General features: G+C 72.9%; 44 protein-coding genes and 1 riboswitch (1 of these 45 running past the window's edge). Of the genes, 22 read left to right on the top strand and 22 right to left on the bottom strand.

What is annotated here, in order from left to right; translation table 11 throughout:
• The 3 genes from ABZ815_RS47370 to ABZ815_RS47360 all read left to right on the top strand — a co-directional run.
• Positions 1-3,207: the 3' portion of a LamG-like jellyroll fold domain-containing protein gene (locus tag ABZ815_RS47370; protein WP_357708499.1), read on the top strand. 57 nt of this gene lie to the left of the window's left edge; only the last 3,207 of its 3,264 coding nucleotides appear in the window; its start codon lies beyond the left edge, outside the window; its stop codon occupies positions 3,205-3,207.
• Positions 3,208-3,226: 19 nt separating this feature from the next.
• The gene (locus tag ABZ815_RS47365) at positions 3,227-9,034 is read left to right on the top strand and encodes an RHS repeat-associated core domain-containing protein (protein WP_357708497.1); all 5,808 of its coding nucleotides are present in this window, start codon (positions 3,227-3,229) and stop codon (positions 9,032-9,034) included.
• Positions 9,035-9,301: 267 nt separating this feature from the next.
• Positions 9,302-9,496 (top strand): hypothetical protein, encoded by a 195-nt coding sequence (locus ABZ815_RS47360; protein ID WP_357708495.1) that lies wholly within the window; start codon positions 9,302-9,304, stop codon positions 9,494-9,496.
• 48 nt (positions 9,497-9,544) lie between these two features.
• Here the strand turns inward: ABZ815_RS47360 and ABZ815_RS47355 are convergent, their stop codons facing one another.
• From ABZ815_RS47355 to ABZ815_RS47335, 5 genes are all read right to left on the bottom strand, one after another.
• A complete protein-coding gene (locus tag ABZ815_RS47355) occupies positions 9,545-10,546 on the bottom strand; it encodes an alpha/beta fold hydrolase (protein WP_357708492.1) in 1,002 nt (333 codons plus the stop codon).
• A gap of 131 nt (positions 10,547-10,677) precedes the next feature.
• Positions 10,678-11,475, bottom strand: coding sequence for an ABC transporter permease (locus ABZ815_RS47350; protein ID WP_357708490.1), 798 nt, complete (start codon positions 11,473-11,475; stop codon positions 10,678-10,680).
• Positions 11,472-12,500, bottom strand: coding sequence for an ATP-binding cassette domain-containing protein (locus tag ABZ815_RS47345; protein ID WP_357708488.1), 1,029 nt, complete (start codon positions 12,498-12,500; stop codon positions 11,472-11,474). Before ABZ815_RS47345 ends, ABZ815_RS47350 begins: the two co-directional genes overlap by 4 nt.
• Positions 12,497-12,859, bottom strand: coding sequence for a hypothetical protein (locus ABZ815_RS47340; protein WP_357708486.1), 363 nt, complete (start codon positions 12,857-12,859; stop codon positions 12,497-12,499). Before ABZ815_RS47340 ends, ABZ815_RS47345 begins: the two co-directional genes overlap by 4 nt.
• 3 nt (positions 12,860-12,862) lie before the next feature.
• A complete protein-coding gene (locus ABZ815_RS47335; protein WP_357708484.1) occupies positions 12,863-13,405 on the bottom strand; it encodes a helix-turn-helix domain-containing protein in 543 nt (180 codons plus the stop codon).
• A 102-nt stretch (positions 13,406-13,507) separates the two neighbouring features.
• Here ABZ815_RS47335 and ABZ815_RS47330 point away from each other — a divergent pair, with 102 nt between their 5' ends.
• The 3 genes from ABZ815_RS47330 to ABZ815_RS47320 all read left to right on the top strand — a co-directional run bounded on the left by ABZ815_RS47330 (position 13,508) and on the right by ABZ815_RS47320 (position 20,633).
• Positions 13,508-14,659 (top strand): ATP-binding protein, encoded by a 1,152-nt coding sequence (locus ABZ815_RS47330; RefSeq protein WP_357708513.1) that lies wholly within the window; start codon positions 13,508-13,510, stop codon positions 14,657-14,659.
• A gap of 113 nt (positions 14,660-14,772) precedes the next feature.
• Positions 14,773-15,960, top strand: a complete 1,188-nt coding sequence (locus ABZ815_RS47325) for an ROK family transcriptional regulator (protein ID WP_357708482.1) — start codon at positions 14,773-14,775, stop codon at positions 15,958-15,960.
• Between the two features lie 215 nt (positions 15,961-16,175).
• Positions 16,176-20,633 (top strand): ThuA domain-containing protein, encoded by a 4,458-nt coding sequence (locus ABZ815_RS47320; RefSeq protein WP_357708479.1) that lies wholly within the window; start codon positions 16,176-16,178, stop codon positions 20,631-20,633.
• 53 nt (positions 20,634-20,686) lie between these two features.
• Here the strand turns inward: ABZ815_RS47320 and ABZ815_RS47315 are convergent, their stop codons facing one another.
• Both ABZ815_RS47315 and ABZ815_RS47310 read right to left on the bottom strand, forming a co-directional pair.
• Positions 20,687-22,243, bottom strand: coding sequence for a DUF5722 domain-containing protein (locus ABZ815_RS47315; RefSeq protein WP_357708477.1), 1,557 nt, complete (start codon positions 22,241-22,243; stop codon positions 20,687-20,689).
• A 90-nt stretch (positions 22,244-22,333) separates the two neighbouring features.
• A complete protein-coding gene (locus ABZ815_RS47310) occupies positions 22,334-23,371 on the bottom strand; it encodes a LacI family DNA-binding transcriptional regulator (protein ID WP_357708474.1) in 1,038 nt (345 codons plus the stop codon).
• 171 nt (positions 23,372-23,542) lie between these two features.
• Here ABZ815_RS47310 and ABZ815_RS47305 point away from each other — a divergent pair, with 171 nt between their 5' ends.
• Genes ABZ815_RS47305 through ABZ815_RS47285 form a run of 5 tightly spaced genes read left to right on the top strand, consistent with a single transcriptional unit; the run spans position 23,543 to position 33,022 of the window.
• Positions 23,543-26,689, top strand: coding sequence for a family 78 glycoside hydrolase catalytic domain (locus ABZ815_RS47305; protein ID WP_357708472.1), 3,147 nt, complete (start codon positions 23,543-23,545; stop codon positions 26,687-26,689).
• Between the two features lie 22 nt (positions 26,690-26,711).
• Positions 26,712-27,602: a sugar ABC transporter permease gene (locus tag ABZ815_RS47300; RefSeq protein WP_357708470.1), complete on the top strand. Its 891-nt coding sequence runs from the start codon at positions 26,712-26,714 to the stop codon at positions 27,600-27,602.
• Positions 27,599-28,423, top strand: a complete 825-nt coding sequence (locus ABZ815_RS47295; protein WP_357708469.1) for a carbohydrate ABC transporter permease — start codon at positions 27,599-27,601, stop codon at positions 28,421-28,423. Before ABZ815_RS47300 ends, ABZ815_RS47295 begins: the two co-directional genes overlap by 4 nt.
• Before the next feature lie 49 nt (positions 28,424-28,472).
• Positions 28,473-29,915: an extracellular solute-binding protein gene (locus ABZ815_RS47290; RefSeq protein ID WP_357708467.1), complete on the top strand. Its 1,443-nt coding sequence runs from the start codon at positions 28,473-28,475 to the stop codon at positions 29,913-29,915.
• An 11-nt stretch (positions 29,916-29,926) separates the two neighbouring features.
• Positions 29,927-33,022, top strand: a complete 3,096-nt coding sequence (locus tag ABZ815_RS47285; protein ID WP_357708465.1) for a DUF5722 domain-containing protein — start codon at positions 29,927-29,929, stop codon at positions 33,020-33,022.
• Positions 33,023-33,120: 98 nt separating this feature from the next.
• Here the strand turns inward: ABZ815_RS47285 and ABZ815_RS47280 are convergent, their stop codons facing one another.
• Together ABZ815_RS47280 and ABZ815_RS47275 are read right to left on the bottom strand one after the other, a co-directional pair.
• Positions 33,121-33,723: a histidine phosphatase family protein gene (locus tag ABZ815_RS47280; RefSeq protein ID WP_357708464.1), complete on the bottom strand. Its 603-nt coding sequence runs from the start codon at positions 33,721-33,723 to the stop codon at positions 33,121-33,123.
• A 57-nt stretch (positions 33,724-33,780) separates the two neighbouring features.
• Positions 33,781-35,001, bottom strand: a complete 1,221-nt coding sequence (locus ABZ815_RS47275) for a PEP/pyruvate-binding domain-containing protein (RefSeq protein WP_357708463.1) — start codon at positions 34,999-35,001, stop codon at positions 33,781-33,783.
• Positions 35,002-35,060: 59 nt separating this feature from the next.
• Between ABZ815_RS47275 and ABZ815_RS47270 the strand changes: the two genes are divergently transcribed.
• Together ABZ815_RS47270 and ABZ815_RS47265 are read left to right on the top strand one after the other, a co-directional pair.
• Positions 35,061-35,456, top strand: coding sequence for a DNA-binding protein (locus ABZ815_RS47270; RefSeq protein WP_357708461.1), 396 nt, complete (start codon positions 35,061-35,063; stop codon positions 35,454-35,456).
• On the top strand, positions 35,453-36,088 hold the full coding sequence (locus ABZ815_RS47265) for a transcriptional regulator (RefSeq protein WP_357708460.1): 636 nt from the start codon (positions 35,453-35,455) through the stop codon (positions 36,086-36,088). The genes ABZ815_RS47270 and ABZ815_RS47265 overlap by 4 nt, the downstream gene beginning before the upstream one ends.
• A 32-nt stretch (positions 36,089-36,120) precedes the next feature.
• On the opposite strand, the gene ABZ815_RS47260 is transcribed toward ABZ815_RS47265, so the two are convergent.
• The 4 genes from ABZ815_RS47260 to ABZ815_RS47245 form a co-directional block, all read right to left on the bottom strand.
• Positions 36,121-37,518 (bottom strand): MBL fold metallo-hydrolase, encoded by a 1,398-nt coding sequence (locus ABZ815_RS47260; RefSeq protein ID WP_357708459.1) that lies wholly within the window; start codon positions 37,516-37,518, stop codon positions 36,121-36,123.
• 149 nt (positions 37,519-37,667) lie between these two features.
• Positions 37,668-37,937 carry a metal-sensitive transcriptional regulator gene (locus tag ABZ815_RS47255; protein ID WP_357708511.1) on the bottom strand — a complete coding sequence of 90 codons (270 nt, stop codon included), beginning with the start codon at positions 37,935-37,937 and terminating at the stop codon, positions 37,668-37,670.
• 77 nt (positions 37,938-38,014) lie between these two features.
• Entirely contained in the window at positions 38,015-38,743 is a 729-nt protein-coding gene (locus ABZ815_RS47250) for a hypothetical protein (protein ID WP_357708457.1), read from the bottom strand.
• Entirely contained in the window at positions 38,730-39,242 is a 513-nt protein-coding gene (locus ABZ815_RS47245; RefSeq protein WP_357708456.1) for a SigE family RNA polymerase sigma factor, read from the bottom strand. Before ABZ815_RS47245 ends, ABZ815_RS47250 begins: the two co-directional genes overlap by 14 nt.
• Before the next feature lie 116 nt (positions 39,243-39,358).
• On the opposite strand from ABZ815_RS47245, the gene ABZ815_RS47240 reads away from it, so the two are divergent.
• Complete coding sequence (locus tag ABZ815_RS47240; protein ID WP_357708454.1) at positions 39,359-40,249, top strand: hypothetical protein; 891 nt, start codon at positions 39,359-39,361, stop codon at positions 40,247-40,249.
• Positions 40,250-40,352: 103 nt separating this feature from the next.
• Here ABZ815_RS47240 and ABZ815_RS47235 read toward each other — a convergent pair whose 3' ends face one another.
• The 4 genes from ABZ815_RS47235 to ABZ815_RS47220 all read right to left on the bottom strand — a co-directional run bounded on the left by ABZ815_RS47235 (position 40,353) and on the right by ABZ815_RS47220 (position 44,915).
• On the bottom strand, positions 40,353-42,590 hold the full coding sequence (locus ABZ815_RS47235) for an Orn/Lys/Arg decarboxylase N-terminal domain-containing protein (protein WP_357708452.1): 2,238 nt from the start codon (positions 42,588-42,590) through the stop codon (positions 40,353-40,355).
• Between the two features lie 72 nt (positions 42,591-42,662).
• Positions 42,663-43,004 carry a 2'-5' RNA ligase family protein gene (locus tag ABZ815_RS47230; protein WP_357708509.1) on the bottom strand — a complete coding sequence of 114 codons (342 nt, stop codon included), beginning with the start codon at positions 43,002-43,004 and terminating at the stop codon, positions 42,663-42,665.
• 88 nt (positions 43,005-43,092) lie between these two features.
• Positions 43,093-44,364 carry a GDSL-type esterase/lipase family protein gene (locus ABZ815_RS47225; protein ID WP_357708451.1) on the bottom strand — a complete coding sequence of 424 codons (1,272 nt, stop codon included), beginning with the start codon at positions 44,362-44,364 and terminating at the stop codon, positions 43,093-43,095.
• A gap of 65 nt (positions 44,365-44,429) precedes the next feature.
• Positions 44,430-44,915, bottom strand: coding sequence for a helix-turn-helix domain-containing protein (locus ABZ815_RS47220; protein ID WP_357708449.1), 486 nt, complete (start codon positions 44,913-44,915; stop codon positions 44,430-44,432).
• A 94-nt stretch (positions 44,916-45,009) separates the two neighbouring features.
• Here ABZ815_RS47220 and ABZ815_RS47215 point away from each other — a divergent pair, with 94 nt between their 5' ends.
• Positions 45,010-45,390, top strand: a complete 381-nt coding sequence (locus tag ABZ815_RS47215; protein WP_357708447.1) for a PPOX class F420-dependent oxidoreductase — start codon at positions 45,010-45,012, stop codon at positions 45,388-45,390.
• Here ABZ815_RS47215 and ABZ815_RS47210 read toward each other — a convergent pair.
• Complete coding sequence (locus ABZ815_RS47210) at positions 45,359-46,474, bottom strand: hypothetical protein (protein ID WP_357708445.1); 1,116 nt, start codon at positions 46,472-46,474, stop codon at positions 45,359-45,361. The genes ABZ815_RS47215 and ABZ815_RS47210 overlap by 32 nt on opposite strands.
• Before the next feature lie 120 nt (positions 46,475-46,594).
• On the opposite strand from ABZ815_RS47210, the gene ABZ815_RS47205 reads away from it, so the two are divergent.
• Both ABZ815_RS47205 and ABZ815_RS47200 read left to right on the top strand, forming a co-directional pair.
• A complete protein-coding gene (locus ABZ815_RS47205) occupies positions 46,595-47,650 on the top strand; it encodes a hypothetical protein (protein WP_357708443.1) in 1,056 nt (351 codons plus the stop codon).
• Positions 47,647-48,276: a response regulator transcription factor gene (locus tag ABZ815_RS47200; RefSeq protein WP_357708442.1), complete on the top strand. Its 630-nt coding sequence runs from the start codon at positions 47,647-47,649 to the stop codon at positions 48,274-48,276. The genes ABZ815_RS47205 and ABZ815_RS47200 overlap by 4 nt, the downstream gene beginning before the upstream one ends.
• 31 nt (positions 48,277-48,307) lie before the next feature.
• Here ABZ815_RS47200 and ABZ815_RS47195 read toward each other — a convergent pair whose 3' ends face one another.
• Positions 48,308-49,084, bottom strand: a complete 777-nt coding sequence (locus tag ABZ815_RS47195) for a methyltransferase domain-containing protein (RefSeq protein WP_357708440.1) — start codon at positions 49,082-49,084, stop codon at positions 48,308-48,310.
• Positions 49,085-49,189: 105 nt separating this feature from the next.
• Between ABZ815_RS47195 and ABZ815_RS47190 the strand changes: the two genes are divergently transcribed.
• Positions 49,190-49,732, top strand: a complete 543-nt coding sequence (locus ABZ815_RS47190; protein WP_357708438.1) for an RICIN domain-containing protein — start codon at positions 49,190-49,192, stop codon at positions 49,730-49,732.
• A 47-nt stretch (positions 49,733-49,779) separates the two neighbouring features.
• On the opposite strand, the gene ABZ815_RS47185 is transcribed toward ABZ815_RS47190, so the two are convergent.
• Positions 49,780-50,385: a TetR/AcrR family transcriptional regulator gene (locus ABZ815_RS47185; protein WP_357708436.1), complete on the bottom strand. Its 606-nt coding sequence runs from the start codon at positions 50,383-50,385 to the stop codon at positions 49,780-49,782.
• A gap of 70 nt (positions 50,386-50,455) precedes the next feature.
• Between ABZ815_RS47185 and ABZ815_RS47180 the strand changes: the two genes are divergently transcribed.
• The gene (locus ABZ815_RS47180; protein ID WP_357708435.1) at positions 50,456-52,012 is read left to right on the top strand and encodes an FAD-dependent monooxygenase; all 1,557 of its coding nucleotides are present in this window, start codon (positions 50,456-50,458) and stop codon (positions 52,010-52,012) included.
• Positions 52,013-52,017: 5 nt separating this feature from the next.
• On the opposite strand, the gene ABZ815_RS47175 is transcribed toward ABZ815_RS47180, so the two are convergent.
• Together ABZ815_RS47175 and ABZ815_RS47170 are read right to left on the bottom strand one after the other, a co-directional pair.
• Entirely contained in the window at positions 52,018-52,338 is a 321-nt protein-coding gene (locus ABZ815_RS47175) for a multidrug efflux SMR transporter (RefSeq protein ID WP_357708433.1), read from the bottom strand.
• Positions 52,339-52,340: 2 nt separating this feature from the next.
• Positions 52,341-52,988: an NAD(P)H-dependent oxidoreductase gene (locus ABZ815_RS47170; protein WP_357708432.1), complete on the bottom strand. Its 648-nt coding sequence runs from the start codon at positions 52,986-52,988 to the stop codon at positions 52,341-52,343.
• A gap of 111 nt (positions 52,989-53,099) precedes the next feature.
• Between ABZ815_RS47170 and ABZ815_RS47165 the strand changes: the two genes are divergently transcribed.
• The 3 genes from ABZ815_RS47165 to ABZ815_RS47155 all read left to right on the top strand — a co-directional run bounded on the left by ABZ815_RS47165 (position 53,100) and on the right by ABZ815_RS47155 (position 57,545).
• Positions 53,100-53,714, top strand: a complete 615-nt coding sequence (locus tag ABZ815_RS47165; RefSeq protein ID WP_357708430.1) for a helix-turn-helix domain-containing protein — start codon at positions 53,100-53,102, stop codon at positions 53,712-53,714.
• A gap of 71 nt (positions 53,715-53,785) precedes the next feature.
• Positions 53,786-53,992: riboswitch (cobalamin riboswitch) on the top strand.
• A 128-nt stretch (positions 53,993-54,120) separates the two neighbouring features.
• On the top strand, positions 54,121-56,532 hold the full coding sequence (locus ABZ815_RS47160; RefSeq protein WP_357708428.1) for a ribonucleoside-diphosphate reductase subunit alpha: 2,412 nt from the start codon (positions 54,121-54,123) through the stop codon (positions 56,530-56,532).
• Positions 56,514-57,545: a ribonucleotide-diphosphate reductase subunit beta gene (locus ABZ815_RS47155; RefSeq protein WP_357708426.1), complete on the top strand. Its 1,032-nt coding sequence runs from the start codon at positions 56,514-56,516 to the stop codon at positions 57,543-57,545. Before ABZ815_RS47160 ends, ABZ815_RS47155 begins: the two co-directional genes overlap by 19 nt.
• Positions 57,546-57,671: the final 126 nt, after the last annotated feature.

Raw genomic sequence — 57,671 nt, 5'->3', positions numbered from 1 at the left:
CCGCCCGCCGGCGCGGAGCCGCCGGAGGCAGGCGCGCCTCCGGCGGCGAGCGCGCCCCCCATGTCGGAGACGGCCGCCACCACGCTGGCCAGGCGTACCGGGAAACCGGTCGAGATCGAGTCGATGCGCAGCGAGACCCGCCAGGTCTTCGCCCGCCCGGACGGCACCTTCGCCCTCGAACTGAACGCCCGCCCCGTCCGCGTCCGCCAGGCCACCGGCTGGGTGCCCGTCGACACCACCCTGCGCCTGCGCCCCGACGGCGCGGTGGAGCCGGTCGCGACGGCGGCCGGGCTGACCTTCTCCGGCGGAGGCGGCGGGCCGCTCGCCCGCCTGTCGCGCGGCGGCAAGGCCCTGGAACTGGCCTGGCCGGGCACGCTGCCCACGCCCACCCTCGACGGCGACACCGCCACCTACCCCGAGGTGCTGCCGGGCGTGGACCTGCGGGTCACCGCCGACGTGGACGGGTTCTCCCACGTCCTGGTGGTCAAGACGCGGGCCGCCGCGAGCGCGCTGCCCGACCTGGACTTCCCGCTGTCGGTCAGCGGCCTGTCGCTCAGCTCCGACAAGGCGGGCAACCTGGAGGCGGTCGACCGCACCGGCGGCACGATCTTCATCGCGCCCACCCCCACGATGTGGGACTCGACGGGCGCCACCACCCAGGCCGCGGTCAAGGAGGGCCGCGCGCCCGAGGCCCGCCAGGCCACGATGGGCGTCTCGCTCGAAGGCAGGAAGCTGCGGCTGCGGCCGGACCGGGCGATGATGAACGACCCGAAGACGCGGTACCCGGTGTTCCTGGACCCGTACTTCTCGGCCGCCCGGGGCGCCTGGACCGCCGTGTGGAGCAACTGGCCCAGCTCCAACTACCTCAACTCCAGCGACGTCGCCCGCGTCGGTCACGTCAACTCGCAGACCAACCGCTCGTTCTTCCAGATGAACACCGGCTCCACGATCCACGGCAAGCAGATCATCAAGGGCACGCTGCGCACGTACGAGACGTGGTCCTACTCGTGCAGCGCCCGGCAGGTCGAGGCGTGGTCCACCAACACGATCAGCAAGAGCACCACCTGGAGCAACCAGCCCAAGTGGGTCAAGAAGCTCTCCACCGTGAACGTGGCCAAGGGCTGGGGCGCGTCCTGCCTGCCCGGCGGCGTCGAGTTCGACGTCACCTCGCAGGTCGCGGACGCCGCCGCCAACAAGTGGGCCAACATCACCGTCGGCCTCCGCGCCACCAGCGAGACCGACCAGTACGCCTGGAAGAAGTTCCGCAACAACCCGAGCCTGGTCATCGAGTACAACTCGCTGCCCGCCGACCCGGTGGCGGCCGACGCCTGGTCCGACCCGGGCGGCCCGTGCGTCTCCGGCGACGGCCGGCCGGTCATCAGCACCCCCACGCCCAAGCTCTGGGCCCGGCTCAAGGACGTCGACAACTCCGTCAGGGGCCGCTTCGAGTGGTACCGGGCCGACGGGACCAAGGCCGGGGAGTACCTGACCCCCGTGGGCTCGACCGGCACGGCCTTCTCCGCCCTCGTCCCGCAGAGCCTGTACGCCGACGGCGCGCTGCTCCGCTGGCGGGTCCGCGCCGAGGACGGCAAGGCCAACAGCGCGTGGAGCCCCTGGTGCGAGGCGACCGTGGACGCCACCGCCCCCGGCCGGGAGCCCGAGGTGTCCTCCGAACGGTTCACCGAGAACGCCTGGAGCGACGGAGTCGGCCTGGCCGGCGGGTTCACCTTCGCCCCCAACGGCGTCACCGACGTCGCCGCCTACGTCTACGGCCTGGACACCACCCCCAAGACCGAGGTCCCGCCCGCCCAGGACGGCACGGCCGCGATCACGCTCACCCCGCGCCACGACGGCCCGAACGTCCTGTCGGTGCGCAGCAAGGACCGCGCCGGACAACTCGGCCCGATCCGCACCTACGTCTTCAACGTCAACGCCGGACGGGGACCGGCCGGTCACTGGCCGCTGAACGAGGGCCAGGGCGCCACCGCCGCCGATGCCGCCGGCACCCACCCCGCCACCCTGTACGGCGCCACCTGGACCTCGGGCCGCACCGGCGGCGCGCTGAGGCTGGCCAACGCCTACGCCCAGACCGGCGGCCCGGTCGCCGACACCGGCCGCAACTTCGCCGTCAGCGCCTGGGTCCGGCTGACCGGCACCGCCGCCTCCGCCACCGCCGTCACCCAGGAGGGCGGCAGGACCGGCGCGTTCTCCCTGCAGTACAGCAAGGCCGACAACCGCTGGGCGCTGGCCGTCACGAGCGCCGACGCCGACGCGGCCACCACCGTGCGCGCGCTGTCGGCCGCCGCGCCCCGGCTGAACGAGTGGACCCACCTGACCGGCGTCTACGACTCGGCGGCCGGCCAGATCTCCCTCTACGTCAACGGCCGGGCGGAGTCCACGGTCGCCGTCCCCGCGCCGTGGAACGCCACCGGCCCGCTGACCATCGGCCGCGGCAGGACCGGCGGCGCGGCGGCCGACTTCTGGCCCGGCGACGTGGACGACGTGCGGCTCTACGGCCGGGCCATGTTCGCCGACGAGGTCGCCGACCTGGTCAACAGCGCCGCCACGCTGGTCGGCCACTGGAAGCTGGACGATGAGGGCGGGCTGTCGGCCGCCGACTCCTCGGGCCGCGCCACGCCCGCCACCCTGGCCGGCGCCGCCACCTGGACCGACGGCTGGCTGGACGGCGCCCTCGCCCTCGACGGCGCCACCGGCTACGCCCAGGCCGCCGGGCCCGCGGTCGCCACCGGCTCCGGCTACACCGTCGCCGTCTGGACCCAGCTCGACTACCTGCCCGCCAAGGACACCGCCGCCGTCGCCCAGCCGGGCGCCAGGGCGGCCGGGTTCCAGCTCGGCTTCGACAAGGAACAGGGGCGGTGGACCCTCGGCATGGCCGCCGCCGACACCGACACCGCCGCCCTCGTCCGCACCCGCTCCGACGCCATCCCCGCCCCGCTGGAATGGACGCACGTCGCCGGCGTGTACGACGCCCTCGCCGGCGAGCTGCGCGTCTACGTCAACGGCCGTCTGTCGGCCACCACCGTCACCCCCCACGTGAGCACCTGGACCGCCACCGGCCCCCTGCAACTGGGCCGGACGAAATCCGCGGGCGTCTTCACCGGCTACTGGCCGGGGACCGTCGACGACGTCCGCACCTATGACGGCGTACTCAGCGCCGAGCAGATAGCCCAGCTAGCCGCCCAGTAGCCCCTCCCTGGGAGAAACCGTGGACAGTGAGTTAGATCTGCCAGAGCCCAACTGGAATCGTTTTCAGCAACCCGCCGAGGAACCCGACGCCCCCGACCCCCGCTGGAACCGCTTCGAGGGCGCCAAGCCCGAGAGCGCCTGGCCGCGCAGGCTGGCGACCGTGCTCTCGGTCGTGCTCCTGGCGCCCATGGCGTACGCGTTGCCCGCCTCGGCCGCGCCCCGCAAGGCGCCCGCGGTGCAGAAGGAGACGCCGGTCAAGGGCGGGAAGGTGCCCGTCCTGCCGCCGCTCGCCGATCCCGCGGCCGAACAGGCGTGGAAGGCCCCGCCCGCGGTCGCCTGGCCCGCGCCGCGGACGGCCGAGCTGGGCGGCGGCGTCAGCACGCTGGCCGCCGGGTTCCCGGTGCGCCTGGCCCCCGCCGACAAGAGCGCCGACAAGAGCGCCGACAAGAGCGCCGACAAGGGCGTGGCCGCGGCCGACGCCACCCCGGTCAAGGTCGAGCTGCTCAAGACCGACCTGCTCGGCGTCGCGATGCGCGTGTCGCCCGGCCAGGGCGTCGCGGCGGCCAAGGCGTCCGGGAAGACCCGGCTGGAGGTCGACTACTCCGGCTTCCGCTACGCCTTCGGCGGCGACTACGGCGCCCGGCTGCGCATGGTCAAGCTCGACGAGTGCGCGCTCGACGCCAAGGCCACCGCCTGCGCCGCGCCGCAGCCGGTCAAGAGCGACAACGACGCCAAGGCCGGCACGCTGACCGCCGAGGTCGAGACCACCGGCCTGTACGCCGTGACCGCCGCCGCCTCCGGCCCGTCGGGCGACCACGCCGCCACCTCGCTGGCCCCCTCGGCGAGCTGGAGCGTCGGCAACCAGTCCGGCGACTTCTCCTGGAGCTACGACCTGCGCATGCCGCCCGCCCTGGGCGGCGACGAGCCCGACCTGTCCATCGACTACTCCTCCCAGAGCGTGGACGGCCGCACCGTCTCCACCAACAACCAGCCGTCCTGGGTGGGGGAGGGCTTCGACCTGAACCCCAGCGGCTACGTCGAACGCCGCTACAAGGCCTGCATGATCGACGGCAAGAAGACCGGCGACCTGTGCTGGGACCAGGACAACGCGACCCTGTCGCTCGGCAACTCCGCCGTCGAGCTGGTCAAGGACGCCACCACCAAGCAGTGGCGGCCCAAGCGCGACGACGGCACCCGCATCGAGTACCTCACCGGCGCCACGAACGGTGACAACAACGGCGAGTACTGGCGGGTCACGACCGCCGACGGCACCCAGTACACCTTCGGCCTGAACCGCCTGCCCGGCTGGGCGACCGGCAAGGCCGAGACCAAGTCGGTGCAGACCGTGCCGGTGTTCGGCAACAACAGCGGCGAGCCGTGCTACTCCAGCACCCCGGCCGACGCCTGGTGCCAGCAGGCCTACCGGTGGAACCTCGACTACGCGGTCGACACCCACGGCAACGCCACCACGTACTGGTACGAGAACGAGAAGAACTACTACGGCCGCAGCATGAAGCCCGAGCAGGGCACCGTGTACGTGCGCGGCGCCTACCTCACCCGCATCGACTACGGCTACCTGAGCAACGAGCTGTTCACCAAGGCCCCGGCCTCCCGGGTGGTCTTCGACGTGGCCGAGCGCTGCCTGCCGTCCGGCACCGTCACCTGCGCCGCCGACCAGCTCAAGAAGGAGACCGCGGCGTCCTGGCCGGACGTGCCGTTCGACCAGATCTGCGACTCCGGCGTCAAGTGCACCGACCGGCTGTCGCCGACGTTCTTCTCGCGCAAGCGCCTGGCCAAGGTCACCACGCAGATCCTGAACGCCTCCGGCCAGTACAGCCCGGTGGACTCCTGGACGCTGACCCACCAGTTCCCCGCCACCGGCGACGGCCTGAGCCCGTCGTTGTGGCTGGCCGCGGTCCAGCAGAGCGGCCACGTGGGCGGCACCCTCACCATGCCGAAGATCACCTTCAGCGGCGTGCAGCTGCCCAACCGGGTGGACGCCAACGAGGGACGCGCCCCGCTGGTCAAGTGGCGCGTGCAGGCCGTGAACAACGAGACCGGCGGCGAGCTGCGGATCAACTACGCCGCGGCCGACTGCAAGCCCGGCGACGTGCCGGCCGCGGCCGACAAGAACAACCGGCTGTGCTTCCCGCAGCGCTGGGCGCCGCCCGCCGAGGGCGAGGTCACCGACTGGTTCCACAAGTACGTCGTCACCCAGACCGTCGAGGTGGACCGCGTCGCCGGCTCGCCGAACGTGGTCACCGACTACGAGTACCTCGACGGCGGGGCCTGGCACTACGCCGACAACATCCTCGTCAAGCCCGAGCACCGCACCTGGTCGGAATGGCGCGGGTTCGGCCGCGTACGGGTCCGCGAGGGCGACGGCCAGGACACCAGGCGCACGCTCACCGAGTTCAGGTACTTCCGCGGCATGCACGGCGACAAGCAGGCCGACGGCTCCAAGCGCACCGCGCAGGTCGTCGACACCGAAGGCGGCAAGCTGGACGACCTCGACCAGCTCTCCGGCTTCGAACGGGAGGAGATCCTCTACGACGGCGACAGCGCCACGGTGCTGACCGCGACCGCCGAGGAGCCGTGGTCGCTCAAGACCGCCGAGTCCACGCAGGGCGGCGTCACCAAGACCGCGTACGTGGTCGAGCCCAAGTCGATGGTGACACGCACGGCGCTGGCGGCGGGCGCGTGGCGGCGTACCGGCGAGGAGCGCTCGTACGACGCCAAGGGCCTGCTCACCCAGGTGGAGGAGAAGGGCGACCTGGCCACCGCCGACGACGACCAGTGCACCCGCTACACCTACGCCCGCAACGACACCGCCTGGATGCTCGACTACGCCAGCAGGGTCCAGAAGGTCGCCGCGGGCTGCGGCACCGCCGTCTCGGCCCTGGCCGCCGGCGAGGTCATCTCCGACGAGCGGGTCCAGTACGACAACAAGGCCTACGGCCAGGCGCCCACCAAGGGCGACGTGACCACCGTCCAGCAGCTCGGCGCGGCCGACGGCTCGACGATCACCGACAGCGTCCACACCTACGACGTCTACGGCCGTGAGACCAGCGAGAGCGACCCGGCCGGGACGAAGTCCATCACCACCTACAGTCCGGCCACCGGCGCCCCGGCCACGGAGATCGTCGAGACCAACCAGCTCGGCCACGTCGAGCGCACCCTCATCGAGCCCGCCTGGGGCGAGCCCGTCGCCGAGATCGACGCCAACGGCCGGCGCGTCGACATGGAGCACGACGCGCTGGGCCGCCTGGTCAAGGTCTGGCAGCCGGACCGGAGCAAGGCCGCCGGCCAGTCGCCCAGCACCGAGTACGCCTACACCATGCGCACCGACGGCCCCAGCATCGTCACCACCAAGACGCTGCGCGCCGACGGCGGCTACACCACCAGCCACGAGCTGTACGACGGCCTGATGCGCGAACGCCAGACGCAGGAACCGGCCCCCCGCGACGACCAGACGCAGGACCCGGCGCTGCGCGACGGGCGCACCATCACCGACACCTACTACAACTCGCTCGGCGAGGTGAGCAAGTCCAACACCGGCTACTTCGCCACCGGCACGCCCGCCACCGAGCTGCTCGCGGTCGCCGACACCGACGTGCCCACCCAGGTCGTGTCGGTCTTCGACGGCGCGGGCGAGGTCAACGCCCAGATCCTCAAGGCCAAGGGCGTGGAGAAGTACCGGGTCTCGGCCACCCAGCAGGGCGACCGCGTCAACGTGACGCCGCCGCCCGGCGGCACCGCGACGACCCGCATCGGCGACGCCGACGACCGGCTCATCGAGCTGCGCCAGTACAAGGGCGCCACCCCGACGGGCGCGTACGAGTCCACCAAGTACACCTACGATCCGGCCGGGCGCCTGGCCACGGTGACCGACCCCGCGGGCAACGTGTGGCGGCACACCTACGACGTGCGCGGCCGGGAGACCAAGTCGGAGGACCCCGACAAGGGCGTCACCACGATGACGTACAACGACGCCGACGAGCTGGTCAGCACGACCGACGCCCGCGGCAAGACCCTCTGGTACGTCTACGACGACCTCGGACGCAAGAAGGAGCTGCGCGACGGCTCGGCCACCGGCACGCTGCTGGCCGAGTGGAAGTACGACGGGCTGGCCAAGGGCCACATGAACGCCACCATCCGGTACGCGGGCGGGCAGGCGTACAAGGCGGAGATCAACGCGATCGACTCCGACTACCGCAGCCTGCGCGAGACCGTGACCATCCCCGAGCGGGAGGGCAAGCTCGCCGGGTCGTACGTGCTCAACACCCGCTACACCCTCGACGACCAGGTGCAGTCGGTCAGCTTCCCGGCCGCGGGCGGGCTGGAGGCCGAGTCGGTGGTCTACTCCTACGACGAGCTCAGCCAGCCGACCAAGGTCACCGGGCTGTCGTCGTACGTGACCGCGACCCGCTACTCCAAGCTCGGCGATACCCTCCAGTACGAGCTGGGCTCCGGCGGCAAGAAGGCCTGGCTCACCTACACCCATGACGAGTCCACCCGCAGGCTGACCAGGATGAGGCTGGACCGGGAGGGCGCCGCCGCGACCGACCTCGACCTCAACTACTCCTACGACGCCGCCGGCAACATCACCAAGATCGCCGAGAAGGCGGGCGGCCGCGACACGCAGTGCTTCACCTACGACCACCTGCGCCGGATGAGCTCGGCGTGGACGGCCACGGACGACTGCGCGAGCGGCACGCCGGCCTCGGACAAGATCGGTGGCGTGGCCCCGTACGCGGTCAGCTACGCCTACGACGCCACCGGCAACCGGGTCAAGGAGACCAAGCCGGCCTGGGGCGGCGCGCCCGAGAGCGTGCGCACCTCCGTCTACCCGGCGGCCGGCGGCAAGCAGCCGCACGCGCTGCAGAGCGTCGGGGCCGACCTGTTCACCTACGACGAGACCGGCAACACCACCCGGCGCAAGGTCGGCACCTCCGACCAGGCCCTCGTCTGGGACGCCGAAGGCAACCTGGAGTCGGTCACGGAGGCGGGCAAGACGACGTCGTTCGTCTACGACGCCGACGGCGCCCGGCTGCTGCGCAAGACCCCCACGGACGCCACCTTGTACGTGGACGACATGGAGCTGCGCTTCGACTTCGCCAAGGACGCCGTCGAGCAGACCCGCTACTACACGATCAACGGCGAGCCGATCGCGGTCCGCACGCCCGACAACCAGGTCTACTTCCTGGCCGCCGACCACCAGGGCACCGCGCAGGCGGCCGTGAACGGCGGCACCGGGGAGCTGGCCGTACGGCGGATGACGCCGTTCGGCGAGGACCGGGGGTCGCCACCGCCATGGTGGCCGGGACAGCGGTCCTTCGTCGGCGGCACCAAGGACCCGACCGGGCTCGTCCACCTGGGCGCCCGCGAGTACGACCCGAAGAACGGCCGCTTCCTGTCGGTCGACCCCATCATCGACGAGGAGGACCCGCAGCAGCTCAACGCCTACGCCTACGCCAACAACAGCCCCGTCAGCATGAGCGACCCCGACGGCCAGCTGTTCTGGATCGTGGTCGGCATCGCGGCGCGGATCGCGGCGCGGATCATCGCCAGGAAGCTGGCGCAGGCGGCGGCCCGGCGGGCGGCGCTCGCGGCGGCGCGGGCGGCGGCGCGGCGCGCGGCCATCGCGGCGGCCAAGCGGCGGGCGGCGGCGCTGGCCAGGAAGAAGGCGCTGGAGGCGGCCAAGAAGAAGGCCGCGGCGGCGGCCAAACGCAGGGCACTGGCCGCAGCCAAGAAGAAGGCGGCGGAGAAGGCCAGGAAGGCGGCCGCCGCGGCGGGCAAGCGACGGGGCGCCGCGGGGGGCAGGTGAGAGGGGCCCAAGAAGGCCGCCGAGGCGGCGGCCAAGCGACGGGCCACGGAAGCCGCCAGGGCGCGCAACCGCTACCGGGCGGCCCAGGCCCGGCGCGCCCAGGCCGCGCGCCGACCGGCGAGCCGGCCGACCAGCCACAGGGCGGTCCAACGCCAGTCGCCGCCGAAGGCCACCAGACAGCCGGCGCAGCCGAGACCCAGCCACGTCTACCGGAACGACGGCACCAGGCAGCCGACCCAGTCCTACTCCGTCTACCGTGACGGCAAGATGTACCCGGACGGGCCGCCGCCGCCCAGCCTGACCAGGCCCGGCGGCTCGGGGCAGGCTGAGAAGCAGATCTTCAGACCGGAGAAGATCGAGCCGGAGAACACCCGGACGGGCACGATCGCCGAGACCGGCGCGCGCGTCACCCGTTGGATCGACCAGAGCGGCCTGGACGACTTCCTGGGCGGCCTGTTCTGACCCCGGGCCCTGGGCGCGCGGACCGCATCCGGCCCTCGCGCCCAGGGCTCACCCCGCCGTCGCGGCCCGCGGCCCGTCGTGGGCCGAGGCGAAGGCGAGCAGGGACGCAGCCGTCCGGGTCGGGTCCTCCAGCATGGGGGAGTGCCCGGTCCCGGGCAGCAGTTCGACGGTCGCGCCAGGGACCGTCCGGTAGTCGGCGGCCGAGGACGAGCGCCATCTCCGGTCGTCCTGGCCGAAGAGCACCAGCAGCGGCTTGCCGAGCCCGGCCAGCCGGCCGGGCAGCGGGCGCTGCCGCAGATACTCCTCCGCGGCCTTCGAGGTCGTGGTGAGCGAGTGGTAGGTGAGGCCGCGCACGTCGTCCACGAGCTGCGGCGGGATCCGGTAGCCGGGGCGGCTGAACGCGGTCTCCAGCCCCCGCAGAAGAAGGCCGTCGGTGCGGAACCGCCACAGCGCCTGCCCCACGACGGGGACGAACAGCAACTCGCCGACGAACCCGTCGGAGATGAAGGCGTCCAGGCGGGGCCCGGAGTCGACGAGGGCGAGCGCGGTCACCAGGTCGCCGCGTTGCTCGGCGAGCGCGGTGGCGACCGAGCCGCCGGTGGAATGACCGGCCACGACCGCGTGCCGCACGCCGAGCCGGTCCAGCGCCGCGCCGACCCGCCGTCCCTGCTCGGCGATCGTGTAGCCGCCGCCGGCCGGTTTGGCCGACCGGCCGTGCCCGAGCAGGTCGATGCGGATGACGCGGTGCGACCGTGCCAGCGCCGGGACCACCTGGTCCCACCAGCGGGTCGATCCGGCCAGGCCGTGGATCAGCACGAGCGCCGGGGCGTCCGCGGGGCCGTCCTGGCGGACGTACAGGCCGCCGCCGTCGAGGGGCACGATCGACTCGCCCGCGGCCTCCTGTCTCGACACCACCAGCGCGTTCACCAGGAGCAGCACGGCCACCGCGAGCAGCACGGCGGCCACGACGGAACGGCGCCGCCGGCGGCCTCCCGCGCGCCGCCCGCCCGTCCGGGCGGCGGGGGAGTGGACCTGTTGGGAAGTCATCATGGCGACACTGTCCCCGCCCGCCCACCCCGCGGGCTTGTAAGAATGTTCCCGGTTAGGCGGGGTCCCGGCCGGTTGGCCGTCCGGCGGGGTCTCGGCCGGTTCGCGATCAGGCGGGGTTCGCGCGGTCGCGGTCAGGCCACGTCCCGGCGCAGCGGTCTCAGGACGGCGGCCGTGCTCGCCAGCGCCGCGTACGCCAGCAGGACCAGCGCCCCGGCGGCCGGTGACAGCAGCCGGACCGGCTCGCTGGACAACTGCGCGGCCAGCGCGTCGGCCACGGCGGTGAAGTCGGTCAGCGCCGAGGTGGCGCCGCCGGGCAGCCACGGGTACAGCTCCCGCACCCCGGGGATCATGATCAGCGCCAGTTCGCCGCCGTACAGGTAGCCGATCACCACGCACAGCGCGGCGACCTGGTTGCGGATCAGCGCGCCCAGGCCCACGCCGAGCACCACGTAGACCGCCATCGCCACCCCCAGCCGGGCCAGCAGCGCCACGATCGTCCCGGCCGGCAGCCCCAGCTCGACGCCGCGGGCCGCGGCCACGCCGAACAGCGCCGCCCCCGCCGTGAGGGCCAGCACCAGCCCGTACGCCAGGCCCGCCACGGCGTGGGCGGCGAGCTTGGCCACCAGCACCCGCCAGCGGTCCGGCGCGAACAGGAACGTGAAGTTCACCGTGCGATGCCGGTACTCCGACGTCACGGCGAGCGTCCCGGCGGCGGCCGGCACGAAGGCCGTGAACCCCAGGAACCCCAGGACGGCCCGCACCCCCGCCTCGGTGTCCAGCCCCGGCATCGGTGGCTCGAAGTTCTCCGGCCCGACCACGGCCAGCAGCCCGATCAGCCCGCCGCCGAGCAGGACGGCCACCAGCGGCATGCCCCACCACATCCGCGTGGCCAGCAACCGGCGGAACTCGGCCCGCACGAAACCCCTCACACGCCCGCCCTCCCACTCGCGCCCCGCTCCCGCGGGCCCGCCCCTGCACTCCCGTCGGCCCGCTCTCCCGGGCCCGCCCTTTCGCTTCCGCCGGCCCGCTCTCCTGGGCCTGTCCCTTCGCTCCCGTCCGCCCGCTCCCGCGCCCCCTCGCCGGTGAGTCCGAGGAAGAGACGTTCCAGGGTCGGGCGTTCGGTGGTCAGGCCGTGGACCGGCAGGCCGTGGGCCGCGGCCAGGGCGGCGACCCGCGCCGGATCGAGGCCGCGGACCCGCAGGTCGTGCGGTCCGGCCGGCTCCACCAGCTCGGCCTCGCCCGCCAGGACCGCGCGCAGGGCGGCGGCGTCGGGGGTGCGCACCAGCACGTCCGGCTCGGCGCCGCACAGCTCGCGCAGGCGGCCGGCGGCCAGCAGCCGCCCCCGCCCGATGACCACCACGTCGTCGGCGACCTGCTCCACCTCGGCCAGCACGTGACTGGAGACCAGGACGGCACGGCCCTCGGCGGCCATGCCGCGCAGGAACGAGCGCAGCCACGCCGCGCCCTCGGGGTCCAGGCCGTTGCCCGGCTCGTCCAGCAGCAGCACGCGGGGGTCGCCGAGCAGGGCGGTGGCCAGGTTGAGCCGCTGCCGCATCCCGGTGGACAGGGCGCCGGTCGCCCGCCCGGCGGCCCCCGCCAGGCCCACCAGGCCCAGCAGGTCGCCGACCCGGCGATCGGGATGGCCGCCCATCGCGGCGTAGATCCGCAGGTGGTCCCTGACCGAGTGCCGGGGATGGAAGGAGGCGGCGTCGAACGTCGCGCCCACCACGGTGGTCGGGCGCGGGAGGTCGCGGTAGCGCCGGCCGCCGATCGTCACGACGCCGCGGGTGGGGGTGACGTGGCCGACCATCATGCGCATCGTCGTGGTCTTCCCGGCGCCGTTGAGGCCGAGGAACGCGGTGACCGCGCCCGGCCTGACCGTGAAGCTGAGGTCGTCGACGGCGGTCAGCTCGCCGTACCGCTTGGTCAGGCCGCTGACCTCGACGCCGGTCACGTGACCACGGCCTGTACGGCGGCGGCGACCCGTCCGGCGTCGGGGACCGAGACGACCACCTCGTCGAACTCGCCGCCGGCCCCGGCGCGGTCCAGCAGCAGGTGCACCGCAGGCGTGTCACGGGTGACCGACACGAGCTGCCGCCGCCCCCCGAACAGCCCCCACACCCCGATCTTGACGTGGCCCGCCACGCTCAGCCCCTTCCGCGCGCCGCGCGGGACGCGCAACGGCTCACCGGCGACCCGCACCTCCCGCACGGACGCGAGCGGGAACGTGTACCGGCCGTGACCGGTGAGGAACCGCTCCCAGGGACCGAAGACGATCGTGACCAGACCCTCGTTGACCATTACCGTTGCCACAGCTCAGCCTTCCTTCAGGGGGAGCAGGACCGTCGCCAGCAAGCGCGGCGTACGCCCCCCTCCCGGCTCGTTCGCCAGCAGGGGCCGCACCAGTTCGGCGAATCCCTGGGCGAAGGCGACGAACTCCTCGTCGTCCAGGTGGAGCACCATCTGCTGGTAGCCGGCGCCGTCGGCGGCCAGATCGACGCGCTCCCGGTCGAGATAGCGGGAGAACTCCGACAGCAGGCTCCCGGCGAACGCGGTGAACCACCGGGCGTGGTCCTCCGCCGTCGCCGTCGCCAGCGCCTCGGGGGACGGCGTCAGGCCGCCCTCGGGCACCGCGTACACCCGTTCGGTCGCTCCGCCGACCTTGTGCTCCTCGACCACCTCCAGCATCCCGGCCTTGGCCAGCGTCGCGATCTGCCGGTAGAGCGTCGCCTGCGGCACGTCGGGCAGCAGGCCCGCCAGGTCGGAGGCCGTACGGCGGCCCCCGGCGACGGCGCGCAGGATGCGGATCCGCACGGGATGCAGCGCCAGCTCGGCCCAGCGCTCTGTCGAGGTCGTCACACGCCAGACGTTATCACTATCGAGAATGAGAATGACAACTCTGTCGCGTTTCCGCATGTCACAGGCCCGGTGGGGGTAGATGGCGGCTGAGGGGGACCCGTGATGGGAGCGTCGGTCGACTACCAGGCGGCATTCGAGGCACTGCCGTGCCCCTGCATGGTGCTCACCCGCGGCCAGGTCGTGCTCGCCGTCAACGACGCCTACCTGCGGATGACCGGCCAGGACCGGACGGAGGTCATCGGCCGCGCCCTGCTGGGCGAGGCCCCGGTCCTGGCGGACCTGAGCGCGTCCGGGGCGGCGAAGGTGCGTGCCTCGCTGGAGCGGGTGGCCGGCGTCGGCGTCGGCGACGTCGTGCCGCTGCTGCGGGACGACTGGGACCCGCCCGACCAGCGCCACTGGCGCCTCACGCAGGCCCCGGTGCTCGACCCGTCGGGGGACGTGAAGGAGATCGTCGTCGTCTTCGGGGAGGTCAGCGGCCCGCTCGAATCCCGGCGTGCCGCGCCGGGCCCCACCGGCGGCCGGGTCTCCGGGCCGCTGAAGCCCAACGCGCTGCTCCACCAGGCCTACCGCCAGGAGCAGCAGAAGGTCTCGATGCTGCACGAGACGATCGAGCACCAGCAGCGGTTCGTCTTCGACGCCGCCCACGACCTGCGCAACCCGATCGCCGGCCTGCTGACCGAGCTGGAGGAGGCCCTGTCCGACCCCGGCGCCGACCTCCGCCGCACTCTGCACAGCCTGCACCGCGACGCCGAACGCCTCAACGACATCGTCGGCGACCTGCTCGCCCTGGCCCGCCTCTACACGGCCCCGCCGCCCGGCGCCGACCTCGTCGACCTCGCCCGCCTGGTCGTGGAGGAGCTGGACGCCCACCCGCCGAGCGCGTCCGTCCTGACGCGGCTGGAGGAGAACGTGGTGGTCCGCGCCTCGCGGGTGCGGCTGGCCCGGCTGCTGTCCAACCTGGTGGCCAACGCCGAGCGCCACACCACCAGCAGGATCGAGTTCGTGGTCGCCGCCGCGCCGCCGTACGCCGTCCTGGAGGTGCTCGACGACGGGCCCGGCATCCCGCCCGAGGAGCGGGAACGCATCTTCCACCGGCTGTACCGCGAGGAGCAGGCGCGCTCGCTGGACGCCGGCGGCTCCGGCTTCGGCCTGCCCATCGCCCGCGAGATCGCCCACGCCTACGGAGGCGACCTCTTCGTGGCCGACCATCAGGGCGGCGCCCGCTTCGTCCTGAGGCTCCCGCTGGCGACCTGACCGTCCGCCGGGCCCGAGGACTTATGCCGACGCGCGGTCATAAGTCAGTCTCCAGCCGTCGAAGATAGACTTGGGGTCCTCTGAAGTGGCTGCCGTCATCGGCGGAGAGGCTGGTGTTGACTCTGGACACGCTCAACGGCGCGACGGCGGGGGCCGGCGCGCTGCTCTCCCTGCTGCGGGAAGGGCCTCCGCGCACCCGGACCGAGCTGGTCCAGCTCACCGGCCTGGCCAGGTCCACCGTGTCCCTGCGCCTCGACGCGCTGCTGCGGCACCGCTGGGTGCTGCCCGCCGACGACGTCGTCTCCTCGGGCGGGCGGCCGGCGGCCATGTTCGCCTTCAACCGCACCGCGCGGCTCGTCCTCGCCGCCGACCTGGGCGTCATGCACGAGCGGGTCGCGATCACCGACCTCGGCGGCACGGTGCTGGCCGAGCGCACCGCCGACGCGCCGATCGATCGGGGCCCGGAGGCGGCGCTCGGGCGGCTCGCCCGGACGTTCACCGACCTGCTCGACGAGAGCGGGCGCGACCTGGCCGACGTGTGCGGGGCGGGCATCGGCCTGCCGGGCCCGGTCGAGTACTCGACCGGGCGCCCGGTCAACCCGCCGCTCATGCCCGGCTGGGACCGCTTCCCGGTGCCGGAGTGGCTGGGGGAGCGGCTGGGCGTGCCGGTCCTCGTGGACAACGACGTCAACATCATGGCGCTCGGCGAGCACCGCGCCGGGCGGCAGCAGACCGGCCAGCTCGTCTTCGTCAAGATCGGCACGGGCATCGGCTGCGGCGTGATCTCCGACGGCCGCCTCCACCGGGGCGCCCAGGGCGCGGCGGGCGACATCGGGCACATCCGCGTCGCCACCGCCGACGACGACGTGCTGTGCCACTGCGGCAACGTGGGCTGCCTGGAGGCCCTGGCGGGCGGGGCCGCGCTGGCCGCCCGGATCGCGGCGACGGGCGTGCCCGCCACCGGCGGCCGGGACGTCGTCGCGCTGCTGCGCGCGGGCAACCGCGACGCCGCCCAGCTCGTCCGGCAGGCCGGTCGGGAGATCGGCGACGTGCTGGCCACGATCGTGAACTTCTTCAACCCGGCCGCCATCGTGATCGGCGGCGACCTGGCCGACGCCGGCGAGCACCTGCTCGCGGGCGTCCGCGAGGCCATCTACAAACGTTCGCTCCCGCTGGCCACCCAGCACCTGCGCATCCAGGTCAGCGAGCTGGGCGACCGGGCCGGCGTCATCGGGGCGGCCGTCATGGTGCTGGAGCACGTCCTGGCCCCGGAGGCGGTGGACAGCGCCCTCGCCGGCTGACGTCCACGCCCGAAGCCCCGCCCCGCGTCCGTCGCGCAGGGCGGGGCTTCGCCGTTCCGGCCAGGGCGTCAACCCGTTACGTCTAGGACTTAACAGACTTTCGTTGACAATCATCAAAAGTGAGATCTAATGTCCCGAGCTACGAAGGTTCTTCGATCGTCCGCCAATGGAACCCTCCTTCCCGGCCCACCCCCCACGGAAAGGGAACCTCCGCGATGCCCCCCAGCGGATCCACCCGCCTGTCCCGATGGACGGCGCGGACCAGCGCCCTGATCCTGGCCATGTCGGGCACGGTCGTGCTCACCGTGGCCGCCCCGCCCGCCCGGGCCCACGCCGCCATCGACCCCGCCGACTACCAGCGCGTCGAGCTGGCCAAGGGCGTCGCCGAGATGGGCGAGCCGATGACCATGGCGGTGCTGCCGGACCTGTCGGTGCTGCACACCGCGCGCGACGGCACGCTGCGCCGCACCGACGCGCGGGGACAGACCGGCGTGGTCGGCACGCTGTCCGTCTACACCCACGACGAGGAGGGGTTACAGGGCGTCGCCGTGGACCCCGGCTTCGCCACCAACCGGACCATCTACCTCTACTACGCCCCCCGACTGAGCACGCCGTCCGGCGACGCGCCCGCGACCGGCACCGACTGGTCGGCCTGGCAGGGCGTCAACCGCCTGGCCAGGTTCACCGTCAAGCCCGACTGGACGCTCGACCTGGCCTCGCAGCGGACCGTGCTCGACGTGGCCGCCGACCGCGGCATGTGCTGCCACGTCGGCGGCGACATGGACTTCGACGCCCAGGGCAACCTCTACCTGTCCACCGGCGACGACTCCAACCCCTTCGACTCCTCCGGCTACGCCCCCATCGACGAACGGCCCGACCGCAACCCCGTCTACGACGCCCAGCGCAGCGCCGGCAACACCAACGACCTGCGCGGCAAGATCCTGCGCATCAAGGTCGATCCGGCGGACGGCACCTACACGATCCCCTCGGGCAACCTCTTCCCGCCGGGCACCGCGAGGACCAGGCCCGAGATCTACGCCATGGGCTTCCGCAACCCGTTCAGGATGACCGTGGACAAGGCCACCGGCGTCGTCTACGTCGGCGACTACGGCCCCGACGCCGGCAGCAGCGACCCGGGCCGCGGGCCCGCCGGGCAGGTCGAGTTCGACCGCGTCACCGGCCCCGGCAACTACGGCTGGCCGTACTGCACCGGGACCAACACCCTGGCCGAGACCTACAACGAGTACGCCTTCCCCTCAGGGCCCTCCGGCCAGAAGTACGACTGCGCCGCCGGCGGCCCGGCCAACGACTCGCCGCGCAACACCGGCCTGGCCAAGCTCCCGCCCGCCAAGCCCGCCTGGATCAGGTACGGCGGCGACGCCGGCTCGCCGCCGGAGTTCGGCAGCGGCTCGGAGTCGCCGATGGGCGGCCCGGTCTACCGCTACGACGCCGCCCTGAACTCCGCCGTCAAGTTCCCGCAGGACCTCGACGGGCACTTCTTCGCCGGCGAGTTCGGCCGCAAGTGGATCAAGGCGATCGACCTGGCCGCCGACGGCACCCGCGGCGAGATCGCCGCCTTCCCCTGGACCGGCACGCAGGTCATGGACCTGGCGTTCGGCCCCGACGGCGCCCTCTACGTCCTCGACTACGGCTCCGGCTACTTCGGCGGCGACGCCAACTCCGCCCTCTACCGCGTCGAGTACATCAAGGACAGGAACCGCTCGCCGGTCGCGGTCGCCACGGCCGACAGGACGTCCGGGAAACTTCCGCTCACCGTGGCCTTCTCCAGCGCCGGCTCCGCCGACCCCGAGGGCGGCGCGCTCACCTACGCCTGGGACTTCGGCGACGGCACCACCTCCACCGCCCCGAACCCCACCAAGACCTACACCGCCGAGGGACAGTTCTCCGCCACGCTCACCGTGCGCGACCCCCAGGGCAACTCCGGCACGGCCGGTGTGGTCGTCACGGCCGGCAACACCGCCCCCACCGTGACCATCGGCGCGCCCGCCGCCGGGACGCTGTTCACCTGGGGCGACACCGTGCCCTTCACGATCGGGGTGACCGACCCCGAGGACACCACGATCGACTGCGCCAAGGTCCGGATGACGTACGTGCTCGGCCACGACAGCCACGGCCACCAGATCACCTCCAAGAACGGCTGCGCGGGCGAGCTGACGATCCCGGTCGACGGCGAGCACGACGACGCGGCCAACATCTTCGCCGTCTTCGACGCCGAGTACACCGACAAGGGCGGCCTGACCACCCACACCCAGAACGTCCTGCAACCGCGCCACCGCCAGGCCGAGCACTACACGACGATGTCCGGCGTCTCGCAGATCTCCAAGGCGGCCGCCCACGGCGGCAGGACGGTCGGCGACGTGCACAACGGCGACTGGATCGCCTTCAGGCCCTACCGGCTCGACGACGCCAGGACGTTCCGGGCCCGGGTCTCCTCCGGCGGCGTCGGCGGCTCCATCGAGGTACGCGCCGGCTCGCCGACCGGGCCGCTGCTCGGCAAGGCCGCCGTCCCGGTGACGGGCGGCTGGGAGACCTTCACCGACGTGCAGGCCCCGCTGACCGGCGCGACGGCCGCGACCACCACGCTCTACCTGGTCTTCACCGGTGGCGCCGGGGCGCTGTTCGACCTCGACGACTTCACCCTGGCCAAGGAGGCGATCGCCACCGGCCCGATCCACGCCGCCGACGGCAGATGCGTGGACGTCGCCGGAGCCGCCACCGCCGACGGCACCAAGGTCCAGCTCTACTCCTGCAACGGTACGAACGCCCAGAACTGGACCATCGACGGCCAGACCGTCAAGGCGCTCGGCAAGTGCCTGGACGTGGCCGGGGCCGACAGCGCGGACGGCACCAAGGTGCAGATCTACACCTGCAACGGCACCGGCGCGCAGAAGTGGACCGCCGAGGGCGGCGCGCTGAAGGCGCTCGGCAAGTGCCTCGACGCCACCGACCCGGCCCAGCTCGTCATCCGGACGTGCAACGGCGGCGCGCCGCAGAGGTTCACCACGGCCACCCCGGCCGCCGGCGGCTCCGCCGTCCTGGTCTTCTCCCGGACGGCCGGGTTCCGGCACGACTCGATCGCGGCGGGCGTCCAGGCGATCAGGGACCTCGGGTTCGCCGTGACCGCCACCGAGGACCCGGCGGCGTTCACGGCGGCGAACCTGGCCGCCTACAAGGCGGTCGTCTTCCTCAACACCACCGGCGACGTGCTCGACGCCACGCAGCAGGCCGCGTTCGAGGCGTACGTCAAGGCGGGCGGCGGCTACGCCGGCATCCACGCGGCGGCCGACACCGAGTACGACTGGCCCTGGTACGGCGGCCTCGTCGGCGCCTGGTTCGCCGCCCACCCGGCGGTGCAGAAGGCCACGGTCAAGGTCGAGGACCGGGCGCACCCGGCCACCGCCCACCTGGACGCCTCCTGGCCGCGCACCGACGAGTGGTACGACTACCGGACCAACGCCAGGACCGGCGCCCACGTCCTGGCGACCCTGGACGAGTCGACGTACTCGGGCGGCACGATGGGCGCCGACCACCCGATCGCCTGGTGCAAGCCGTACGACGGGGGACGCTCCTTCTACACCGGCGGCGGGCACACCGCGGAGTCCTTCGCCGAGCCCGCCTTCCGGCAGCACCTGCGCGGCGGCCTCGCCTACGCCACGGGCCAGGCCAAGGCCGACTGCCGCCCCGAGACCGGCTACACCACCCTCTACAACGGCTCGACCACCGGCTGGGAGCAGGCCGGGCCGGGCGGGTTCGCCAACTCCGGCGGCACGCTGACCTCGCAGGGCGGCATGGGCCTGTTCTGGTACAAGGCCAAGGAGTACACCGCCTCCTACTCGCTCAAGCTCGACTGGAAGCTGGCCGGCGACGACAACTCCGGCGTCTTCGTCGGCTTCCCGCCCTCGACCGACCCGTCCTCGGCGGTGAACAACGGCTACGAGATCCAGATCGACGCCACCGACGCCCCGGAGAAGACCACCGGCTCGGTCTACGGCTTCAAGGCCGCCGACACCGCCGCCCGCGACGCCGCGCTGAACCCGCCGGGGGAGTGGAACACCTACGAGATCCGGGTCGAGGGCGAACGCCTCCAGGTCTTCCTCAACGGCGTGAAGATCAACGACTTCACCAACACCGACCCCGCCCGCTCGCTGAAGAACGGGCACATCGGCCTCCAGAACCACAGCGACGGCGACGAGGTGTCCTTCCGCAACATCCGCGTCAAGGACCTCGGGCCGCCCACCGGGGACTCCGTCGTCCAGGCGGAGACCTGGACGCAGGCGTCCGGCGTGGCCACCTACCCGCACACCCCCGCGCACGGCGGCACCGTGCTCGGCTACGTCGACCCGGGCGACTGGGCGGCCTACGACGTGGACCTCACCGGGGTCACCGCGTTCAAAGCCCGGGTCGCCTCGCCGGGGCCGTCGGGCGGCTTCGAGGTCCGTTCCGGTTCGCCGACCGGGCCGGTGCTCGGCGCGGTCACCGTCCCGAACACCGGCGGCTGGGAGTCCTACGCCGACGTCTCCACGGCGCTGACGGGCGTCCCCTCCGGCGCGGCCCGGCTGTACCTGGTGTTCACCGGCGCGAACTTCGACGTCGACGACTTCACCCTGGTCCGCGGCCCGGCCGGGACGAAGACCGGACGGGCCGCCGGATAGCCGCCGGGCCGGTGGCCGCCATGGGGGACGGCCACCGGCCCGGTCAGGTCAGGTCAGGTCAGCGCGTAGCCGAGGACCTGCTCGTGGATCAGGCCCTCGCAGCCGGCCTGGTCCGTGACGAGGTGGTCGCCGCTCGCGGCGCGGCACCGGTGCAGCGCGACCGAGCCGGGCACCTGGCTGGTGTAGATGTGGCCGACCGGGCCCATCGGGAACTGCCCCTCGCAGCCCGGGTCGCGGGTGAGCAAGGTGTGCGCGCCGACCTTGCACTCGTACAGGGGCACGGTGCCGGACGCCTGGTTGCGCAGCAGCTTCCAGACGCGTTCCTGGGTGAAGCCGGGCGGCAGCAGCCGGGAGCTGGCCACGTGCCCCTTGCTCGCCTGGTAGCCGCGCCGGAGCTGGGTGTGGGGCAGCAGCTCGAAGCCGCACGACAACTGCGGGGGCGACAGGTCGTTGCGGTTGGCCAGCGCCCACGTCGACCAGGCCGGCTTGGCCGAGCCGTCGGTACGGCGCAGCCCCACGCCGAGACCGGCGGCCGTCTCGTCCGGGTGGTCGCTCATGCGGTGCCAGACGTAGCTCTCGATGCCCGGCGTGCCGAGGACGTTGCGGAAGGAGTTGCACAACTGCGACGCCTGCGCGGCCTCGGACGAGGGCGACAACGAGTTCACGCCGCTCTCGGTGAGCTGCACCTGCCAGGCCGACGGCGTGTTCGGGAACTGCTGGCGCAGCCACCCGACCAGCACGCCGATGTTGCCGTAGGTGACCTTCGGGAAGTCGTCGGCGGAGAACTGCGGCGCCAGCAGGTTCGGCGGGTAGGGGTGGTAGGCCACCCGCCAGGCCCGGTTGCCGGCCCGCGCCGCCAGGCCCTTGAGCACGGTCATGCCCGACAACATCGCGTCGGAGGCGGCCGGCTGGTCGTAGGCGGTGCCGAAGTGGTGGTCGAGCGAGGTGAGCACCTTCGCGGTGGGCTGCTGGGCCATGACCGCGTCGTAGGCGGCGTTGTAGTTGGCGGCGATCGCGTCCAGCCAGGCGGTCGTGCCGCACGCCGTGCCCTGGCCGCAGCCGATGTCGAACCAGGTGTTGCTGTTGACCTCGTTCATGACGACGAAGTCGGCGATGCGGCCGTTGCCGTGCTGCCCGTCGTAGCGCTGGGCCAGCATGCCGGCGAAGCGGCCGTAGTCGGCGGGGTTGTCGGGGACGCAGAACTTCTCGAACCCGGCGGCGGCGGGCGTGCAGGGACGGGCTCCGCGGGCCCAGGCCGGCGTGCCGTAGACGACGGCGGTGACGACGAGACCGCGGGCGGTCCAGTCCTTGATGGCGGCGTCGACGGCGGAGCCGACGGTGAAGCAGTGGCCGTCGAACTCCTGCGCGCCCGCCGCGCACGGCGGCGTCTTCACGCTGGGCTCCCACTCGGCCCAGATGAGGTTCATGGCGACGCCGCCGGCGTTGTTGCCGGCGATCTCGTTCTTGTCGGGCCAGAAGTCCGGTTGCAGGCCCTTGATGCGGTAGTCGGACCTGACCGGGTACGGCAGAGCGGCCGCCGCGGCGGCGACGGCCGGCGCGGCTGGGAGGAGAAGTAACAGGACGGCGGCGAGACGGGCAACCCAACGCATGGGACCTCCTGGGATTTAAACGTCTCAACAATGAGGCCCAGAAGGCGGCCAGGCAAGACCCGATTTCCTGCGGTAGGCCGAATTGAAACGTCACTGAGGAACGGTCGACGCCCTGACCATGAGCTCCGGCTGGAAGACGATCTCCTGGTGCCAGTGGTTGACGTCGCCCCGGGCGTCGGTGAGCAGCAGCTCCGCGGCCGCCTGGCCGAGCTGGTGCTTGGGCTGGCGGACCGAGGTCAGCGACGGCGACAGCAGCTCGGCGAACTCGACGTCGTCGTAGCCCATCACCGCCATGTCGTGCGGGACGCGCACACCGCGCCGCTCCAGCCCGCGCAGCGCGCCCAGCGCCACCGTGTCGTTGACGCAGAACAGCGCCGTCGGCCCCTTGCGCGCGGGCAGCCGCCCCAGCGCCGCCTCGCCCTCGCGCGGGGTCAGCGCGGGCAGCGTGACCTCGGTGATCACCTCGTCGGGGTCGAGCCCGGCGGCCCGCACCGCCCTGGTCAGCCCCTCCCGCCGGTCGGCGCACTGGCGCACGATGTGCGGCCCGTTGAGGAAGGCGATGCGCCGGTGGCCGAGCCCCAGCAGGTGGGCGCCGGCCAGCTCGCCGCCCCTGACGTTGTCGACCGCCACCGCGCAGAGCTGGGCGTCGGCGCCCGGCCGGTCGAGCAGCACCATGCCGACCCCGCGCCTGCGCAGCTCCACCAGATGGGAGATGTCGGGCCCGGCGGGCGTGATGAGGATGCCGGGCACCCGGTGCTGCTCCAGGATCTGCAGGTAGTGGGCCTCCTTCTCGGCCGAGTCGCCGGAGCTGCACAACACCAGCAGCAGCTGCTCCTGCGACAGCCGGTTCTCGATGCCCGGCAGCACCTCGGTGAAGAACGGGTTGCCGATGTCGCGCACCAGGACGCCCACCGAGCGGCCGGAGCCGCCGCGAAGTTGCCGGGCGGGCGCGCTGGGCACGAAGCCGAGCGCCTTGATGGAGGCGCGCACCCGGCGCAACGTGCGCTCGGCCACCAGTTCGGGCCGGTTGAGCACGTTGGAGACCGTTCCCACGGACACGCCGGCATGGGCCGCGACGTCGACCATGCTGAGCCGCCGGCGCTCGGCCGGCTTGTGGATGTCGGTCACCGGTGGGCAGCCCTTCTGGTCACCTGGCAGAGAGAGCCAGTCTACTGGTTGAAATGTTTCAGCCAAACGACCCTGGCCTGCACATCTGGAACAGAGGCATTGACGGAAGTACCTCGGGGTGCCTACCGTGCGCATTGCTTGAAATGTTTCAACTAGCTTGGAGCCCCCTTGATGCATCTCGCCGTGACCGACCTGCGTGTCGAAGGACTGGCCGAACCGCTGGGCCTCGACGTGAGCGCGCCGGAGTTCTCCTGGCGGATCACCGGTGCCGGGCGAGGACGGTCGCAGAGCGCGTACCGGCTGGTCGTGGCCCGGGAGTGCGATCCGGCCGGTGACGAGGCCGAGCTGGTCTGGGACAGCGGCGTGGTCGCCTCCGCGGCGACCTTCGACGTCCCCTACGGCGGCGCCGGGCTGCGGCCCCGGACGCGCTACCAGTGGCGGGTCAAGGTGGCCGACGAGAGCGGCCAGTGGTCCGGTTGGAGCACCGCGCACTGGTTCGAGACCGGGCTCGGCGAGGCCGGCGGATGGATGGCGGGCTGGATCGGCACCCCCGTGGTGCCCGGCTCCGAGCGGTTGCCGTCCCTGGAGAACGTGCCGCGCATCTGGGTCGCCGGCCCGCTCGGCCCGTCGGCGTCGCCGGTGGGCGCGTTCCGGACGCGGTTCTCGGTGCCGGGCGGGGCCAGGCCGCTGTCGGCGTGGCTGGTGATCGGCGGCGGCGACGGGGTCGAGGCGTACGTCAACGGGGTGCGGGTCGCCGGGGAGCTCCGGGAGGGGGCGTTCGTGGCCGACGCGGGCGACCTGGTGGCCTCGGGGGAGAACGTGCTCGCGATCAGGGCCGCCGGGTCCGGGCTGTGCGTGCGGCTGGAGGTCGTGGTCGAGGGACGGCCCGCGCTGCCGCAGCTCGTCCCCGTGGCGGGCGAGGGCACGGTGACCGTCACCTCCGGCGGCCGGTGGCGGGCCGAGGACGGGCCGGTCGAGGGCTTCGAGCAGCCCGGCCACGACGACGCGGGCTGGCGGCTGGCCGAGGAGGTCGGGCTGCACGGCGACCCGCCGCTGGGCCGCGAGCCGGTCGGCGACCGGCCCAGCCCGTACCTGCGGCGCGAGTTCGGCGTGCCGTCGCCGGTGCGCCGGGCCAGGCTGTACGCCACCGCGCTCGGCGTCTACGAGATCCACCTCAACGGCGCGCGGGTCGGCGCCGACCATCTGGCGCCCGGCTGGACCGACTACCGTCACCGCGTCGCGTACCAGACCTATGACGTGACGGCGCTGGTGTCGGAGGGGCGCAACGCGATCGGCGCGGTCCTCGCCGACGGCTGGTACGCCGGCAACATCAGCTGGTTCGGCTCCTTCCAGTACGGCCGCCGCCTGGCCTTCCGCGCCGAGCTGGAGATCCTGCACGAGGACGGCTCCCGCACCCGGCTGCGCACCGACGCCGACTGGCGCGCGGGCTCCGGCGCGATCCGCTACGCCGACCTGCAGAACGGCGAACGCCAGGACCTGGCCGCCGAGCCGCTCGGCTGGACGGCCGCCGGGTTCGACGACTCGGGATGGGCGCCCACGGTGCCGGTGAGCCCCCCGGCGGGCCGGGTGACCGCCTCCGTCGCGCCGCCGATCCGGGTGCACGAGGAGGTGGAGCCGGTGGCGGTGTGGGAGTCCCGGCCCGGCGTGTGGATCGCCGACTTCGGCCAGAACCTGGTCGGCTGGGTCCGGCTCACCGGCCGCGCCGGCCGCGACCGCCCGGTGGTGCTGCGGCACGCCGAGGTCCTCGACCACGAGGGCGGGCTGCACCTGGCCAACCTGCGCTCGGCCCGCGCCACGGACGAGTTCCTGCCGCGCGGCGAGCAGGCCGAGACGTTCGAGCCCAGATTCACCTTCCACGGCTTCCGGTACGCCGAGGTGTCGGGCCTGCGCGCCGCCCCGGAGTCGATCACGGCCAGGGTGGCCCACGCCGCGATGGAGCCGGCCGGCGAGTTCACCTGCTCCGACGAGCGGCTCGACCGGTTGCAGCGCAACATCGTGTGGGGGCAGCGCGGCAACTTCCTGGCCGTCCCCACCGACTGCCCGCAGCGGGACGAGCGGCTCGGCTGGACCGGCGACATCTGGGCCTTCGCCCCGACCGCGCTGTTCAACTACGACGCCGCCGCGTTCCTGCGGAGCTGGCTGACCGACGTGGTCGACGCGCAGGGCGACGACGGCGCGGTCACCCACGTGGTGCCCGACGTGCTGTCGGGCCGCGGCCTGTCGCCCAACCCCAAGGAGGCCGGCTCGCCCGGCTGGGGCGACGCGCTGATCATGCTGCCGTGGGCGCTGCACCGGCTGCGCGGCGACGCCGGCGTGGTCGCGGCCTGCTTCGAGCCGATGCTGCGCTGGCTGGCCTACCTGGACCAGCGCTCCGACGGCGGCGTCTTCCCCGAGGAGGGGTTCGGCGACTGGCTGTCGATCGGCGCCGAGACCCCCAAGCGGCTCGTCGGCACGGCGATCTTCGCGCTGTCGGCCCGGCAGCTCGCCGGGCTCGCCGCCGCGCTCGGCCGCGACGCCGACGAACGCACCTGCCTGGAGCTGTACGAACGCGTGCGCCGGGCCTTCCGCGCGGCCTTCGTCGAGGGTCCCGGCGTGGTGGCGAGCGGCACGCAGACCGCGTACGTGCTGGCCGTGACGGCCGGGCTGCTGGAGGAGCACGAGCTGCCCAGGGCCGCGGCCCGGCTGGCCGGGGACGTCGAGGCGCGCGGCGGCCACCTGTCGACCGGGTTCCTCGGCACGCCGTACCTGCTGGACGCGCTCACCTCGACCGGACGGCTGGACGTGGCCTACCGGCTGCTGACCCAGGACACCTTCCCGTCCTGGCTCTACCCGGTCGTGCACGGCGACGCGACGACCATGTGGGAGCGCTGGGACTCCTGGAGCCACCACCGCGGGCTGCACGACCCCGGCATGAACTCCTTCAACCACTACGCCTACGGCGCCGTCGGCGACTGGATGTACCGGACGGTCGGCGGGCTGGCCCCCGGCTCGCCCGGCTACGCCGACATCGTCGTGCGCCCCCGCCCCGGCGGCGGGATCGGCTGGGCGCGGACCGCCCACCGCACCCCGCACGGCCAGGTGGAGATCTCCTGGCGGCTCGCCGACGGCGGCTTCGCCCTGGACGTCGTCGTGCCGCCCAACACCCGCGCCGAGGTGCACGTGCCCGCGCCGCCGGAGCGGGTGACCGAGGGCGGCCGGCCGGCGGGCGAGGCGGAGGGCGTAACCTTCGACCGCCTCGACGACGGGGCCGCGGTCTACCGGGTCGGCTCGGGCTCGTACGCGTTCCGCACCCTGTGACGGCTGAGAGGCATTGACGATCGTGACCAGCACAAAAGCGCGCCGCCGGATCCCGTGGGGCGTCTACCTCGTCCTCCTTCCCACCTTCGCCCTGCTCGCGGCGTTCGCCTACTACCCCGCCCTCAACGGCATGCTGCACTCGCTCTACGAGTGGCGGCCGGGCTTCCAGTCGCCGTTCGTCGGCCTGGAGAACTACCTCACGATGCTCGGCGACGACCTGTGGTGGGCCTCCTTCCGCAACGCCGGGATCATCTTCGTCTGGGCCGTCACGCTCATGTGGGTCTTCCCGCTGCTGGCCGCCGAGCTGGTGATGTCGCTGTCCAGCGAGCGGCTGCGGTTCGTCTTCCGCACCCTGCTCATCCTGCCGCTGGCCTTCCCGGCCGTGGTCAACGTGCTGCTGTGGCAGTTCATGTACGACCCGCGCGACGGCGTCGTCAACAGCCTGCTGCGCGCGCTCGGCCTGGACGGGCTGGCGGGCAACTGGATCGGCGACCCCGCCACGGCGCTGGCCGCGCTGATGACGATCGGCTTCCCGTGGGTGGCGAGCCTGCCGTTCCTGGTCTTCCTGTCGGCGCTGCAGAACGTGCCGGCCGAGATCTACCAGGCCGCCGAGGTGGACGGCGCCGGCCGGCTGCGCCGCTTCTGGAGCATCGACCTGCCGATGATGTTCCGCGACGTCAAGCTGCTGTTCGTGCTGGCGGTGATCTCGGTGCTCCAGTACGGCATGCAGGCCCACATCATGACCAAGGGCGGCCCCGACAACGCCACGCAGGTGCCGGTGCTGCGCATGCTGGACGCCGCCTTCGTGGACACCAGCTGGGGGTACGCGGCCGCGCTCGGCACCGTGCTGTTCGCGCTGACCCTCGGGGTGAGCCTGGTCGCGCTGGCGCTCGGCAGGAGGTCGGCGTCGTGAACCGGACCCGCAGGACCGATCTCGTGGCCGGCGGCGTGCTGGCGGTGCTGGCCTTCGCCGGGCTGTTCCCGTACCTGTTCATGCTCGCCGCGTCGCTCAAGGACAACGAGCAGTTCTTCGCCAGCTACTGGTCTCCGGCCTGGCCGGTCCACCTGGACAACTACGCGGCGGCCTGGGAGCAGGTCAGCCCGTACCTGTTCACCTCGTTCGTGGTGGCGGCGCTGGCCATCGCCGGCACGATGCTGCTGGCCCCGGCGGCGGCGTTCGTGTTCGCCCGCTACCGCTTCCCAGGGCGCAACGCGCTGTTCGGGCTGGTCGCGGCGCTGCTCATGGTGCCCTCGATCACCAGCCTGATCCCGCTGTTCGTGCTGATGCGCGACCTCGGCATCCTGGACAGCCGGCTGGTGCTGATCGTCCCGCACGTCACCGCGAACACGGTCTTCGGGATCGTCGTCATGCGCACGTACATGGCGCAGATCCCCGAGGAGATCTTCGAGGCGGCGCGGGTGGACGGGGCCGGCGGCGTCCGGCTGTTCGCGGGCTTCATGCTGCCGATGGCCCGGCCGGTGATCGGCACGGTGGCGCTGATGACGGTGCTGGGCGTGTGGAACGACTACTTCTGGCCACTGCTCACCGTGCAGACCGATGCCTACCGGACGATCCCGGCGGGGCTGGCCTTCTTCGCCAACCAGAACGTGCAGCAGTGGGGCCCGCTGTTCGCCGGTTACGTCCTGGCCAGTCTCCCCTTGGTGGTGCTGTTCACGTTCCTGTCCAAGTGGTTCCTGGCGGGCATCCAGGGCGGCATCGTGTCCGGCAAGTGAGCCGCCGCCGCGATTGAAACGTATCAATAAGGAAAGGACCCATACCCCGATGAGAACACCCCCCAAGAGCGGGCTGGCGGCCTCGGCCATGCTGCTCGCGCTGACAGGCTGCGGCCTGCTCGGCACCGGCGGCACGTCCGCCCAGGACGGCGGCGGCAAGGTGACGATCACCCTGGCCGGCCCCAACCAGTGGAACGCCAGCGGCAGCAGCTTCGGACCTGCCTGGGAGGCGCTGGTCGACTCCTTCGAGAAGCGCGAGCCCGGCATCGAGGTCAAGACGCAGGTCCTGCCCCTCGACGGCTTCATGCAGACGATCACCACCCAGCTCGCCGCCGGCACCGCGCCCGAACTGGTCTTCAACCAGCCGCCGCACAAGGCCCACGAGGTGCACGCGCTCGACGACGAGCTGCAGAAGCCCAACCCGTACGTGCCGGGCAACCAGCGCTGGATCGACGTGTTCAGGAAGGAGTACTACGGCCCCGCCGTCTCCAAGGCGTTGAGCAAGGAGAGCGGCAAGCTGGAGTACATCCCCTTCAACCTGGTCGCCATCGGCCTGTTCTACAACAAGGACGCCTTCGCCAAGGCGGGCCTCGACAAACCCCCGGCCACCTGGGCGGACTTCAAGGGCGCCTGCGCCAAGCTCAAGGCGGCCGGCTTCGACCCCGTCGCCCTCGACAAGGGCGGCCTGGCCACCGGCTGGACGTGGGAGGCGGTCAGCACCCAGCTCATCGACAAGTACCACGACGACTGGAACTTCTTCGACGCCACCGGCAAGCCGGGCACGGCGCCGACCGTGACCGAGAAGTCGATGAGCAAGGCCATCAAGGAAGGCACGCTCACCACCAAGACGCCGGAGGTCGCCGAGTCCCTGAAGATCTACAAGGAGTTCTTCGACTGCGGCACCCCCAACTGGACGGGCGTGGCCGACGGCGGCGCGACCGTGGGCTACCGCGACTTCGTCTCGGGCAAGGCCGCCATGTCGTGGGGCACCGACTTCGCCGTCGAGGCGCTGAAGACGGACGCCAAGTTCGCGCTCGGCACGATGCCGTTCCCGACGATCACCAAGGACAGCACGCCGCTGTCGTCGGAGGCCCCGGCCCGTTACGGCGCCTCGATCGGCGGCACCAGCTACATGATCCCCTCGACCGTCAAGGGCGAGAAGTACGCGGCGGCGGTCAAGTTCCTGCAGTACATGAGCTCGCCGGCGATCAAGCCCTGGCTGGACGCGACCGGCGGCCTGCCCGCCGTCGAGGGCGTGCAGCCGTCGGCCGAGACCGCCGGGCTGCTGGAGGGCGAGTGGGGCAAGCCGTTCCGGGTGGTGGCGCTGCCGGGCGGCCCGGAGGGCACCTCCTTCCGCGACGTCTTCGACGGTTACCTGCTCGGCCGGCGGTCCCTGGAGGAGGAGCTGGCCGACCTGGACAAGTGGTGGAAGCGCGGCATCGAGGCCGGGATCAAGAAGAACGCCTGGGGCGACGAGGACTGGGCCAAGTAGGAGGAGATGACATGCGATTGTTGATGGCTCTGGCGCTGGCCGTCCCGATGATGGCCGTCCCGGCGCAGGCCCTGGCCGCGCGTGCGGCGGCGGCCGGTGGGGTGAGCGGCGTCGAGGTCGGCGGGAGCACGATCACCGTCACCGGGGTCGCCCCGGGCCCGGCCGAGCTGTACGCGCTGGACACCTGGCAGGACTCGACCACGGGGGAGCGGCCGGTCGCGACCGTCGAGGCGGGCCCGTTCCGCGTCGAGGTGCCTCGGATGGACGGGGACCAGGACCGGCTCTACGACAAGTTCCTCGCGGTGGGCGCGGACGGCCCGCTGGGAGAGGTGCACTACGCCGACGAACTGAGCTTCGCGTCGGCCAACCAAACCCCTTATCCCGAAATGTCGGGCAAAAAGGGGTTGCAGGTTCAGATGACCGACGACGCCGAGGAGATCGGCGTCCAGCACGCCGGCATCAACCTGGCCCTCGACTCGGTCATGATGGCCGGGCCGGGCGCCCCGGGCAACACCATCGAGTTCGTCTCGCAGGGCAAGACGTACTACTTCGACCGCGGCGCCGTCGCCGGGCTCGACGCCCAGGTCAAGCCGCTGTCGGACAACGGCGTCCTGGTCAACATGATCGTGCTGGTCTACAACAGCGGCGCGGGCAACTCCGCCGCCCGCACGCTCATCCACCCCGACGCCGAACTCGGCAAGGGCACGGTCTACGCGTTCAACACCAAGACCGCCGAGGGCGAGGCGTACTTCACCGCCGCGATGGAGTTCTTCGCCCAGCGCTACAGCCAGGCCGACGGCCGCTACGGCCGGGCGTGGGGCTGGATCGTCGGCAACGAGATCGACGCCCAGCAGTTCTGGTACAACATGGGCCGCCAGGACCGCGACGTGTTCCTCGACCAGTACGCCCGCGCCATGCGGCTGACCTGGCAGGCCGTGCGCAAGGCCGACGCCGCCGCCCGCGTCTACACGTCGCTGACGCACTTCTGGACGGGCGCCGCCAACGACGACCCCAAGTACACCTACAAGGGCCGCGACGTGGTGGACGGGCTCAACGCCCTCACCAAGCGCCAGGGCGACTTCGACTGGAACATCGCCTACCACCCCTACCCGGAGAACCTGTTCAACCCGGCGTTCTGGAACGACAAGACCGCCACCGACGGCTTCGACACCCTGCGGATCACGTTCAAGAACATCGAGCTGCTGCCGCGCTACCTCGCCCAGGACCAGCTGACCTACAACGGGCAACGGCGGCGGGTGATCCTCTCCGAGCAGGGCCTGAACTCCCAGGACTACTCCGCCAAGGAGCTGGAGCTGCAGGCCGCGGCCTACGCCTACGCCTACTACAAGATCGCCTTCGCCGACGGCATCGACTCCTTCATCCTGCACCGGCACGTCGACCACAAGCAGGAGGGCGGCCTCCGGCTCGGCCTGTGGACGTGGGACGAGGAGCACAGCGCGCCCTCCAACGCGGGCGAGCGCAAGCCGCTGCACGAGGTGTTCGCCGGCATCGACACCGACCGGTCGCTGGAGGTGACCGAGTTCGCCAAGAAGATCATCGGCATCTCCGACTGGAAGGACGTCATCCCCGGCTTCGACCCCGCCGAGCTGGCCGTCAGGAAGCCGCCCGCCGTGGCCGGCACGCAGCTCGACGCCAAGCCGGTGGCCGAGCGGGTGATCTCCGGCTTCGAGACCGACACCGGCGGCTGGCGGCCCTCGGACAACGCCGCCGCCGTCGAGCGGACGGCCGTGGACGGCGGGCACGCGCTGCGCGTGCGCTTCGACCGCGACCTGCCCGGCTGGTCGCGGTACGCCAAGTCGTACAAGGGCGCCGACGTGCTGTTCGACAAGCCGCTCGACGCCTCGCGCACGCCGTCGCTGTCGGTGTCGATCCGGGTGCCGGCCGAGGCCGACGACGGCTTCAAGCCGGGCAACGTCTTCACCGCCAAGGTCCGCGCGTACGGGCGCGGCGGCGCGGTGGCGGAGGGCGTCGGCACGATCGACCCCGCGCTCGGCTGGAACCGGCTCACGCTGGACCTGTCCCGCTGGGCCCCGCGCGCCGCGATCTCCCGGGTCAAGGTGTGGGTACGCGGCTCGGTCGGCTCCGACTGGGCGGGCTCGTACGACATCGACCGGCTGAGCCTCGCCGCGGCCGCGGTGCCCGGTCTCGCCCGGCGCAACGTCGAGGTGAGCGCGTCCACCGCCGAGCGCGGCAGGATCGGCTCCAAGGTCACCTTCACCGTCACCAACCGGGACGTGCTGCCGATGGCCGGACGGGTCACGCTGTCGGCCTGCGACGGCGTGGGCGTCGATCCGGCCGCGCTGCGGGTGACCGGCCTGCGCACCGGCGAGGGCCGCACGTTCGAGACCGCGCTGACGGCGTACGCGCCCGCGAACCAGGAGTATCCGGTCGTGTGCGCGTCCTACCTCGGGCACACGGACCGGGTGATGTTCCGGCTGCCGCCGCAGGCCGCGTACGTGCCGCCGGCCCCCGACGCCTTCGCCAACCAGGAGCTGGCCGACGGCTTCGACCGGGCGGGCGACTACCAGGCGCACCGGGTGCTGCCGGAGGACAAGGAGCTGCCGCAGGTGACGTACGCGGACGGCGCGCTGTCGGCCGGGCACCCGTCGGCGTCCTGGTTCGGGCTGATGTCGTCGGGCGTCTCGCCGCGCAACCCGGCGTTCGCCACGGCGATCACGATCAGGAAGTTCCAGGGCGACTCCGCCGACATGGACACCGTCTACACGGGCCTGGTCAAGGACGGCAAGACGGACGTGGTGGCGTTCTACGTCAACAGCCAGAAGTTCGCCGGTTTCGAGGTGCGCGGCCCGCAGGTGCCGGGCGGGCTCGCGGTCTTCGGCGTCAAGCAGGGCGTGACCGTCCCCGACGGCGGCCGCTTCGCGCTGTCGCTGGTGGGCGAGCGGGCCGCCATGTACGCCGACACCGGCTCCGGCTGGGAGCTGGTGACCGCGGCCACGCTGGAACACCTGCCGGCGCTGTCGGACCCGGAGGTCAGGGCCGGTTACCGCTACGGTTTCGGCGTCCGCGGCGACCCCGGCTCCAGCCCGCTGGTGCTGGACGCCGTGGAAGGCCGCAGCATCTCCTGACGCCCATCGGCCCATCGGCCACCGGACCGGCCCGTCGCGCGTCGCCGCGGCGGGCCGGTTCGCGTCCGGAGGCGGGCCGACCGGCGGAACCGGAGGGTTCAGGGCCACATGTCCTGGGGGAAGCCGGTCCAGCGGAGGTCGGCCGGCAGGTGGCTCAGGTCGTTGTACATCACCATCGTGGGAGGCAGTCCGGTGCGGTACTCGATGATCGTCAGCCCGGTGTTGGCGCTGTTCAGGCCGAGCCAGCGGGGCAACGGCGCGTCCAGCGCGTGCCGTACCAGCCACGCGATCTGACCGGCGTGCGTCACCAGCACCTCGTGCACGTCGGAGGCGGGCCCGTCGGGGGCGTGGGCGAAGCGGGCGACCAGGGCGTCGGCGAGCGCCCGCCCCGAGGCCGCCTCCGCCCGGTCGAAGCCGTCGAAGTACCCGGCCCAGGAAGCGGGCGTCTCGGCGGGCGCGGGGACGTACGGCACGTGGTCGACGAGCTCGGCGGCCTCGGCCACGGGGACGTCCGGAAGGCGCCGGGCCAGCTCGCGCGTGCTCTCGGCGGCGCGCGCCAGCGGAGAGTGCCACACGGCGTCGATCGGCATGCCCGCCAGCCGGTCGCCCAGCAGGGCCGACTGCCGCCGTCCCGCGTCGGTGAGCTGCCCGAACGCGTCGGCCGCGCCGTGGCGGGCCAGGTAGAGGTGTCGCGTCGTCATCGATGTCCGGGAAGCGCGCCCCGCGGGGCCGGCTCCCCTCTCCTCTCAGGTGTTCGGTCAGGCGGCGGTGACGGTGCCGGCGGTGCCGTCGACGGTGATGAGCGTGCCGTCCAGGAGCCTGCCGGTCGCGTCCGGGACGCCCAGGACGGCCGGGATGGCGTGCTCCCGGGCCACGATCGCGGCGTGGGAGAGCACGCCGCCGGTCTCGGTGACGACGCCGGCGGCCATGCGCAGCAGCGGCGTCCAGGCGGGGTCGGTGAAGGGGCAGACGAGCACGTCGCCCGGCAGCACGCGGGCGAAGTCGGCCGGCCCGCGCACGATCCGCGCGATGCCGGTCACGGCGCCACGGCTGCCCGGCGTCCCGACGAGCGCCCCGGCCGGTCCGTCCGCGGCGCGGGTGAGCGGGTCGGCGAGCGGGGGAGCGGCGGTGACCGGGCGGGCCTGGAGGATCCAGACGCGGCCGTCGGCGACGGCCCACTCGACGTCCTGCGGCCCGCCGCGCAGGGCGGCGATCTCCGCGCCCAGCCCGGCGAGCCGGACGGCGGTCGCGTCGTCGATCGCCGCCCGCCCCCGGACGCCGGCCGGCACGTCACGGACGACGAGCCGCGCGCCCTCCCGGTCGAGCCGGGTGCGTTTGTCGGCGATGGCGCGTTCGACCGATCCGTCCCCGGCGACGCGGTAGGAGTCGGGGGTGACCGTGCCGCCCACGACGCTGGGCCCGAGCCCCCAGGAGGCCTCGATCCTGGTGGGCTCGTCCGGCCCGCCGGGGGTGAACATCACCCCGGACACCTCGGCGTCCAGGTGCCGCTGGACGACGACGGCCATCATCGGGTCGCCGCCCGACTGGTCGCCGACGGCGGCGCGGGGCGAGAACAGCGAGGCCCAGCAGGCGCGCACGGCCTCGGTGACCCCGGCGACCCCCCGTACGGCGAGGAAGCTCTCGTACATGCCGGCCGCGGAGGTCAGGCCGGTGTCCTCGTCGGCCGCCGACGACCGCACGGCCACCGGCGGGTCGCCGAGCGCGCGCAGCCCGTCCGCCAGCGCCGCCACCACCCCGGCGGGGACCGGCCGGCCCTCGATCGCCTGCCGCGCCGCGGCGAGCCCGTTCGGTCCGGCGGCGTGCCGCGCGAGGTCCAGGTCGCCGACCGCGGCGAGGTAGGCGGCGAACGGGAGCACGAAGCCGCCGGGAACCGGCAGCCCGGCCCGGATCAGCGCGCCGAGCGCGCCGCCCTTGCCCCCGCAGGTGTCGGCCACGGCCTCCTTGAGGGGTACGGTCATCCGCCCCGCCTTTCAACAAAATGTTGACGATGTCCCGCCGATTGTGAATCATGTCCCGCATGGAACGCAACCACGACCAGGCTCACACCACGCGGGCCGACCATCTCCAGGCCCAGAGGGAGAGGGAGGCGCGCCGGCGTCTCCTGGACCTGGGCGCCGACCGGCTCGAACCCCGTCCCTGGCAACCGCCGCCCATCCCGCCGTCGGCGGTCGACCTGGCCCGGTTCGCCGTCTGGCGCAACGCCGACCTGGACCAGCAGGACGCCCTGAGCGCGCTCGCCCTGCTGCCCGCCGCGCGCGCCGAGGTCGAGGCGATCGAGTCCGCCCTGCTGTTCACCGCCCGCAGCGCCGGGCTGACCTGGGCGCAGATGGCCGAGGCGATGGGGTTCAACTCGCCGCAGGCGTGCCAGCAGCACTACACCCGCCTGACCGCCCGTACGGAGGCCGGCGCATGACCAGGAACTCCGCGCCCGACCTGCTGGTGCTGCACGCCGTACGCGTCACCGGCTTCGCCGACACCCCCGTGCTGGCCCGGCGGTACGCGCTCGGCGTGGCCGAGACCGAAGAGGAGCTGCGCGACGCCGAGGCGCGCGGCTGGGTGAGCCACACCGCGTTCGCCGGCACCGGCGGCTGGTCGCTGACCGAGTCCGGTCGGGCCGAGGGTGAGCGGCGGCTCGCCGCCGAGCTCGAACTCGTCGGCGGCGCCGAGGAGGTCCACGGCGTCTACCGCGAGTTCCTCCCGCTGAACGCCCTCCTGCTGAAGGCGTGCACCGACTGGCAGCTGCGCCCGGACGGCCGCGACCGGCTCGCCGCCAACGACCACTCCGACCCCGCCTGGGACGCCCGGATCCTGCACGAGCTCTCCGTCGTCGGCCGCGCGCTCCAGCCGCTCGCCGAACGGCTCACCGGCGTCCTGACCCGGTTCGGCGGGTACGACACCCGCTTCGCCGCCGCCCTGGCCCGGGCCCGCAACGGGGAGGGCGCCTGGGTCGACCGCACCGACGTCGACTCCTGCCACCGCGTCTGGTTCGAGCTGCACGAGGACCTGATCGCCACCCTCGGCATCGACCGCCACGCCCACTCCTGACCGCCGCGCCGGACGTGCCGGTGCCGTCGGGGTCAGTCGTCGGCCTCGGTGATGGTCAGGCCCGCTTCGGCGGCCGCCGCGTAGGCGTCGTCGATGTGCACGACGCGGTGTCCGGCGCGGGCGAGCAGGCTGGTCGCGGCGGCGGCCCGGTAGCCGGAGCCGCAGTGCGTCCACACCGTGCCGGCGGGCACGTCGGCGAGGCGGTGCGGCAGGTCGGGCAGGGGGATGTGGGTGGCGCCCTCGACGTGGCCGGCCCGCCATTCGTTGGTCATGCGCACGTCCAGCACGACGTCCGGGGCGGGCAGGTGCGCGGGGGCGCGCCCGGCCCGGACGGCGGCCAGATCGGCGAACGTGGCCACCGCCAGCTCGCCCAGCCGGTCGTCGTGGCCGCCGGCCCACTGATCCGGGTCGCCGGTCGCGGCGGCGGCCGGGCGGTCGACGCCGATGCGGGCCAGTTCGCGCTGGGCGGCGGCGACCTGCCCGGCGTCCTCGCCCAGGAGGGTGATCGGCGCGCCCCAGGGAGCCATCCAGGCGAGCCAGGTGGACATGGGGCCGTCCAGGCCGAAGCTGAGGGTGCCGGTCAGGTGGCGGCTGGCGAACGCCTTGCGGGAGCGCAGGTCGACCACCCATTCGCCGGCCTCGATGCGCTTCCTGAGCTCCTCGGGGTCGGCGGCCCGGACGGGCGTGAGGTCGATCGGGTCTCCGCCCTCGGAGTTGCGCGGGCCCATGTGGGCGTAGTACGCGGGGTAGGCGTCGAGACCGGCGAGGGTCTGGGCGACGAAGTCGTCGGCCTCCAGACGCAGCGCCGGGTTGGCCTGCCTCTCGCGGCCGATCGTGGAGGCCGGGGCGTCGGCCTGCGTCGCCGAGCAGAAGCTGCCGAAGCCGTGGGTGGGCCACACCTGGGCGCCGTCGGGCAGCAGGTCGGCCAGGCGGCGCGCGGAGCTGTGCTGGCTGTGGGCCAGGGTGTGGGCGTGCTCGGCGCCGAGCAGGTCGGTGCGCCCGGTGGTGCCGAAGAGCAGCGAGCCGCCGGTGAAGACGCCCTCGGGGCCGTCCGGGCCGGTCAGGATGTACGACAGGTGGTGGAAGGTGTGACCGGGGGTGGCCACCACCCGGACGGTCATCGCGCCGGACAGCGCGACCTCCTCGCCGTCGGAGATCGGCCGGCGGTCGAACCGCACGCTCTCGTCGGCGGCCACCAGATAGGCGGCGCCGGTCACCCTGGCCAGGGCCAGGCCGCCCGAGACGTAGTCGTTGTGCAGGTGGGTCTCGGCCACGTGGGTGATGCGTACGCCGAGACGTCCGGCCAGGCCGAGGATCCGGTCGATGTCGCGCTGCGGGTCCACGACCAGGGCGACGTCTCCGTCGTGGGCCAGGTAGCTGCGGTCGCCCAGGGAGGAGGTCGCCACCACCTCGATGTGGATCGTGCTCATCGTCTTCGCCGCCTTCGTGTCGTCACGGTCGGTTCCCGGTCGGGGACGTTTCTAACCGGCGATACCCTAGGGGGTATGCGTCAGGCAAAAACAAGGGCATACTCCGGCGTACGGCCCCCGCCGTCGCCTTCGGATGCCCTTGGGTGGGATCAGGACAGGGCCAGGAACAGCTTCTCCAGCCGCTCCGGCGTGATCGACGGCTCCTCGCCGCGCTCACGCGCCATCTGACACTGCTGCAGGCCGGTTGAGATGATCTTGAATCCCGCCCTGTCCAGGGCCTTGGAGACCGCCGCGAGCTGGGTCAGCACCCGCTCGCAGTCGTCGCCGTTCTCGATCATGGCGATCACCCCGCCGAGCTGGCCGTGGGCCCGCTTGAGCCGGGTGAGCGCGTCGGCCAGGACGGCCGCGTCCATGTCCACTCGCTCCACCTCCACCGCCAATATACCCCCCGAGGTATTGTGCCGCGCACGCCCGGCCGCCGGCGGGACGGAGACGGTCACAGGGTGGAGGTGAGCCCTTCGGCGATCCTCCTCAGCTCGGCGGTGACGGCATCGGCGTCGCCCAGCTCACCGGCGTACACCGGGCTGATCATGATCTCCGCCCACTGCCGCTCGCCCATCTTGAGGAACAGGGTCGGCGTGCCCTTCATGCCGTCCTCGCCGACGTCCTGGACGACCAGGTATCCGGTGCGGTCGCCGACGGTCACCTCCTCGCCCTCCCCCTCGTCGCGGTGGGCCGCGATGCGGTCGGCGACCTCCTCGACGGTCGCCTGCTCGTACATGTAGATCTGCACGCGGTAGAAGCCCGAGTCGTCGCCCTCGTAACCGTAGGCAGTCGAGTACTTGTCGCCGAAGTTCACCGACCAGCGGGACCAGATCAGCCGCTCGGGCAGGTACTCCACCTTGACGTGCCCGAACGCCTTGCCGTCGCCCAGGTCGCCGAGGGTCGGCGGTTCGGACGGCTGGGGCGGGACGTCGTCGATGGCGGGCGGCTCCGGCGTCGCGGAGATCGTGACCTCGCCGCCCGTCGTCGTGGCCGCGCCCATCCCCAGGTACGCGACCGGCGCGGCCACGACGGCCACGGACGCCGACAACGCCGCGATCCGGCTCCGCGTCCTCCTGCGCCGGGACCCGCGCACCACCCGCTCCACCAGGTCGGGCGCGGCGTGCAGGCGCGCGGTCTCCTCCGTCATGAGCCGGAGGAGCTCCTCCTCAAGCGTGGGCATTCCTGATCACTCCTTCCACTGTCTCCCGTCCGAGGGCCGACCGAAGCTTGGCCATCGCCTTGGACGCCTGACTCTTGACCGTGCCGGTCGAGCAACCGAGGACCTCGGCGGTCTGCGCCTCGCTGAGGTCCTCCCAGTACCGCAGGACGATCACCGCCCGCTGCCGTGGTGGCAGGGCGCGCAACGCGTCCATGAGCACCTGGCGCAGGTCGGTGTCCGTCGCGCGATCCGGTGTGTCCGGCGGGCTGTGCATCGGGATGATCCGCAGGATCGCCCGGCGGCGGGCCCGGCTGATGGCGGCGTTGACGATGACCCGGCGCACGTACGGTTCGAGGCTGTCGTGGCGGACCCGGTCCCAGTTCCGGTAGGTGCGCTCCAGCGCGGTCTGCAGCAGGTCCTCGGCCTCGGCCTCGTCGCCGCAGGCGAGGTAGGCGACCCGCAGCAGGCTCGTGGCACGTGCGGCCACGAAGGCGCCGAAGTCGTGTTCCGAGGCGCTCATGGCTGTCTGTCCGAATTCACGCTTCCTTATACGCCTGGGCTTTCGCGGCGGTTGCCCACGGGGGCAGGTGAATGCGGCGGGCAACCGTTCGGGGGGGCTCAGGCGTATGGAGAGGCATGACTTCGCATTCACGGGCAGGGACGGTGACGTTCCGCCGACTGATCATCTTGGGCGCCGGGCTGGCCGTGGGCGCCGCCCTGGGCGCGCCCGCGCCCGTCGTGGCGGCCCCGCCGGAGGGCGCCTACTGGCACGTCAAGGAACTGCTCACCATGCCGCAGCCCCGCCTGTTCGGCACCAGCTCCAACTCGTACTCGCTGGTCAAACGGCAGATCACCGAACGGTGGACCACCCCCGACGGCCGGGCCTGGTACGCCTACCGCGAACTCGGGACGACACCGGGCAGCGCGGCCGACAAGAAGGCGTGGCAGCGTGACGGCTCACCCAGCAGGTGGGGCAAGTCGATCGACGGGCAGACCGTGCGGTTGTCCACCGAGCCGACCAAGGGCCACCTGGGGAGCGTGCGCGAGCGCAACCAGTTCGAGCTGGCCGGGCAGTGGCTGACCTACGACGAGATCCAGCGCCTGCCCGCCGACCCCGCCCTGCTGAAGGACTGGCTCACCAGGGCGGGCCGGGTCGCCCAGATCCCCGAGACCGCCCTGCCCGGCTGGGTCGCCCAGACGTTGCCCCAGCTCCTGCACGTCCTGCCCGCGCCGAAGGAGGTGCGCAACGCCGCCTACCAGGGGATGCTCACCATGCCGGGCGTGCGCGCCGACGGCGTCGCCAAGGACGAGCTGGGCCGGTCGGGCGCCGCCGTCGTGATCGACACGGTGAACGGGACGGGCAAGGCGGCCGTGCCGGAGACCACCCGGCTGATCGTCGACACCGGCAGGATGGCCCTGCTGTCGGAGGAGCGGCGTGGCGGCAAGCAGCCGGGGAAGGCGTACGTCACGACCCTGGCCGAGGTCGGCTGGACCGACTCCCGGCCCGCCGTACCAGCCCTGCCCTGACCCTGCCCTGGCCCTGCCTGACCCTGCCCCGAGCCGGCGCGGGGGCCCGGCACGGGGACTCGGCTCGGAGCCCCGGCTCAGGGGCTCGGCCCGGGGCCGGCCGTCAGTCGCGGACGACCTCCACCCAGTAGCGGCCCTCGCCGTCGCGGTGGGCGCCGTGGATGTCGGTGGCCAGGTCGGGGAAGGCCCGGTCGAAGTCCTCCAGGGCCCGCAGGTACCTCATCAGCGGCCCGTCGGCCTCGCCGGTCGCCTCGCCGGGCATCAGCATGGGGATCCCGGGCGGGGTGACCACCACGGTCGCCGCCACGACCCGCCCGGCGAGCCGGGCCAGCGGGACCCGCTCGGTACGGGAGCGGATCATGGCCTGGTAGACGTCGGCGGGCGTCGAGACCGGCACCGGCAGCGCGGTGAAGACCTGGTCGAGCAGCGCGCCCACCTCCGAGTCACGCAGCCTGGCGTGGACCTCGGCGCAGAACGCGCGCAACGACACCCCGGACGGCCCGAACCCGGGCAGCACGTCCGCCAGCGGTTTGTCGTCGTCGTAGGCGTTCTTGAAGTCGGTGAGCGCGTCGATCAACGTGCCCCACTTGCCCTTGGTGATCCCCATCGAGAACAGCACCAGCAGCGTGTGGTCGCCGGTCTTCTCCACCACGATGCCGCGCCGCTGGAGGTAGGCGGCCACGACCTTGGCCGGGATGCCCCACTCCAGGGTGCCCCTGGCCGCGTCGGCGCCGGGGCAGGTGATCGTCACCTTGACCGGGTCGAGCATGGCGTAGGAGTCGGTCATCCCGTCGAACCCGTGCCAGGCGGCCCCGGGCTCCAGCACCCAGCAGCGCGGCTCGGCGCACAGCAGCGCCGGGTCGGCGTCGGCGAACGGCACGGCCGTGCCGGTGCGCGGGTCGATCACCGACGACGGCTGCCAGAGGCCGAAGAACCACTCGGGCCGCCGGCCGTCCTCGCGGACGCGGGCGGCCAGCCGGGTCATCGCCTGCCGGAACCGGACCGCCTCGACGATCGCCTCCCCGGTCAGGAAGGCCCCCGACGGGCCGTCCATCATCGCCGCGGCCACGTCGAGCGAGGCGATCATCGGGTACAGCGGCGAGGTCGAGGCGTGCATGAGGTACGTCTCGTTGAACGCGTCGTAGTCGACCGGCGCCCTCGGCGAGGGCCGGACGTGCAACATCGCCGACTGGGAAAGTGCCGCCAGCAGCTTGTGCGTGGACTGCGTGGCGAACACCGTGGGACGCTCCGGGCCGGGCAGCGTGCGCTCGTCGACCGACATGGCGTACCGGCGGGCGTAGAGCGGGTTGAACCGGCCGTAGGCGAACCACGCCTCGTCGAAGTGCAGCCGCGGCACGCTGGCGCCCAGCAGCTCGGCGACCCGGACCGCGTCGTGGCAGACGCCGTCGTAGGTGGAGTTCGTGACGACCGCGTACGACGGGTCGCCCGCCGCGAGAGGACAGGCGGCCAGCCGCGCCCGGACGGCGGACGCCTCCAGCGCGGCGGGCGGGATCGGCCCGGCCAGCCCCAGCCCGTTGCGCTCGGGAACCAGGTAGACCGGCCGTGCGCCGCTGATCGCCAGCGCGTGCTGGATCGACTTGTGGCAGTTGCGGTCGACCAGGACGGTGTCGCCGCGGGCGATCGCGTGGTGCCCGACGATGCGGTTGGCGGTGGAGTTGCCGTTGACCACGAAGAACGTGCGCTCGGCGCCGAAGACGCGGGCGGCGTTGTGCTCGGCCTCGCCGATCGGCCCGGTGTGGTCGAGCGGCGACCCCAGCTCGGTGACGGAGATCGACAGGTCGGTGCGCAGCAGCCGCTCGCCGTAGAAGTCGAAGAACGCCCGGCCCACGGGCGACTTCAGAAACGCCACGCCGCCCGCGTGGGCCGGGGTGTGCCAGGAGTAGGGGTGGTGGTCCTCCAGGTGCAGCAGCGCGCGGAAGAACGGCGGCAGGATCTGCTCGGCGTACTGGTCGGCGGCGTGCGCGATGCGCCCGGCGATGAACTGCGGGGTGTCCTCCAGCGGGAAGACGTAGCCCTGGATGACCTCGTACACCCACAGGGGGAGCTCCTGGTCCTGGGTGATCAGGAAGACCGGCAGGCCGCGGAAGCGCCTGGCCACCGCGGTCAGCAGGTCGTCGGCGCCGGGGGCGTCCCAGGCCGCCAGGATCGCCGTGAGCGAGGCGTCGGACCCGACCACCGCCAGGGCGTCGCCCGTGCGGTGGGTCCAGCGCACCTGCAGCCCGAGCTCGCCCATCTCGGCACACACCCGGCGGATCTGCTCGGCGAGCGCCGAGTCGGCGTCGGGGTGTTCGGTGACGGCGGCCAGAACCGTTCGCTCCATGCGGCACTCCATGATCGATCAGGGGAGGACGACCTCCCCGGATCGTAACGCCAAGGAATGACAAAATCACGGTCAGTGACGAACCTTTCCGAGCGGGAAGGCCCGCTCTTCGCGCCAGCGGCGGCCGTCGCTGACCAGCAGGCGCACCTCCCGCACCCGGGCCGTCAGAGGCAGCCCGGCGGCCAGCTCGGCCTCCACGCGGTCGAGCAGCTCCGGCTCCTGCCGGTCGGCGACCGTGAGGTGGGGGACGATCGAGGCGAACCGGCCTTCGTAAGGCGGGGCCTCGGGCCACCGGGCGGCGACCGCCTCCGTCAGCTCCCGGAACGGCCGCTCCGGGCCGGGCGCGAGGTAGAGCACGCCGGGGAACCTGCCGCATCCGGCGAACCGCACGTCGAACGCCGCATGGGCGGCGATCAGCCGGCTCGGTACGTGGTCGGTTCCGTGGGGGGCATGGTTCAGGTTGGCAGGGCGTCCGTGGCGCCGGCCATTGGATTACCGTCCGTCAGAGCAGGCGGCGCAGGTCGAGGGCGGCGGCGATGGTGTGGGCGCCCGCGTCGTCCGGGTGGAGGCCGTCCATGAAGACGTAGCCGGGTCTGGGCCGGTCCGGCGCGGCCGGGTCGGACATCGCGCGGTCGGCGTCCAGGACGACGTCATAGGCGCCGCTCGTCCGGATCCAGTGGTTGAGCGCCACCCGGGCCGCCTCGATCTCCTTCGTCCAGAACGGGAACAGCGCCCCTCGCAGCGGGATGACCGTGACGCCGACCGTCCTGATCCCGCGGGCGCGGGCGGCGGCGATGAGCCGCCGGTGGCCCGCGATGAGCTCCTCCACGCCCACCTTCGGATCGGGCTTGGCGCACGGGTCGTCGAGCCCCGGATAGGCCAGGTCGTTCGCGCCCAGGTGGACGACCACGGCCTTGACGCCCGGACGGTCCAGCACGTCACGTCCCAGACGGTCCAGGGCCCGGTCGCCGAAGCAGGGGGAGTCGTTCAGCAGCCTGCCGCCGGCGATCCCGGCGTTGACGACCGAGGCCGGGCTGCCCGCGGCGACGAGACGTTCGGCGAGCTGGTCGGTGAACCTGGTCTCGGCGCCCGGAGTGGAGCCGACGCCGTCGACGAGGGAGTCGCCGAAGACCACCACGGCGGGTGCGGCGGCGGCGACCTCCACCCCGGTCAGGTAGTACCAGGCGGCGGTGGACTCGGTGAACGCCCTGCCGCCCAGGTCCGACAGCCGGTCGCCGGCGGCCCGGTAGGAGGTCGCGGTGGTGAAGCGGTGGAAGGTGGCCGGGCCGGTCGCCTCGGGCAGGCGCAGCGTCACGGCCAGTCGTTCCAGCGGCGAGGTGGGCAGCGCGACCGGGTCGCTGACGGCCTGGCCGCCGGGCGGGATCTCGGTCCGCGTCCGGCCGCCGAAGCGCAGCGCGCGCGAGGTGCCCGGCCACACCGCCGCGCCGCCGGCCGACCTGCCGACCGTGGCGCCCGAGAGCTCGAGCGGCTTGGTGCCGTACCGGTTGGACAGGCGTACCCGCAGCTCGGGGGCCGCCGCCGTCACCCTGATCACCTGCCGGAGCGTGTGGTCGCCGAACCCGGACAGCGACCAGTTCGGGCCGGTGTCGGCGGTGCCCTTGGTGGGACGCTGCATCGCGCTGCCCCAGGTCGCCGTCCAGCTCCCGGCGTCGGCGCGTGCTCCCGCCGCCGCCGCGGGCTGGGCCGCGGCGGTCAGGATCAGGCAAAAGGCGGCGGCGGGCGCCAGTGCCCGCCGCCATCCGGTCGATCTCATGTCGAACTCCCTGCGTGACGTCGATGGTCACGGGAGATCTTCTTGATCGGCGCCGGGGGCCGGGATCAGCCGAAAGTGTGATCCTCCGCGCCGTTCGGCCGATCGGCCGCGCCGGGGCCGGGCAGCAGCTCGACGTCGCCCGCGTGCATCGGGGCGCCGCAGTGGGCGCAGCGCAGGTCCACCGCGCTGATCTCGCCGCAGGCGTGATGGCGGTAGAGCACGGGCGGCCCGGCCTCCCCGGCGAGCCATTTGTCCCCCCAGCCGGCCATGACCATGAGCAGGTCGACCAGCTCGGCGCCCTTGGCCGTCAGGTGGTACTCGTGACGCGGCCGCTGATCATAGGGACGGCGTTCGAGCACGCCCTGGTCGACGAGGTGGTTGAGCCGCTCGGTCAGCACCTTGCGGGAGATGCCCAGGTCGGCCTGGAGCTGGTCGAACCGTCGCACCCCGGCCCATACGTCCCGCAGGACCAGCGGCGACCACGGCTCCCCGATCACGTCGAGGGTGCGTGCGATGGAGCAGGCCATCTCCGCGAAGTTCGTGCGTTGCATGGCGGCAGTCTACCTCTTCGGGGTTCCCTGAGGGAACTTCGGGTGCTACGGTGATGGAGTCTCCTCAAGGAACTTCGTCAGACCGGAGAGAACCATGAAGCTCGACCCCGACGTGCGCGGCGTGCTCGACGGCACCCCCATCGCCCACCTCGCCACCCTCCTCCCCGACGGCGCCCCCCACTCCGTCCCGATCTGGATCGGCACGCACGGCGACCACGTCGTGATCCTCACCGGCCCGCGCTCCCGCAAGGCCCTCAACCTGCGGCGCGACCCCCGGGTAGCGCTCTCGCTGACCCCGGTGGGCAACCCGTTCCAGCCGGTGCTCATCAGGGGCCGGGTCGTGGAGTGGATCGAGGGCGAGGCGGGCTGGGAGATCGTCGACCGGATCGCGGAGAAGTACATCGGCGGGCCCTATTCGCGCGAGGAGGAGCGCGTGGTGCTGGTCATCGAGCCCGACCGGCAGAGCGCGGGCTGAGCCGCGCCGTCCCGGACGGCGTCTCCCGGCGGCGCCGGTGGTAGCAGACGGCGGCGGTGGCCAGCGCGGCGCCCCAGACCGGCCAGAAGCACTCCGGCAGCCAGGCGCCCCACTCCTCCAGGGTGAACCGGCCGGCCACGGTCCAGCGGATGTAGGTGAGCCCGGCCACCGTGACGATGATCGAGACGAACGCGGCCGGGACGACCGCCAGCAGCGGCGGCACCCGCCGGCCGCGCAGCCCCGGGATCCAGCGCGGGAAGACCTCGCCCCACCGCTGGACCAGCCCGAGGGTGAGCACGCCGCCCAACGCCCCGAACGTCGCCAGGTACGCCCCCGCCAGCCACAGCCCGTCCTCGCCCTCGGCCAGGAACTCCGCGCTCACGCCGAGCGGGATGCCCAGCGCCCAGGCCCACCGGGTGGCGCAGTAGACCAGCGGCACCGCGACCGCCACGTACACCGCGATCCGGCCGCGCGCCGGGGTGAACCAGCTCGCCCGGCCACGACCGTGCCCCCAGGCGGCGGCGGCCAGCAGCAGGCCGCCCAGCACGCACACGAGCTGGTTGAGCACCGGCCACGGCCAGGCGTCGGCGAACGTCGCGCCGCCCAGCCCCCAGCCGAAGACGGGGGCGACCAGCAGCAGCGGCGTGTAGGCGACGCCCATCATCAGCCGCGAGTCGGGCACCACCAGCACCAGCAGCGCCGCGACCGGCCACGCCACCAGAACGGCCACCCGCCCCAGCGGCCCACCCGGCCGCCGCCCCCCGCCACGAGGGCTCGGCCCCGCTCCGGCCGGCGGCCGTTCCCCGCCTCGGAGGTCCGCCCCTGCTCCGGCCGGTGGGCGGGCGTCGCCGGGGCGGGTCAGGAGCAGCGCGGTCGCCGCCGTGAGGGCCGAGAAGGCCGCGATCCACCAGCCGAAGGCCGGCGCGGTGCCGGCCAGGATCGACAGCGCGCCGTCGGGGTCGGGATCGTTCGATCCCCAGGGGTAACCGGGCGCCCCGAGCGCCCAGGCCGCGCCGAGCAGGCCGTAGGCGACCGCCCACAGCGCCGCCGCGTGTCCGTACCGGACGGAAGTGAAGATCGTCATGCCGACGAGCCTTCCAGCGCGGGCGCACGGCGGGCAGATGCCGTTCGGCACCTCCTGGAGGCCGCGGCGGTGCCGTTCGGCACGTGGGGCGGGCCGGCGCGGGCGCATATCGTTTCCCGGGTGAACGTGTTGTGGATGGTCGCCGCCACCGTGCCGGCGGCGGTCGCCGTCGCCGTGGCGGCCATCGGGTTGTTCCTGGCCGGGGGCAGGGCCGGGTGGCTGCCCGTGCTGACGCTGCCGGCCGCGGGCCTGTCCCTGGCGGTCACGGCCGGGTGGCCGGCCGCCGGAGGGCCGTCCACCCCGGCCGGCGGCGCGCTGGGCATGGCCGAGAGCGTGGCGCTGGCGGTCACGACCGGCCTGGTCGTCCGGTACGCGCCCATCCGCCGGGCCGCGCCGGCGGCGATCCTGGCGGGGCTCGCCGCGGCCACCTGGCTGCTGCGCGTCTTCGCGCCGGCCTCGCCGCTGGAGGCGCTGGGGGCGTGCGCGTTCTGGGGGACGGGCGTGCTGGCGGCCGCCGCCGTGGGCGGCTACCTGCGCCTGCTCGACGTACGGAAGGACCGGGCGGTGGCCGACACCGGGACCGTCCTGCGGCTGCGGCTGGCCGGCGACCTGCACGACTTCCTGGCCCACGACATCAGCGAGATGGTCGCGCACGCCCAGGCGGGCACCGTCGCGGGCGATCCGCTGCGGGCGCTGGAACGCGTCGAGGCGGCGGGCCTGCGGGCGCTGTCCACGCTCGACCGCACGCTCGACACGCTCCACCACGACCGGCCCCTGGGGCCCGTCGGCGACCTGGGCGGCATCGCCGAGGCCGCCGACCGCTTCTCCGCCGCCGGGCCGGCGCGGATCGGCGTGCGGATCGACCCCGTCGCGGCCGTCCCGGCGGAGACGGCGGCGCTGGCCTACCGGATCGTCATCGAAGGGCTGACCAACATCCGGCGGCACGCGCCGCGCGCCGGGCGCGTCGAGCTGTCCGTCACGACGCCGGGCGACGTCCTGGAGATCACCCTGACCAACGACGGGGTGACCGGCGCGGCCCGCCGCCGCCGAGGCGGATCGGGGCTGCCCGCGCTGGCCGCGCTAGTGGCGGAGCAGGGGGGCGAGCTGGCCGCGCGGGCCGTACCGGACGGGTGGTCGCTGACGGCGCGGCTGCCGCTGCGACAATCTCCCGGGTGAGCACCCGCATTCTCGTCGCCGACGACCAGGAGGGCATTCGCGACGCCTTCCGCCTGATCCTCGACGCCCAGCCCGACATGACCGTGGTGGCCGAGGCGGCCGACGGGCGCACCGCGATCGACACCGCCCTCGCCGTCCGGCCGGACGTCGTGCTCGCCGACATCCGCATGCCCGGCGCCGACGGCATCGAGGTGACCCGAGCCCTGTCCGGCACCGGCATCCAGGTCGTGGTCGTCACCACGTTCGGGCTGGAGGAGTACGTCCAGGCGGCCCTGCGGCACGGCGCGGCCGGTTTCGTGCTCAAACGCTCGGGCCCCGCGCTGCTCGTGGAGGCCGTCCGGGCGGCCATGAACGGCGACATGCTCATCAGCCCGCAGCTCACCGTCCGGCTGCTGCGCGGGAGCGGCCCGCGACGGGAGGTCTCGGACGTGGTGCTCACCGAGCGGGAGGACGAGATCGTGGTTCTGGTGGCTCAGGGGCGGACCAACGCCGAGATCGCCGCCGAGCTCTTCCTGTCGCCCGGGACGGTGAAGAACCACATCGCCGCGGTCCAGCGCAAGATCGGCGCCAGGAACCGGGTCATGATTGCGGCCTGGGCGTGGGCGACCGGCAGGGCCCAGCCGTGACGGGGTGTGCCCGTCCGTGCCGTGCCGCCGGTCAGGGGAGGTGGCGGGCCAGGTAGAGGGCCGTCTCGACGTTCACCGTCACGTGCGCGCCGAGCGTGTCGAGGAGCGTGCCGAACAGCCTCTCTCGCACGTCCTCGTCCAGGATGCGGTAGGACGACTGGGTGGACAGCAGGGTGACGTAGTCGGCCACCGGGAGCGTGCGTTCCGACCGGTAGAGCCGGGTGCCGAGGTCCCCGAACTCGGGCGGCAGCCCCATCTCCGCGGCCCACTCGCGGGCCCCGGCCTCCTCGCCGATCGGCCTGGCGATCGGGCCGGTGTTGGGCCTGATGTGCGGGGCGAACCTCTCGTGCGCGGCCAGCAGCCTCGCGGTCACCCCGTCGTCGGCGGGCCAGTCGATGTTCCAGAACAGGGCGAGCCCGCCGCCGGGGGCGAGCGCCGCGGCGGCGCGCCGCCAGCGCACCTCCTTGTCGACCCAGTGCCACGCCTGGGCGCAGTACAGCAGGCCGAAGGCCCGCTCCGGGACGTACTCCTCGAACGTGGAGACGGTGACCGTCACGTTCGGCAGCCCGGCGGACCGCCGGGCCAGCACGGCGGCCATGGCCGGATCGGGCTCGGTGGCCACGATGTCGACGCCGCTCGCCGCGAACAGCTCCGTGGCCTTCCCGGTGCCCGCGCCCACCTCCAGCGCCGGGGCCCCGGCGTAGGCCAGCACGTCGGCCGCCAGCTGCGCCGGGTAGCCGGGCCGGACCCTGTCGTACTCGTCGGCGACCTCGCCGAAGACCCTTCCTTGTATCCGTGGTGATGTCATGGAACCGATCCTGATTCATGATCGTCCGGGGTGGCAACCCCGGCGGCGCACATTGAGTACGCGCTACTCAGGCCCAACGGGCCCGGCGACCGCAGGCTTGGCCGCATGAAGACACACATCCTTCGCCCGGCGGCCGTCGTCGCCCCGCTCCTCGCCCTCGGTCTCGTCACCGCCCCGGCGCCCGCGTCGGCCTCGGCCGTGTGGGCCGCGTCCAACGTCCAGCTCGTGAACCGGCAGACCGGCAAGTGCCTGACCATCGCCGGGGGCGTCAGCACCGAGAACAACGTCCACGCCGTCCAGTACGACTGCGACAGCCACCCCTCCCGCCGCTGGGACGTCTGGGGCTACTCCAGCGCGGCCCTGCAGGTCAGGAACCGCCAGACCGGCAAGTGCCTGACCATCGCCGGGGGCGTCAGCACCGAGAACAACGTCGTCGCCCTCCAGTACAACTGCGACACCCACCCCTCGCGCTACTGGGCGCTCGGCAACCGCGTCGGCCAGTACGTCGAGTTCCGCAACGTCCAGACCGGCAAGTGCCTGACGATCGCCGGAGGGGTGAGCCCCGCCAACAACCTGGAGGCCGTCCAGTTCACCTGCGACGGCCACCCCTCCCGGTTCTGGGAGATCCGCGACTACTACGTGAGCTGACCCGGGCGGCCGCCCGCGCGGGGAGGCCGTCCCCTGGTGGCCGCCGGTCAGGCGGTGGACGTGCCCAGGAGGGGCAGCCAGACCTCGTCCACGATCTCGATGATCGACTCCTCGGGCACCCCGCGCATCGTCACCAGCATGTCGTGCCGCAGCAGGTCCAGCGGCAGGTTCACCACCCTGGACGAGCGCGGCACGCTGGGCAGCTCGCCGCGCTCGACCGCGCGGCCCACGATCGTCTCGAAGGCGGTCGCGTGGCCGGGCGGGAGCAGGGTGTCGCGCAGCTCGGTCAGGCTGGTGCCGCTGTCGCGGAAGTAGTCGGCGAGCTGCACGCTCATCAGCGTCAGCATGCCCGCGCGGTCGGCGCCGGCGTTGCGCAGGAACCCGATCGCGTCGTCGCGCAGGCTGCCGGTGTCGGGCACGTCGATCAGCCGCCAGAACTTGGCGAGGGTGGCCAGCAGCAGGTCGTCGCGCCGCGGCCAGCGCCGGTAGAGCACCGGGCGGCTGGTGCCGGCGCGGGCGGCGACGGCTTCGTAGGTGAAGCCGTGATAGCCGTGCTCGACCAGCACGTCCCAGGCGGCGTCGAGGATCGCGTCCGCCAGCGCGGAGCCGCGCCGGCGGGAGGCGCCGCCGGGGGCACGGTGCTTGAGATTCACTTGCGTATCTTATCGCGGCGCCCTACGGTGACCTGAATTAGATACAGCCCTGTACCTTAAGGAACGTCACATGATGTTCGACGTCATCGTCGTCGGCGGCGGCCCGGCCGGCCTCTTCCTCGCCTGCGAGCTGCGCCTGGCGGGCGTCCGGCCGCTGGTCCTGGAACGGCGTCCGGAGCCGGACCCGTCGGACAAGGCCCACGGCCTGGCCGGTCAGGTCGTCCGGCTCCTGGACCACCGCGGCCTGTACGAACGCTGCGGCGGCCGGGGCGTCCCGGCGCCCGCGCCGGGCTTCTTCTTCGGCGGGATGCCGTTGCCGCTGCACGAGCTCGGCGCGGAGAACCCGATGCACCTCCTGCCCTGCGACCAGCGCGACCTCGAACGGGTGCTCGGCGAGCGCGCGGCCGAACTCGGCGCGGACGTGCGGCGCGGCTGGGAGGTGCTCTCCCTCGCCCAGGACGACGACCGGGTCGAGGTCGTGACCCGCGGCCCCGGCGGCGTCGCGACGACCCTCACGGCCCGCTACCTGGTCGGCTGCGACGGCGGCCACAGCATGGTCAGGAAGGCGGCGGGCATCGCCTTCCCCGGCGTCAGCGACGACCACGTCGTCGACCGCTCGGCCCTCGTCGGGCCGGGCGAGCACTTCCGGATGCTGCCCGGAGGGCGCGTCCTGATCGACGGCCTCGGCGAGATCCCCGCGCACTTCCACCGCACCGATCGCGGCGTCTTCACCCTCCTGGCCCACGACCCGAGACGGCCGCTGATCAACACGGCCGAGTGGGAGGACCACCCGGCGGGCAGCTTCCCGGGGCCGGGCGCGCCGATGACGCTGGCCGAGATGGAGAAGAGCGTCGAACGCGTCCTCGGCGTGCGCCTGCCCCTGAGCCCGCCGCCCGAGGGCGCACCGTCGATGCTGCGCCGCCTGTGCGGGCGCAACACCCGGCTCGCCGACCGCTACCGCGCCGGACGGGTCTTCATCGCCGGCGACGCCGCCCAGGTCAGCCACGGGCCCACCCTGAACCTGGCGCTCCAGGACGCCGCCAACCTGGCCTGGAAGCTCGCCGCCGCGCTGCGCGGACAGGCCCCCGAAGGGCTCCTGGACAGCTACGAGGCCGAGCGCCGCGCGTGCGCCGAGCGCGTGGTCACCCACACCCTGGCCGCGACCGCCCTGCTGGCGCCCGGGGCCGAGGTCACGGCGCTGCGCCGGCTGTTCGGCGAGCTCCTGGGCCGTACGGAGAACCTGCGCCTGGTCGCCGACCTGATGGCGGGCAGCGACGTCCGGTACGACATGGGGGAGGAGCGGCCCGCCGCGCCCACCGGGTGGTTCGCGCCGTCCCTCGCCCTGACCGCCGGCGACGGGCGGCCGGGGCGCCTGGCCGAGCTGCTGCGTGACGCCCGCCCCCTGCTCCTGGACCTGACCGGACGCGACGCCCTCGCCGCCACCGCCGCGCCCTGGCTCGACCGGGTGCGCCACGTGGCCGCGACCGCCGCCGGCGCCCCCGCCCCTGCGCTGCTCGTCCGGCCGGACGGTTACGTCGCCTGGGCGGGCGCTGACCCCGACGGCCTGGAGGCGGCCCTCACCCGCTGGTTCGGGGATCGTCCTCGACGGGCCGCGACCCCCGCCTGACGAGGTCACTCCGGGCTGGTGACCCGCGCCAGGACGATGCCGCCGACGATCAGCGCCAGCGCGGCCATCCGCCCGATCGACATCGGGTCCTTGTGGACGACGACGCCCAGCGCGATCGCGCCGACCGCCCCGATGCCGGTGAAGACCGCGTACGCGGTGCCGACCGGCAGGGTCTTCATCGAGTACGACAGCAGCCAGACCGCCGCCACCATGAGGACGAAGCAGAGCAGGGTGGGCAGCGGCCTGGTGAACCCCTGGGTGGGCTTGATGCTCTGCGCCCAGGCGATCTCGACCAGCCCGGCCAGCCCGAGGACGAGCCAGCTCATCGTCAGAACTCCTTGCCCAGGTCGCGGGCGCCGCGCAGCGCGGCGGCGTACAGCTCGTCGTGCCGGGAGCGCAGGTGGGCCAGGTCGGGGTCGACGCGGGAGTTGGCCAGCTCGGCGGTGACCACGGTGGTGTCCTCGACGGCGAAGTGGCCGGCGAAGAAGTCCCGCAGGTAGCGCTCCTGGTAGTCGAACTTGGCCTTGGGAGCGCCGGGCGAGTAGGCCCCGCCGCGCGCCGTGGTGACCACGAAACGCCGCCCGGCGAGGGACATCTTGGGGAAGGTCACCTGGTCGAGCCACGCCTTCAGTGCCGACGGGATCGAGTAGTTGTACATCGGGGTGGCGATCAGCACCACGTCCGCGGCCACCAGTTCGGCCAGCAGCGGCTCGATGACCGCCCAGGCCGCGGCCTGCTCCGGGGTGCGGGCGGCCTCGTGGTAGCGGCCGATGTCGGTGATCCGGTTGGCCATGACGTAGTCGCACAGCTCCGTCCAGGCCTCCCCGATGTGCGGCACGGGCTCGGCCGCCAGGTCGCGGTGGACGTAGGTGCCCTCGGGGTGGGCGGACCGCCACGCCTCGGCGAAGGCGTCGCCGAGCTCGCGGCTGATCGAGCGGCGTCGGGCGCTGGCGTTCAGGTGGAGCAGAACGGTCATGAGGGGCTCCTCGAAATAAGTGGACATTGCGTCCGCTTTGGGGTCGGCACGACCGTAGCAACTAAGCGGGCACGTTGTCCACTTATCGGAGTGTGGGTTAGAGTCGCCGCCATGGAGTCCCGTACCGAGTTGCTGACCGGACGTCCCGTGGAGGAGGCGGGCCGCCCGCGCGAGCGCGCCGACGCCGCACGTAACCGCGCCAAGGTGCTCGCCGCGGCGGCCGAGCTGTTCGCCGCCCGAGACCCGCGCGGCGTGACGATGGACGACATCGCCAAGGCCGCCGGCGTGGGCCGGGGCACGCTCTACCGCCGCTACCCCGACACCGTCTCGATCGCGCAGGCCCTGCTCGACGAGCACGAGCGCGTGTTGCAGGAACGCCTCCTGCGCGGCGACCCGCCGCTCGGCCCCGGCGCGCCTCCCGCCGACCGGCTCGCCGCCTTCTACGCCGCGATGGTCGAGCTGCTGGACGAGCACATCTCGCTCGTCCTGGGCGCCGAGCAGGGCGCGACGCGGTACGCCACCGGCGCCTACGGGTTCTGGCGGGCGCACGTACGGGTGCTGCTGACCGAGGCGGCGATCCCGGAGCCCGACGCGCTGGCCGACATCCTCCTCGCCCCGCTGGGGCCCGACGTCTATGCCGAGCAGCGCAGGCGGGGGCTCACCCCGGAACAGATCACCGCCGCCCTGACCCGCCTGGCCCACGGCATCGTCGAACGCGCCGGCTAGCCCGCCCCGGGCCGGCGCCTTCCTCTTCGCAACACGACATGTTGGGTGTGACTTTTTGATCCGCCCTATATATGGTGTCTCCCGCAGCCGGTTCGGCCCGCCCAGCCAGGGTGGCCGAGGCAAGAGGGAACCTGGTGGAAATCCGGGACTGCCCCGCAGCGGTGAGTGGGAACGACCGCCGTCAGACGCACTGGGCCATGGGCCCGGGAAGCGACGGCCAGTAGGCAGCGACAGCATGCCCACGAGTCCGAAGACCTGCCGGCGCGCCGCGCACGATCATGCGTGCGTGGCTGCTCCGAGGCCGCGCGGGACGGCGGACGGTACCGGCGAGAGGGCTGTGGCGCCTCGCCGTCTGCCTCCTGCGCGTGTTCTCGGCACCTGACCGAGTTCACGAGGGGAGAGCGAAGTGACGGTCACAGGGGACCCGATGACGGACCTGGCCGAGGCGGCGGGGGCGGATGACGGGAGGCCCGCGCCGCGGCGCGTCCAGATGCAGGTGCGCAAGCGCAACGGCACCGCCGAGCCGGTCGACGTCAACAAGATCGTACGCGCGGTGGAGCACTGGGCGACCGATCTGACGGACATCGACCCGATGCGGGTGGCCACCAAGACGATCAGCGGGCTCTACGACGGGGCCACCACCGCCGAGCTGGACCGGCTGTCCATCCAGACGGCCGCCGAGATGATCGGCGAGGAGCCGCAGTACTCGCGCCTGGCCGCGCGGCTGTTGTCGGGCTACATCGACAAGGAGGTCCGCGGGCAGGGCGTGGCCTCCTTCAGCCAGGCGATCCGGCTGGGCCACGCCGAGGGGCTCGTCGGCGACGAGACCGCCGAGTTCGTCAACGCCAACGCCCGCAAGCTCGACGACGCCATCGACGTCACCGCCGACCTGCGGTTCGAGTACTTCGGGCTGCGCACGGTCTACGACCGCTACCTGCTGCGCCACCCGTCCACCCGGCTGGTGGTGGAGACGCCGCAGTACTGGCTGCTGCGCGTGGCCTGCGGGCTGGCCGAGACGCCCGCCGAGGCCGTCGGGTTCTACCGGCTCATGTCGTCGCTGGCCTACCTGCCCAGCTCGCCGACGCTGTTCAACTCCGGCACCCGGCACACCCAGATGTCCTCCTGCTACCTGGTCGACTCGCCCCGGGACGAGATCGGCTCCATCTACGACCGCTACGCCCAGGTGGCGCAGCTGTCGAAGTTCGCCGGCGGGATCGGCATCTCCTGGTCGCGGGTGCGCTCGCGCGGCGCGCTGATCCGCGGCACGAACGGGCACTCCAACGGCATCGTCCCGTGGCTGCGCACGCTCGACGCGTCCGTGGCCGCCGTCAACCAGGGCGGCCGCCGCAAGGGCGCGGCCTGCGTCTACCTGGAGCCCTGGCATCCGGACGTCGAGGAGTTCCTGGAGCTGCGCGACAACACCGGCGAGGACGCCCGCCGCACCCACAACCTCAACCTGGCCAACTGGATCCCCGACGAGTTCATGCGCCGCGTCGAGGCCGACGAGCCGTGGTCGTTGTTCGACCCCGACGAGGTCCCGGAGCTGCCCGACCTGTGGGGGGAGGCGTTCGAGGACGCCTACCGCGCCGCCGAGCGCGCCGGGCGGTACGTCCGGCAGATCAAGGCCCGCGACCTGTACGCCAAGATGATGCGCACCCTCGCCCAGACCGGCAACGGCTGGATGACCTTCAAGGACGCCGCCAACCGCCTGTGCAACCAGGCCGCCGAGCCCGGCAACGTGGTGCACCTGTCCAACCTGTGCACCGAGATCATCGAGGTGTCCAGCGACGCCGAGACCGCGGTCTGCAACCTGGGCTCGGTCAACCTCGCCGCCCACCTGACCGGCGACGGCATCGACTGGGAGCGGCTGCGCGCCACCGTCCGCACGGCGGTCACCTTCCTCGACCGCGTGATCGACATCAACTACTACCCGAGCGAGCAGGCCGCGGCCAGCAACCCGCGCTGGCGTCCGGTCGGCCTGGGCGTGATGGGCCTTCAGGACGTCTTCTTCGCCCTGCGGCTGCCGTTCGACTCGGCCGAGGCCAAGGAGCTGTCCACCCGGCTCGCCGAGGAGATCTACCTGTCGGCGCTGGAGACCTCCGCCGGCCTGGCCGAGCGCTTCGGCGCCCACCCGGCCTACGACCAGACGTGGGCGGCACGCGGCAGGCTCCAGCACGACCTGTGGGGGGAGAGCGGCACCCAGGCCGAGCGCTGGGACGCGGTGCGCGCGCGGATCGCCGCCCACGGCCTGCGCAACTCGCTGCTGATCGCGATCGCGCCGACCGCCACCATCGCCTCGATCGTCGGCTGCTACGAGTGCGTCGAGCCGCAGGTGTCCAACCTGTTCAAGCGCGAGACGCTGAGCGGCGAGTTCCTCCAGATCAACAACGCGCTGGTGGCCGAGCTCAAGTCGCGCGGGCTGTGGAACGAGCGCGTCAGGGCCGCCATCAAGCAGGCCGAGGGGTCGGTGCAGGGCATCGCCGAGCTGCCGGAGGACGTGCGCCGGCTGTTCCGCACCGCCTGGGAGCTGCCCCAGCGCGCGCTGATCGACATGGCCGCCGCGCGCTCGCCGTACATCGACCAGAGCCAGTCGCTCAACCTGTTCATGAGCGCCCCGACGATCGACAAGCTCTCCTCGATGTACCTGTACGCCTGGAAGTCCGGCCTGAAGACCACCTACTACCTGCGCTCGCGCCCGGCCACCCGGATCCAGCAGGCCACCGTGCCCCTCGCGCCCCCCGCGCCCCTCATGAACAAGTCCGAGGAGGCCCTGGTGTGCTCCCTGGAGAACCCCGAGTCGTGCGAAGCCTGCCAGTGACCCCCGAGGAGAACGTGATGTTGCTCGACCCGGGCATGAGCCTGACCCTGCGGCCCATGCGCTACCCCCTCTTCTTCGACCGCTACCGCGACGCGATCAAGAACACCTGGACCGTCGAGGAGGTGGACCTGCACTCCGACCTGAAGGACCTGGCCAGGTTGTCGGCGGCCGAGCGCCACCTGGTCAGCCGGCTGGTCGCCTTCTTCGCCACCGGCGACACGATCGTGGCCAACAACCTGGTGCTCAACCTCTACCAGCACGTCAACGCGCCCGAGGCGCGCCTCTACCTGAGCAGGCAGCTGTTCGAGGAGGCGGTGCACGTCCAGTTCTACCTGAACCTGCTGGACACGTACGTGCCGGACGAGGAGGAGCGGTTCGCGGCGTTCGCGGCGGTGGAGAACATCCCGTCCATCCGGCGCAAGGCCGAGTTCTGCTTCCGCTGGATCGACTCCATCGGCAGCCTCCAGCGGCTGGAGACCCGCGACGACCGGCGGGCGTTCCTGCTCAACCTGATCTGCTTCGCCGCCTGCATCGAGGGCCTGTTCTTCTACGGCGCCTTCGCCTACGTCTACTTCCTGCGCTCGCGCGGCCTGCTGAACGGGCTGGCCTCGGGCACCAACTGGGTGTTCCGCGACGAGTCCATGCACATGGCCTTCGCCTTCGACGTGGTCGACGTCGTACGGCAGGAGGAGCCGGACCTCTTCGACGAGGAGATGGCCCGTCAGGTCAGGGAGATGCTGGCCGAGGCGGTGGAGTGCGAGGCCCAGTTCGCCGAGGACCTGCTCGGGCAGGGCGTGCCGGGCATGTCGACCGCTGACATGCGGTCCTACCTGGAGCACGTGGCCGACCGGCGGCTGGCCCAGCTCGGCATCGAGCCGCTGTACGGGTCGAAGAACCCGTTCGCGTTCATGGAGCTGCAGGACGTGCAGGAGCTGTCGAACTTCTTCGAGCGGCGGGTGTCGGCGTACCAGGTGGGGGTGACCGGCTCGGTCAGCTTCGACGCCGACTTCTGACGGCTCCACGTGGTGCGCAGGCCCGGCGGGGGGTTTCGCGCCCCCGGGCATACCCGACATACACGCAGCACCGGAACCACAGCAACACTGGGTAATCAGCAGGAATCGCGGGGGAACCAGGCGAAG

The organism is Nonomuraea sp. NPDC047529, from assembly GCF_040642995.1.
In the GTDB taxonomy this organism is placed as follows: Bacteria; Actinomycetota; Actinomycetes; order Streptosporangiales; family Streptosporangiaceae; genus Nonomuraea.
This window is presented reverse-complemented; position numbering and strand designations above follow the sequence as displayed.

Excerpts from the sequence above, each read along its gene's own strand:
- ABZ815_RS47220 (WP_357708449.1), bottom strand. The coding sequence starts at position 44,915 with ATGCAACGCACGAACTTCGCGGAGATGGCCTGCTCCATCGCACGCACC.
- ABZ815_RS47190 (WP_357708438.1), top strand. The coding sequence starts at position 49,190 with ATGAAGACACACATCCTTCGCCCGGCGGCCGTCGTCGCCCCGCTCCTC.
- ABZ815_RS47320 (WP_357708479.1), top strand. The coding sequence starts at position 16,176 with ATGCCCCCCAGCGGATCCACCCGCCTGTCCCGATGGACGGCGCGGACC.
- ABZ815_RS47290 (WP_357708467.1), top strand. The coding sequence starts at position 28,473 with ATGAGAACACCCCCCAAGAGCGGGCTGGCGGCCTCGGCCATGCTGCTC.
- ABZ815_RS47355 (WP_357708492.1), bottom strand. The coding sequence starts at position 10,546 with ATGATGACTTCCCAACAGGTCCACTCCCCCGCCGCCCGGACGGGCGGG.
- ABZ815_RS47285 (WP_357708465.1), top strand. The coding sequence starts at position 29,927 with ATGCGATTGTTGATGGCTCTGGCGCTGGCCGTCCCGATGATGGCCGTC.
- ABZ815_RS47235 (WP_357708452.1), bottom strand. The coding sequence starts at position 42,590 with ATGGAGCGAACGGTTCTGGCCGCCGTCACCGAACACCCCGACGCCGAC.
- ABZ815_RS47305 (WP_357708472.1), top strand. The coding sequence starts at position 23,543 with ATGCATCTCGCCGTGACCGACCTGCGTGTCGAAGGACTGGCCGAACCG.
- ABZ815_RS47180 (WP_357708435.1), top strand. The coding sequence starts at position 50,456 with ATGATGTTCGACGTCATCGTCGTCGGCGGCGGCCCGGCCGGCCTCTTC.
- ABZ815_RS47250 (WP_357708457.1), bottom strand. The coding sequence starts at position 38,743 with ATGCCCACGCTTGAGGAGGAGCTCCTCCGGCTCATGACGGAGGAGACC.
- ABZ815_RS47215 (WP_357708447.1), top strand. The coding sequence starts at position 45,010 with ATGAAGCTCGACCCCGACGTGCGCGGCGTGCTCGACGGCACCCCCATC.
- ABZ815_RS47245 (WP_357708456.1), bottom strand. The coding sequence starts at position 39,242 with ATGAGCGCCTCGGAACACGACTTCGGCGCCTTCGTGGCCGCACGTGCC.
- ABZ815_RS47275 (WP_357708463.1), bottom strand. The coding sequence starts at position 35,001 with ATGACCGTACCCCTCAAGGAGGCCGTGGCCGACACCTGCGGGGGCAAG.
- ABZ815_RS47265 (WP_357708460.1), top strand. The coding sequence starts at position 35,453 with ATGACCAGGAACTCCGCGCCCGACCTGCTGGTGCTGCACGCCGTACGC.
- ABZ815_RS47315 (WP_357708477.1), bottom strand. The coding sequence starts at position 22,243 with ATGCGTTGGGTTGCCCGTCTCGCCGCCGTCCTGTTACTTCTCCTCCCA.
- ABZ815_RS47330 (WP_357708513.1), top strand. The coding sequence starts at position 13,508 with ATGGGAGCGTCGGTCGACTACCAGGCGGCATTCGAGGCACTGCCGTGC.
- ABZ815_RS47280 (WP_357708464.1), bottom strand. The coding sequence starts at position 33,723 with ATGACGACGCGACACCTCTACCTGGCCCGCCACGGCGCGGCCGACGCG.
- ABZ815_RS47240 (WP_357708454.1), top strand. The coding sequence starts at position 39,359 with ATGACTTCGCATTCACGGGCAGGGACGGTGACGTTCCGCCGACTGATC.
- ABZ815_RS47270 (WP_357708461.1), top strand. The coding sequence starts at position 35,061 with ATGGAACGCAACCACGACCAGGCTCACACCACGCGGGCCGACCATCTC.
- ABZ815_RS47210 (WP_357708445.1), bottom strand. The coding sequence starts at position 46,474 with ATGACGATCTTCACTTCCGTCCGGTACGGACACGCGGCGGCGCTGTGG.
- ABZ815_RS47170 (WP_357708432.1), bottom strand. The coding sequence starts at position 52,988 with ATGACCGTTCTGCTCCACCTGAACGCCAGCGCCCGACGCCGCTCGATC.
- ABZ815_RS47165 (WP_357708430.1), top strand. The coding sequence starts at position 53,100 with ATGGAGTCCCGTACCGAGTTGCTGACCGGACGTCCCGTGGAGGAGGCG.
- ABZ815_RS47360 (WP_357708495.1), top strand. The coding sequence starts at position 9,302 with ATGTACCCGGACGGGCCGCCGCCGCCCAGCCTGACCAGGCCCGGCGGC.
- ABZ815_RS47195 (WP_357708440.1), bottom strand. The coding sequence starts at position 49,084 with ATGACATCACCACGGATACAAGGAAGGGTCTTCGGCGAGGTCGCCGAC.
- ABZ815_RS47175 (WP_357708433.1), bottom strand. The coding sequence starts at position 52,338 with ATGAGCTGGCTCGTCCTCGGGCTGGCCGGGCTGGTCGAGATCGCCTGG.
- ABZ815_RS47260 (WP_357708459.1), bottom strand. The coding sequence starts at position 37,518 with ATGAGCACGATCCACATCGAGGTGGTGGCGACCTCCTCCCTGGGCGAC.
- ABZ815_RS47225 (WP_357708451.1), bottom strand. The coding sequence starts at position 44,364 with ATGAGATCGACCGGATGGCGGCGGGCACTGGCGCCCGCCGCCGCCTTT.